Here is a 57,671-nt window from a genome sequence, read left to right on the forward strand (position 1 = left end):
CCTTGTCTAAGTCTGCTTTGGCTGCTGCCTTAGCTGGGCCTGTTTCTGCTTCTTGCCTTTCCCTTTCTTTTTTCTTAACCTCCCATTCGCTTTGCTTCATAAATACATCTTCTTTAGGAACTTGTAAAACAGCTAACTCTTGATTGGAATCTCCAATTACTCTTACCTTAATATTTTCACCAATCGATTCCATATTTATTAATATACGTCTTGCGTCTGGATGTTTCTGAAAAATATCTAAGATACCAGGATCAGTTTCACTTTCGTCTCTATATACATTGTCACGTCCCGGACCAGTTTTAGTCGGATCTTTCACTCTACGTCTTACCGTTGTCACATCGGTAATCGGATCTGTATAGACTTCAAATACATTCTTAGTTTTAGTATTAGCATTTAACCAATTATTTTTAGCATACGGCCATTGCCCATAAAGATATTCCTTATCATTATACTTGTCATCCGGTACAGGGTGTTGATTAACACCATAAACATACCGCCCATTCAAGCTTGATGCCCGGTCTTCCCCGACACTCCTAGCTCTTCTAACGGGAGCATGCTGACCAGAGTTACTTGTCTCTTCAGCACTTCTATCACTTCCGCTAACGGCACTACTGTTGCTTCTATCTGACCCTTCAGAACTTTCCCCATTATTGCTTGATGGAGAAGCGTCCCTATCACTGCCAACAGGAGTACGCTGAACAGAATTACTTGTTTCATCAGCACTTCGCTCACTTCCATTCGAAGCTTCACTAGTTCCCCCCGCAGCTGAATCCGATTTAGGATCAGAACTCTCAAGAGACACCTCTGTAGCATTTACTGTAGTATCCGCCTGAACAACACTAGCTCGTGCTCCTAAAAACATCAATGCGGCAACCGCGACACTGGCGGCACCAAAGTGGTACTTACGAATGGAGTAACGGAAGACCTTTTCTCTGTTACACTTTCTAAAATCCATAACTCTTTCTCCTTTAAAGATATGATTGAAGAGAACATGTCATTTTCCTCTTCGATTGACAATAATATATAAATAGCAACTTACGACTATTTACCCCACTGTACCTCCTATGAAGAATATACAGTCTAGCAGCTATTATACCACCCCCCCCCCCGAATTTTGCAAGAAAAAACAGTTTATTTTTTCTGTTTTTGTAATCCGAATGTGATAATGTCTTTAGTAAATCGAACGTGAAAATGTCCCATTTGCTAGAATAGTCATATGAAAAGTATCCAGCTAAATATGAATGAAACGAAAAAATATCTTGTGATAAAAGCTATAATCCAAGGAAAGAAAACAAATAATCGAACCTGTGGCGAACTCAACCTTTCCGAAAGACAAATCAATCGTCTGCTACTAGCCTATCAACAGAAAGGAAAAGAAGTCTATTTCATCAGAAAGACGAAAGCATTCGTTATAAAAGCATTTGATGGTGACAGCTACCTCAATATCGCTGACAAAATCTATCATACAAAGGAGCTACTAGTTCATGAACTCTATTCGAAAAACTTTGAATCAGAACCAGAACAAAAAAAGAAAGACGCAAGTATATCCCTCCACAAACCCATCCGTGGAAACTCACATCTTTCAAACAATATCTTCAGAAAAATAAAAAGGATTATGAAGAGTTTACTAGTGAGGAGCTTCATTCTCCTCAGCTACAAGTATAATCTATTTCTCGCTAAATGGGAAGCTGTTCCTTAAAGGAAATCACTCTATCCCTTACATTTAGGAGAGAGAAAGTAAGGAGTCTAAGACAAGCATTTCATTTGATAAGAGGCTGGAGAGCCAAGTCTAAGACTAGCCTTGGTTTAGCTGACAAAATAGCTTCAAGGGTTCCTCGCATCAAATGAAATCAAAATAATTGCCCTCAATCTCACCATTTTTTTGGGACATCATCACTTTCGATTGGCAATTCTTCAGTGAAATGAGTTTGTCACAAGTCTCAAACCAGCTAAAAGTAGTTCATAAATAAATGCCAACTTCCTTTCTCTATCTGTAAGATACTCACCAGATTATATAGTCTAGGAAGTAAGAGTTATTTTTTATCCCTTTTTTGTAATAGGCGCACCTCTCACTACTAATTACTTACAATAATGCCCGTATGACTTTTACAGCGGTGCTAGTTCAGTTCCTTCATAATATCGATGTTAACTTTTAACACAGACACCCTATCTTCACCTAGAAATCCAAAGATTTTTGTTACTGTATGCTTGTCAATGATTTCTTCCAGTCTAGGCAAGCTAATACCTGTTGTCTTAGAAATACGGGGGAGTTGTAGTTTAGCACTTTCTGGACTGATTTCTGGATCCAATCCCGAAGCCGATGTTGTTACCAAATCAGCAGGGATATCTCTGATTGAAATAGTTGGGTTTTCTTTTATGAGAAGAGACAGTTCCTTTTGAACACGTACTTTTAGTTCAGGATTACTAGGAGCCAGATTTTGGGAACCAGAAATAATATCCCGCTTTTGTCCACTTGGGTCTCCCTCGCTAAGGTAAGTATTATACTGAATAGCAGATGGTCTACCATGCAGAAAAGCAGCTGACGAAAATTCTTGCCCAATTAAAGCCGATCCAATAAGCTTCCCATCCTGCTTAATTTGACTACCATTGGCTTGAACAGGAAAAATAAACTGCCCTAATCCGGTAATCAGCAAAGGGTAAAATAATCCACAAACCGCCCCAAATAAAAGACTTAGTCGGACAGAACGTCTGATATATATAAATATTTTTATCATGATTGTTATTCATTCCTTTCATGTTCAACCCAAGGAAAAGACACTAATTCTTTTAAACGTAAAGAAATGTAAATAAGTTTCAATCTTATTCCTTTGACTATTATATTATATTAAACTAATCTTATCAGGATAAACCCAATAGATACAATAATGGAGTAATACTCATATCAATGATTTTAATTCCAATAAACGGGATGAAGACTCCACCCAAACCATAAATCAGCATGTTATGAGCCAAAACTTTTTCTGACCTTTGAGGCTTATAAGAAACTCCTTTCATCGCAATCGGAATTAGAAGAGGAATAATAATGGCATTGAAAATCAGAGCCGATAAAATTGCGCTGGAAGACGTTGATAATGACATGATATTTAACGATTGCATTTGGGGGATACTGCGCATAAAAATAGCTGGAATAATGGCAAAGTATTTGGCAATATCATTAGCAATTGAAAAAGTGGTTAAAGCTCCTCGCGTCATTAATAATTGCTTTCCAATTTCAACGATATCCAGAATCTTGGTTGGATCGCTATCTAAATCTACCATATTAGCAGCTTCTTTAGCAGCACTTGTTCCAGAATTCATAGCAATACCGACATCTGCCTGAGCTAGTGCTGGTGCATCATTAGTCCCATCTCCTGTCATCGCAACAACTTTTCCTAAGCGTTGTTCTTTTTTAATAGCTTCAATTTTATCTTCTGGCTTGCATTCAGCGATAAAGCTATCAACACCTGCTTCTTGAGCTATGGTCGCAGCGGTAAGAGGATTATCACCGGTACACATAATAGTCTTAATTCCCATTGCCCGTAGGCGAGCAAAACGCTCAACTAAACCTGGTTTGATGGTATCCTTGAGAGCAATCACTCCCAAAATATTCTGCCCCTCCACTACTGCCAGTGGTGTTCCTCCAGCTGAAGCAATTCTTTCACTGATAGACCTCAAATCTTTCGGAATCACACCACCTTTACCTTTAATATAGCGACTTATAGCATCTGTGGCACCCTTACGTATCATTCCCCCATCAACAAAGTCTATCCCACTCATTCGTGTTTGAGCAGTAAAATCAATAAAGGTCATATCTTCAGAAATAGGAGGAATACTTGCCCCATATTCTTTAGCAAGCTTAACAATTGATTTTCCTTCCGGTGTATCATCCTGTAGAGAACTTAGCACAGCTGCTCTTATTAAAGACTCTTGACTAACACCATCTACAGGAACAAAATGAGCAGCCATACGATTTCCAAAGGTGATGGTTCCTGTTTTGTCCAAAATCATAGTATCCACATCACCACTAGACTCCACTGCTTTTCCTGACATAGCAATCACATTGAACCGTGTAACGCGATCCATACCTGCAATTCCAATTGCTGACAGCAGGCCTCCAATTGTTGTTGGAATTAAACATACGGTCAATGCCACAAGAGTAGTAACTGTAATCTTTATGTGCAAAGCGCTAGCAATCGGGTACAAACTTCCAATTACCATTAAGAATATAATTGTTAAGCTAACTAGCAAAGTATTCAAGGCAATTTCATTAGGGGTTTTTTGCCGAGAAGCACCCTCTACCAAGGAAATCATTTTGTCCAAGAAAGACTCTCCAGCACGTGAGGTCATTTTCAACTTAAGCCAGTCACTAGCAAGAGTTGTCCCTCCTGTTACAAAAGCAAAATCACCACCAGGTTCTTTGATCACCGGAGCTGACTCTCCTGTAATAGCTGATTCGTCTACAGAAGCAATTCCTTCAATAACTTCACCGTCACCAGGAATTAATTCTCCTACCTTAACCAGAACGATATCTCCTTTTTGCAAGCCTGTGGCCTCAATAGTTTCTTCAAGAAGGGTCTGACCATCATTGTCAAAATAGAGTCGTCTAGCTGTCATATTTTCTTGCGTCTTTTTTAAACTTTCAGCCTGTGCTTTTCCTCTTCCTTCCGCAATGGATTCAGCAAAATTAGAAAATAATAAAGTTAAAAATAAGATCACTGCTACTATGCCATTATACAATTGACTACTTTGGCTATCTTGTTGAGCATCAACGGGGATAATTGTTAAAAAGAAGGTCAGAACAAAACCAACTTCAACTACAAACATTACTGGATTTTTAATCATGTAACTAGGGCGAAGTTTTACGACCGCTCCTTTAAGGGAACTGAGTAGTATCTTTTGTGTCAGAAAGTAAGTTTTCTTTGAAATCATAATAAACCTCATTGAGTTAGAAATTCAGCTAAAGGTCCTAGTACAAGGACTGGTAAGAAAGTTAAGGCTGATATAATCAACACTATCACACCTAAAATAATGGCAAAAGTCCCCGTATCTGTTTTTAAAGAACCTAGGGAATCATTCACATGTTGCTTAGTCATTAACGAACCAGCAATCGATAGCTGAAGAATCAAAGTCACATAGCGTCCAAAAAACATAGCTAATCCTGTAGATATATTCCAGAATAAAGTATTGTCTTTTAGTCCTTCAAATCCCGATCCGTTGTTAGCAGAAGCTGAGGTAAATTGATAAATCACTTGTGATAAAGAATGAAATCCTGGATTGGTAACACTGTTAAATCCTGCTGGCAATGAGACAGCTACTGCTGAAAAACCTAGAATAATCATAGGGTGAACCATGATGGCTAAAGCAATTAAAGTCATTTCTTTACCTTCAATTTTTTTTCCTAAATAAACAGGTGCACGCCCAATCATTAATCCACAAATAAAAACAGTAAGAAGAACGTACAGCATCATATTCATTATTCCTACACCTTTACCGCCAAATATAACATTGAGCATCATGTTAATCATAGCTACTCCACCACTTAGAGGAGTCAAAGTATCGTGCATATTATTCACGGAACCCGTTGTAAAAGCCGTTGTTATTTCTGTAAACAGACCAGACATTGGAATACCGAACCTAACTTCTTTACCTTCCATACTTCCCATTGATTGATTCAAACCCAATTGATGCAAGACAGGATTTCCTTTACTTTCTGACCAAACAATAATGGATAAACCAACAAAAAATAAGAATAGCATAACAATCAGAAGCGGTCTTGCCTGTCCTCCTAGTTTAATAAACGTAGATTTAGTGGACTTATAAGAAACTTTCTGTACAGATTCAAAGGGATGATCTTCCTTTTTCCTAGATGAAACCATATGACCAAAAACAACTACCATAGAACCTGGTAACAACATCATAGATAGCATTTCAATAATATTTGTGATTACATTAGGGTTTTCAAAGGGAGTTGCTGAATTTGCTGCAAAAAAACCACCACCGTTGGTTCCCAAGTGTTTAATAATTTCAAGAGAAGCGACCGGTCCCATTATAAGACCTTGTAAATTGCCCTCCAAAGTAGTCGCATATAACTCTTTTGATAGTGTTTGGGGAACCCCCTGTGAAATAAGTAACAAAGAGCCTATTATTGAAAAAGGAAGCAACACTCGAGTAATCACCCGAACAAAGTCAACATAGAAATTCCCCATGTCTTGATACTTGCCTGATACACCTCTGATAAAAGCCATAGCAGCAGCATAGCCTGAAGCAGCTGAGGTAAACATCATAAAAGTAATGACAACCATCTGACTAAAAAAAGACAAATCCCTCTCACCAGCATAATTTTGTAAATTAGAATTGGTGATAAAAGATATGACTGTATTGAAACTCAGGCTTGATTCTAATGAACCAACACGGGTGGGGTTCAAAAAGAAAAAGGCCTGTGTTCTTAGGATTACATAAGCCACTAGAGCCATAACAGCATTAGTTAAAATAAGGGCTACAGCATACTCCTTCCAAGTCATTCCTTTTTTGTCCACATCAAGCAACTTATAAATCCACCTATCAATAGGATCCATAATGGGATCTGCAAAAGTTTTTTGCTGGCTAGCTATATGGTAAAGATACTTTCCAGTTGGTAATATAATAATACAAGCCAGTACTAAGACAAATATGATTTGTAACATCTCACATTCCTCCTAAAATCTCTCCGGGTGTAACAGAGCATAAAATAAATAACAGATTAATAAACCAAAAATTATTCCTAATACTATCATAGTACACTCTCCCTCTAATCACCTTTAAGGTGCTTATCACACCAAACAATAAAACCAATCATTAACAAAAAAATAAAAAATAAAACTAGAAACATTATGAAATCTACTAGCATTGTATCCTCCTTCAAGAATATAATCATTCTACCACGAAAAGTATAAAAATGATATAAAGATTACGGATATAAAATAAAGATTATATAAAGATTGTCTCCTAAAATAACCTAAGACAACCTATCCTAAGACTTGTTTCAAATAGCTGCCAAGAAATTACAAATCAGGTGAATAAAATTCTTTTTGGATTATTTGTCATCATAATTTTCAATCTTAATCATACGATAACCGATACCAATATGAGTTTGAACCATTTTAGAGTAACCCAATCCTAATTCGATTTTTTTTCGCAATGTATTAACAAAAACTCTCAAAGCAGAAAAATCTTCCTCATAATATCCCCAAATTTCCTTGACAATAAAACGATAAGTCAACACTCTATCAACATTCTCTGATAGAAGACAAAGCAACTTATACTCAATCGGGGTTAAGTGAATTTCTTGGTTATTAACAAATACACGATTAGATAAAAAATCAACATGTAGCCAGCCATTAGTAAAAGATGATTTTTCAGAATTACCGTCACTTTGTTGATTAATCTGCTTTGACCTCCTAAGACTAACTCTTAACCGAGCGAAAAGCTCATCAATGCTAAAGGGTTTCGTCAAATAATCATCTGCCCCAGCATCAAGTGCATCAATCTTGTCACTTTCTTCTCCACGTGCACTAACAACAATAACAGGTAGCTGTGAAAAGCTACGAATCTTGTCAATAATGTCTTTACCATCCATATCTGGCAAACCCAAATCCAATAATAATAAATCTGGAAATTGCGAAATGATCTGACGCAAAGCTTCCTCTCCAGTCCGAACTGATACATAATGATAACCTTCAACTTCCATTGCTAAGGATAAAAGTCTGTTAACGGAAGAGTCATCTTCACAAATTAAAATCTTAACATTTTCATTTTTCATGTAATACATTCACCTCCGCTAGTGGTAGTGTAAATCCAAAGATAACTCCTTTAGGAGTATTGTCATGGACGTAAATAGTCCCCCCATGTGCTGTAATAATACTCTTACATAAAGATAGTCCTATACCTAGGCCTCTTTTACCATCGGATGCCAAATTTTCTGATGTATAAAAAAGGTCAAAAATCTTTTCTTTTGCTTGATCGTTAATACCAGGACCATCGTCAGAAACCTCAACCACCAGGTTCTGATCCTTTCTATTACTCGTCAATGTAATTAAAGATCCTTCATGCGTATATTTAACTGCATTGTTAATGATATTAACCAGTACTTGCACAATCAAGGGAGCATCCATTTTAGCTATTAATAAATCATCTGATAAAATTAAAACAAAGTCATGATTCTTAATATGTTGATCCACATGTTTCAAAGCTTCTTCAATCAACTCATCGAAAACATTTATTCTTAATGAAAGAGTAGTATCATTATCCAATTTAGTAATTGACAATAAATTTTCAATCAGATTAATCAACCACATAGAGTCATCGTAAATATAGGCAGCTAATTCTATCATACGCTGTTTCTCCATGATTCCCCCCGTCTCCATCATTAATTTAGACTGACCTGATATGCTTGTAAGTGGAGTTCTCAAATCATGTGAGATTCCCCTTAACAAATCAACCCTTAACTGTTCTTTTTGTATTTTAAGTTCCATTTTTTGTTGTTCTTCGCGTAATGCTTCTTTTTCTAATGCCAAGGATGCCTCTCCTAAAACAGTTAGAATAACAGATTTTTCAAACAGGTCAATCATTGTTTTATCCTCTATTAAAATACCAATAATAGCAAAAACAGAATCTTTACCTCTGACAGATAAATACAGAAATTTAGCAGCAGACAAGGTGTTTGTTGTTGCTCCAGCTTGTTTATTATTATATAAAACCCACTCAACCACTCCTCGCTCATTGTACTGATAGTAATCAGCTAAGGTCCTCAAAGAATGACTGGTAGGGAAATATTTCGGCGTCTCCAAAGTACCACCTGTTACAGGATAAATCACCACATCACTATTCAATAATTTTTTGACTTGAATAGCTAGTTCTTCTAAAATAGAAGGAATAGAGTCTGCCTGAGATAATCCTCTATTTGTTTGTAGTAACAACTCTGTTAGATAAGATTTTTCAGTAGATAATCTTGCCTGCTCTTGAATCCTTTTTATGAGACTAGAAGTAATCAGACCAGTAATTAACATAATAGCAAAAGTCATAGGATAAGTAGGAGTAAAAGAAGTAAAAGTGTAGTAGGGAGCCACAAAAAAGTAATTAAAACAAAGAACTGATAAAATAGAAGAAATCACACTATAAAGTTTTCCTTTTGTCCAAACAGCATTTATTTGAACGCTTAATATATATATTATTATAACGTTGTTGGTACTGAGATTCCAGAAACGAAATAAAAGACCTGTTAAGGTTACTAGCAACAATACCACCAGTGTTTTAACCAAATCACTGAAAGAAAATTGCCATTTAGAAAACCAAGAAGGCAACGAGAGCTTACCAACCGAAGTCTCTTTTTTTCCTCTAGTATTATGGACTACAAACATATCCAAATCAGGAACATTCTTACTAAGAACTTCCACAATATTTTCTTTAGGCCAAATAGTTCTGGAGCCACTTTTTCCGACTACTAACTTAGAAACACGGCTCAATTTTGCGTAATCAGCAATCTGCTTGGTCACATTATTATAATCCATAACTGTCACCTTAGCTCCCAACCGCTCTGCCAATTCCAAGTTCTGATGTAACTCCTGATTAGTCAGTTCCCTATCTAAACTACCAATATACAGGGCTGTAAAGTCTGCATTAAGAGCACTTGCTAATCTTGAAGCAGCGCGAATGACATGTGAAGAGGAGGGAGAGGGTGACACACAGACCAAGACATGTTCCTTGGTCACAATACTATCTTTAACTTTTTTTCCTCGAAAAGCACTTCCATTAATCTGATCAGCTGCTTTGCGCAAAGCGATTTCTCTCAAAGATATTAACTTTTCTTCAGTAAAAAAGTGACGCTTGGCCAATTTAGCTTGCGATTTAGAATAAATTTTTCCTTTATCCAATCGTTCAAGTAAATCTGATGGGTCAATATCTACAAGTTCAATCTGATCAGCCTGATCAAAAATAGCATCTGGAATTATCTCATTAACTTGAATCCCTGTAATAGCTTCAATCACATCGTTTAAACTTTCAATATGTTGGACATTTACAGTAGTATAGACATCAATCCCTGCATAAAGCAGTTCCTTAATATCTTGGTACCTCTTTTTATTACGTGACTCAAAACAGTTAGTATGAGCCAATTCATCCACTAAAATAATGCGTGGTTGACGCCTTAAAGCAGTATCAATATCAAACTCATTTAAGGTGATACCTTTATATTTTATTGTTTTAGGAGATAATTGCTCAAGACCAATCAGTAAAGCCATAGTCTCAGGTCGATTATGAGGTTCAATGTAACCTACTACCACATCTACTCCAGCTTTTTGAGCTCGCTGCGCTTCTCTAAGCATAGCATAGGTTTTTCCAACTCCTGCAGCATAACCAAAATAAATTCTTAACGCCCCTGTTTTCATAACATCACCTTAGTTAACCCAACCTTTTGTAGTAAAATCATTTATCAGAAGTCATTATAACCTAATTTTATTTTTTTTACAATAGCCTTCCGGAGATTATATCATGGGACGAGTATGAGTTCACCAAGGGAAAGATGAGTTTCATTGCGCAAGATTTTAACAAGCTCAATATCATCACTGTTCTTGAGGGTAGAACACAAGCTGTCATTCGTAATCACTTTCTTAAGTATGATAGAGCCGTCCGATGTCGCGTCAAAATTATTACTATGGATATGTTTAGTCCTTACTATGACTTGGCTAAACAGCTTCGCTTTCGAATTTCTAGGCTCAGGCTGAAACAGTCTCCCAGACTGTTTCACTCCCTAATGCAAAAATTGTTCTTGATCGTTTTCACATTGTGCAACATCTAAGCCGTGCTATGAGTCGTGTCCGTGTCCAAATCATGAATCAATTGGATCGAAAGTCTCATGAATACAAGGCTATCAAGCTCTACTGGAAGCTCATCCAGCAAGATAGTCGTAAACTCAGCGATAAACGATTTTATCGCCCTACTTTTCGTATGCACTTGACCAATAAAAAAAATTCTAGATAGACTTTTGAGCTATTCAGAAGACTTGAAACACCACTATGATTTCTACCAGCTCTTGATTTTTCACTTTCAGAATAAGGAGCCTGACAGATTTTTCGGACTTATTGAAGACAATCTTAAGCAGGTTCATCCTCTTTTTCAGACTTTCTTTAAAACCTTCCTCAAAGATAAAGAGAAGATTGTCAACGCCCTTCAACTACACTATTCTAACGCCAAATTAGAAGCAACCAATAATCTCATCAAACTCATCAAACTCATCAAACGCAACGCCTTTGGTTTCCGGAACTTTGAAAACTTCAAAAAACGGATTTTTATCGCTCTGAACATCAAAAAAGAAAGGACGAAATGTGTCCTTTCTCGAGCTTAGCTGACTTCAACCCACTACAGTTGACAAAGAGCCAAAAATCCCCTGGCAAGTACCAGAGGATAAGAGCTTATTTCATTGTTGGGAAGAGCAATACATCACGGATAGTAGTTGTATCCGTGAGGAGCATGCAGAGACGGTCGATACCGATTCCCAAACCACCTGTTGGTGGCATACCATATTCAAGGGCTTCGATGTAGTCGTAGTCGATACCTGTCGCTTCATCGTCACCAAGTTCTTTAGCTTTAGCTTGGGCTTCAAAACGGCTAAGCTGATCGATTGGGTCGTTGAGCTCAGTAAAGGCATTACCGTACTCCTTAGTCATGATGAAGAGCTCGAAACGGTCAGTAAAGCGTTGGTCTTCAGGATTTTTCTTAGCCAGTGGAGATACAGCTACTGGATGTCCATAGACAAAGGTTGGTTGGATTAAAGTTTCTTCAACAAACTCTTCAAAAAAGGCATTGATGATGTGACCAACCTCAGTATAGTGTTTCTCAACAGGAACTTTTTTCTCAGCAGCGATAGCTTTAGCTTCTTCCAAAGTCATGTCTTGCCAGAAATCGACACCAGTAATTTCTTTGATAGCATCCACCATGTGAACACGTTTAAATGGTTCGTTGATTTTTATTTCAGTTCCTTGGTAGTTGACTGGACCGTCGCCCTTAACTGATTTAGCAGCATGTTGGATAATGCCTTCCGTCAAATCCATGATATCTTGGAAGTCAGCATAAGCTTGGTAGACTTCGATAGAAGTAAACTCAGGGTTGTGAGTAGCATCCATTCCTTCGTTACGGAAGATACGGCCAATTTCATAGACGCGTTCCATACCACCCACGATAAGGCGTTTCAAGTGAAGCTCAGTCGCGATACGAAGCACCATGTCAATGTTTTGGGCATTGTGGTGGGTGATAAATGGACGGGCAGAGGCACCACCAGCTTCGTTGTGAAGAACAGGTGTTTCCACTTCAAGGAAACCTTTTTGGTCAAGGTAACGACGAATTTCAGAGATGATTTTTGAACGAGTGACAAAGCGTTCAAAGCTTTCACGGTTAGAAATCAAGTCAAGGTAACGTTTACGGTAAATTGTTTCAACGTCTGTCAAACCATGGAATTTCTCAGGAAGAGGACGAAGGGCCTTAGACAAGTGTGTGATGTGAGTAGCCTTGATAGAGAGTTCTCCCATATCCGTACGCATCACTTCACCTTCGACACCAAGGAAGTCACCAAGGTCTGCTTTTTTGAAGATTTCGTAGTTTTCTTCACCGACAGCATCCTTACGAACGTAGATCTGGATTTGACCTTCGCGGTCTTGAAGGTGGGCAAAACCTACTTTACCTTTACCACGTTTGGTTACCAAGCGTCCTGCGATAGTAGCTGTTTCGTTTTTATCGTGTAATTGTTCTTTATCGAGGTCAGCAAATTTATCTTTTAATTCTTGTGAATTTGCAGTGCGTTCAAAGCGTTTTCCGAAAGGATCGATTCCTTGTTCACGGAGCGCAGCCATTTTTTCACGGCGAACGATCTGCTGGTCATTTAGTTCTTCCATATGTTCTGTTGACATGGGATCCTCCTAGATTTACTCAAAATTGAATACGATGAGTCATTTTTTGCGATACTCCCATTTTATCATAAATAAGCAAGAAATTCACGGATAATCTTTCAAAACTAAAAAGAACTTGACGCTAAGATTACTGAGCCAAATCACTGAAAAGACTGGGATAAGCAAGAAATTCCAAAATATCAGAAAAGGGATCTGACAATATTTATGGATTATACTTTAACCCTTGTAACTTTCATGACGTGTGCTACTTTTTATATGAGAGCAAGCCAAGCAAATCTAAAACTGAAACAATTGACGTAAAAAACATTAACAACTTGAATCTTGTCATTCATACACCTGATATGACAGAATAGTATAATTTTTAACCTTTTAGTCTTTTGATTTTTTACACCTCTTGCCAATTCTCTTGGTCTTCCTTAAAGCGTTTTAGAAGGTCGAGTCCTTCTGGCGTGATATAGCCTTCTTCTTGGGCTAGGTGGATGAGTTCACTGTAGTTAGAAAGCGTCACCAATTTCACACCAGCATCTGCAAAGTTCTTATCTGCTTTTGGCAATTGGTAACTAAAAATCGCTACAACTCCAAGTACATCTGCTCCTTCGCGTTTAGCTGCTATTACGGCTTCAAGAACAGAACCACCCGTTGAAATAAGGTCTTCAACCACTACCATTTTTTGACCTTGAGCTACGCGACCTTCGATTTGATTACCAGCTCCGTGGTCTTTTGGTTTGCTACGGATGTAGGCAAATGGCAGGTTCATCTTGTCAGCAATAATAGCTCCGTGTGGAATCCCTGCTGTTGCAGTTCCTGCAATCACCTCAACCTCAGGAAAGGCTTCTTTGATAGCTTCCACAAAACCATTTTCAATGAGAGTACGAGTCTCTGGATAGGCAAGTGTCACACGGTTGTCCGTATAAATCGGCGACTTGATACCAGAGGCCCAAGTGAAAGGCTCCTCTGGTTTGAGGTAAACGGCTTGGATTTTCAAGAGGTGGCTAGCGATATCTTTAGCAAGTGTCATGGTATTCTCCTTTTATTTTTCTAATCTAGTTCTTTAATTCCAGTCCTGTGTCCATTCATCCTTGATCGCATGATAAGCTGCAACAGGATCCTCAGCTTGGGTAATGGGACGTCCCACTACGATATAGTCACTGCCGATTTGATAGGCATCAGCAGGTGTCATGACTCGTTTTTGATCTCCAACTGCAACACCAGCTGGACGAATCCCTGGTGTCAGACAGATAAAATCTGGATTGGTAGCCTGCTTGATGACTTGTACTTCCTGAGCCGAGCAAACAACACCATCCAAGCCAGCTTCAGCTGTCTTCTTGGCATAGTGAATCACAGACTCTTGCAGACTGGTTTGGATATTTTGAAACTCCTGCATCTGAGCTTCTGACGTTGATGTGAGCTGAGTTACAGCGATCAATTTGGCTTGACTCCCAAGACCTTCACGCGCCGCCTTCATCATCTCTACACCACCAGCCGCATGGACATTAGTCATATCGACACCAAGCTGAGACAAGACCTTCATGGCTGACTTGACTGTATTAGGAATGTCATGAAGCTTGAGATCTAAAAAGACACTATGACCCAAGCCTTTCAGGTAAGACACAATCCCAGGCCCCGTTGCGTAATAAAGCTCCATCCCTACCTTGAGATAAAGACTTTCCGCTTCTGGGAAAAGAGCTAAAAATTCCTTGACCGCCTCAAAACTAGGAAAATCAAGAGCAATGACTGGACGATGTTCTCGCATAGGTTTCTCCTTTTACCTTTGCTAGTGAGAGAGTCTGGCCAACAGAAGCCACGAAAAAAGGAACCTGCCAACAGCAAGGTTCCACGAAAAATGGGTAGTCTCCACCCTTTCACCGTCTAACCTTAGCTGCCTCTCTGGACTGCTTTAAAGGTTTTCTATTATTCTATTATTTCTACTAGTACTTGTCAAGTAAAAACAGCTAAATCCATGTTGACTGCTATTGAACACCTCACAAGACTCTTTCCAAAAGAATAGTTAAAGACTTTCACTTCGGACAGAGAAAAAGAGTTTGCTTGTTACCCTTTAATTGAACAAATGGGAATTCTGTTTTATTTTGCGGATGCCTATTCATCTTGGCAAAGGGGAAGTAATGAGAATGCGAATGGACTTCTTCGTGGGTATTTTCTTAAACCGATTTGGCAACAATTACCGAAAAAATCCTTAATGATGCTTTGCTAGCTTATTAATCACCGTCCCCAAAAATACTTGGATTACAAGACAGGTTTTGAAGCACTTTTTGAAGCACTTATAGAGGAGATTTAAAAATGTTGCATTTTTTATTGCAATTTATCAGTTATCTTATCACCCAAAACTTCTGCAATTAGTATGAGCACTATTGTTATTTTTCTTTTTTCGTACACTCAAATCAAAATATAGCAATAAGACTATTCTGTAGAATTGCTGTCAAAAAGATCAGTTCATTTTTTCCTTCCCACTTGTGTTTATAATCATTAAAATAACTCAATTAAGAAATTTTCTTTTTCCTAATAGTTAGCGTAATTAAAGTTAATAGAAGAACAATCCAAATAAGTAGTGTTAGATTAGGAATTAGAGTTTTATTCCATGAAAATTCCTCCCATTTTGTGAAAAACTTAGTAAACAGTCCCATAAAACTATAATCTGTTATCTTCGCAACTGTCTTATCCAAACCAGATAGCATCGGTAAGAAAGCAACTAAAATCATAGCAGGAAGACTGATAACCTGAGCTACTACTTGGCTCTTCGCGGTTAAACCTATCAATAAATAGAATAAAATGATGGATAAAGAGGTTAGAAGAACGATTGTAATATAATTAAAAGTATGTACAATTGTAACTCCTAAAATAAGAGGAGTAGTTCCCATAATCACAAAAGTTAGCAAAAAAGGAAGAAACATAGTTGATAAAATGTATTCGGAGCCTTTAACACCACTCAACAGAAGAGTTTGTAAATTGTACTTTTCTTTTTCTTCAGACAAGATAATAGTTATAGGACTTCCAACAGCCAAAGCCAAAGAAAAAGGTAAACACATCATCAAAAGAACTAATGCCTGTTGATCGTTGACCTTCCCCTGTGTTTCCATAAGATATTTATAAAAATATGTGAAAGCAAAAGGCACTAAAACTTGCAATAAAATACTCTTATTGGAAAGGATAATTTGACAACGCAACCATACCAAAGCCAGAAACCGTTTAAGCATTTAGCTTTCCTTCTGTTAATGTGATAAAAATATCTTCTAAAGTAGGCTCACATGAATGAATTGAAAAAATATTTTCCAGATCAGCCTGAGATACCTGTTCTAGTGATGTAAAATCAAAAGTTATCTGATTCCCATTATAATCTGTAAACTTAATCTTTTTATCTTTATTATATCTTTGAATGAGTTCAGAAGGAGCTCCTTGCTCAACTAATTTTCCTTTATTTAATAAGGCAACATAATCACATAAAAGAGTTGCTTCATTCATATCATGAGTCGTTAGAAAAATCGTTGTCCCTGCTGTTTTCAATTCTAAAATTAACTCATGAATTGTTCGAGAAGTTGTGGGATCTAGACCTGAGGTCGGTTCATCCAGAAAGAGTACAGCGGGGTTGTTGATAAGAGCTCGTGCTAAAAGCATTCGTTGCCTCATTCCAGTGGATAATTTTCCTGCTACCATCTTGCGACTATCATATAATCCTACTCGCTTTAACAAATTATCAACACGTGATTTACTAATATTATAAAATTTACTATAAAAAAGAAGATTGTTATACAGAGACATTTTCTCATAAAATCCACTTGTATCGCCAACCAATCCAATTCTCTTTAATTCACCGCTTGTTAAATTTTGAGATTTTTGTCCCAAAATAATAGATTGTCCTTTATCGGCAAGGAACTGCCCAGTCAGAATATTAATCGTTGTGGTCTTTCCAGAACCAGATGGTCCTAAAAATCCAAAAATCTAACCTTCTTTAACAGTGAAGCTTATATTATTTAAAGCTATTTTATCACCAAAACTTTTTGATAAATGGCTAACTTCAATCATACTCATTGCACCTCCTTTATATTCTACATTTTTACTTAACATCTATTTACTTATCTTTATCAAATAAACGTCTTAAAAAAAACAATAACATTAAGCATATAACCGTTAGCAAGATTGTTTCAATATTATTGATAATACGATACATTCTCAAGCAGTATAAAATAATTATATATATGCAAATACTCATTATACCTATTTTTTTAAACATACTAAGCCTCCTTGCTAAATAATAAAGTTATATAATAACTAAGACACACTATACCTAACATAATAAATATCCACAGCATTAAAAATATTATCATACCAATAAAAATATCCACTGGTAACTGAATAAATGTTCTAAAATTAACAAGCAAAAATAAAATCTCAAACGATGAAAAAAGCCATACTATATTTTCCAATGATGTTTGAACATTTTTATTGTAGTAAGCATAATATATAGCAAAAATAATACCCAAGAACAATACTATTAATTGTGTTTCTATAACAGCGAACTGCCCAATAGCAGATAAAAAAGCTACTCCTCCTGATAATAAGCAAAAACAAACTGAACGAATAAATGTTTTCGCTCTAATATTGTTATCTTTCACTTTATTATTTTTTTTTACAAATTGGACATTCTCCGTTTTCCAGAACATATTTTTCTTGACTTAGAGCATGATTTCTCATATTATAAACGTAAGCGTTATCTATTAGGATTTCATTATAACATCCCAGAAATATTTTAATTATTAAATTAGTCATTATCCCTCCCAAAATAGCAGGCATCTCTGGTGTAGTCGGCCACTTTGTCTTATCAGATAAAGTGTACTTATTTATACCTTTGTTTATATTCCGACAACCAAAGCAAGAACCGATGGTAGGGATATATATATTATCAATAATAAGATAGCATCCATTAAACCCTCCTGATATGTAGGATATCTTATGCGATACAGCAAATTGATTGACAATTTTTATAATATCAATGGGCCTATCAATTGCTTTAACGATAAAATCTATACTCCCATATTCCGCAACAATGTTTTCTAATTCTTCTACTGAAGAAACTTTAATAGAAATAGGTACTACCTGAACATCTGAATTATACTTGTGTATTTTTTCAGAAAGAACATTAATCTTCTCCTTACCAACATCCGACTCTGTATAAAGAATTTGCCTATTTAAATTTGATGGTTCTATTATATCGTAATCAGCGACAATAAGTTTCCTCACTCCATACATACTTAGACTTAGAGATATATAACATCCTAAGGCTCCTGCTCCTAATACTAATACTGTTTTATTCTGTATTTTATTATACTCTTCATTATAAAATAACGAACAGTAACCTTTAGTTCTAGAATATCTCCTATCAATATCTATCTCATCCGAAACTAAAATTTGTTCATTTATAGTTCAAATGTTAGTTTACTGCCTAATACTTCTTCTATCTCTAATAGTTCCTTACAACTATTAAATAGATCGTTGATAAATTCTTGCGAAATTTGAGGTTCTATAGCTATTTCCCGCATACTCCGACCACGCAAATACATTATACCTTCTTTTTTATAAGCAAAAACATAACTATTTACGTAGAACATATTTCGTCCTTCCTCTCATATAATATAGAAAGCAGTATAGAAACAACCACCCCTCCTATACTACGAACAATAATATTAGGTGTCAAAAACTGTAATAGTTGACTCAAAGGGAAATAAATAATAACAAATGCTATTAAAAGTTGAACTATATACTGAAAATTCAAGTTATTATTGTTAGAATTCAAGTATCTTAAAATAATACCACTATCATACTGAAAAAAAGGAATTGAATTACTAAAAAACGGCTTAGAAAGACTTACCGCCTTATCCAAGCTGATATTTGTTCATCTAATTAATAATCTAAATAAAGGATCTACTTCACTTTCATAATCCGAACTAAATTGGCTCTTTCTGCCTCCTCTAGTTTCAATTCTATATAATGAATAGTTTCTGACAAGTTTGGAATAATCGAATATTCTAAACCATTTACACGTCTACGTGTTTTTTCTATTTCATCAGCCATTAACTGACACGTTTTTTCAACTTCTGCCAGTCTTAGTAATTTATCAATTAAACAATTCATTGTAGCAAATACATCATCCATTTCACTATTAGAAGATAAATAGCTGTATTCACTGTTCTCATTTTGAGAAGTAATATTCATATACATTCTAGGAACTATTACACTCATGATATTTTCTTTCTCAACAAATAATTCAATTTCTTTCGATGGAATTGAAAATAATTCCTCCACCATTTGAGAATTCTTTAATGATTTAGCAACTGCAAAGGATTTTAGATTATCAATTAGATAACTTTCTACTTCTTTCCGAAGTTGATTATTCTCACGAATCAAAGAAATAAATCGCCTCATCAATTCATCTCTTTTATCCTTTAATAACTTATGTCCACGTTCAGCTGTTTTCAAACGTTCCTTTAAGTTATTCAATTCCATACGAGTTGGTTTTACATTCAAACGTACCATAGATAATCACTCCATTTCTGGATTAAACTTCTACCAAAGGTAAGTATTTATCAAGCAAATCATCTTTGATACGTTTTAACTCTGTTCTAGGAAGAATTGATAGTAATTCCCACCCAAGATTCAACGTATCTTCTATATTTCGATTTTTATAAAATCCTTGGTTGATGTACTCTTCTTCAAAGCGCTTTGTAAACCTCATATACAATTTATCTACATCAGATAAAGCCGACTCTCCTAATACTACTGCTAACTCTTCAACCTTTTTCCCTTGAGCATAGGTTGCAAACAGTTGATTCATAGTTGGAGCATGATCTCCACGAGTTTTACCTTCTCCAGATCCCTTATCTTTTAATCGAGAGAGAGAAGGTAAAACATTGATTGGTGGACGATAACCTTGATTATACAACTCATGCGACAAAATAATTTGCCCTTCAGTAATGTATCCAGTTAAATCAGGAATTGGATGTGTTATGTCATCTTCTGGCATTGTTAAAATAGGAATCTGTGTCACTGAACCTTTTTTACCAACTAAGCGACCAGCCCTTTCGTATAGAGTTGATAAATTTGTATATAAATATCCCGGATAGCCTCGTCTACCTGGAACTTCACGGCGAGCTGCCGAGACTTCACGTAACGCTTCACAATAGTTAGTCATATCCGTCATGATAACTAGAACATGCATATCTTTTTCAAAAGCTAGATACTCTGCCGCAGTTAAAGCAATGCGGGGAGTTGCAATACGCTCAATTGCAGGATCATTTGCCAAGTTCATAAATAAGACTGAACGATCGATCGCTCCTGTTTTTCTGAGGTCTTCCATAAAGAACTCAGCTTCTTCAAAAGTAATACCCATTGCTGCAAATACAACCGCAAAATTTTCATCAGAATTTAAAACAGTCGCTTGTCTTGCTATCTGAGCAGCTAATTCATTATGAGGTAAGCCCGAACCTGAAAATACTGGTAATTTTTGACCACGTACAAGAGTATTCAAATGATCAATAGAGGAGATCCCTGTCTGAATAAATTCATCTGGATAATCTCTAGATACAGGATTAATAGCTTGACCATCAATATCTAAATATTTCTCTGGAATTAAATCTGGTCCACCATCAATTGGTTTTCCCATCCCATTAAAAATACGACCAACCATATCCTCAGATACAGCCAATTCTAATGCATGACCAGCAAAACGAATTTTAGACTTTTCTAAATTTATTCCACTAGATCCTTCAAAAAGCTGAACCATTGCTTTATCTTCGTGGATCTCTAAAACTTGTCCACGACGAATTTCTCCATTATGAAGTTGAATTTCAACTAACTCATTGTAAGACACATTATTTACTTGTTCAACAATCATAAGAGGCCCAACAACTTCACTAGCAGTTCTGTATTCTTTTATAACACTCATTTATAGACCTCCTGTTTCTAATATCAAATGAATTTGATGTGTAATCTCATTTGATATAATTTTGATTTCATCTAATCTATCTTCTGAAACATATTTACTTCTCGCCATACGGTCTCGAACTGCCACGGTACCTTCCATAATCTCTGTAAAGTAAGAACCCAACTCTAGAGCATGATTTGCCTGATCAGCAAAAGTTAGGATATTACTTAGCATTGCTTCTTGTTTTGCAAACGAAGTGAATGTATCTACCGAATCAAAAGCGTTCTGTTGCAAATAATCTTCTCGAATTTGTTTAGCAATTTCCATCGTTAGTCGTTCATTATCAGACAGAGAATCAATTCCAACAAGACGAACAATTTCCTCTAAACTAGATTCCCGTTGTAAGTAGTTCATCGCACGAGTTATTTTACTATTCCAATCTGTCTTCTCTTTACCATCTATATAAGTTCCCACACTGTCTTTATAGAGTGAATAAGATGTAAGCCAGTTAATTGCAGGAAAATGACGTCGCTGTGCCAACGGAGCATCAAGCCCCCAAAAAACTTTCACAATCCGTAAAGTGTTTTGAGTAACTGGTTCTGAAATATCTCCACCGGGTGGCGATACAGCTCCAATAGCAGTAATCGTTCCTTCACGTTCTGGAAGCCCTAGAACCTGAGAACGTCCCGCTCTTTCATAATATTCAGCGATACGACTTCCCAGATAAGCAGGATAACCCTCATCCCCAGGCATTTCTTCTAGACGTCCTGACATTTCACGTAGCGCTTCTGCCCAACGTGAAGTCGAATCAGCCATAATGGCGACAGAGTAGCCCATATCACGAAAATACTCAGCCATGGTAATTCCTGTATAAATTGAAGCCTCACGAGCAGCAACAGGCATATTTGAAGTATTAGCAATCAGAACTGTCCGTTGCATAATTGATTGTCCGGTATTAGGGTCAATCAACTCAGGAAACTCATTCAGTACATCCGTCATTTCATTTCCACGTTCTCCACAACCGACATAAATAACAATATCAACATTAGCAAATTTAGCTACTTGGTGTTGTACAACTGTCTTTCCTGCTCCAAACGGTCCAGGAACAGCTGCTGCTCCCCCTTTGGTTACTGGAAAGAATGTATCAATAACTCGTTGACCTGTGATTAATGGTTCTTCTGGGATTAAACGTTTAGAAACAGGACGCGCCTTGCGAACAGGCCATTTTTGTATAAGCGTTCCTTTATAGAAACTACCGTCCATTTTTTTTATTTCATATACAACTTCATCAATTGTAAAATCACCAGATGCAATAGAAACGACTTCGCCAGATACTCCATAAGGAACCATAATTTTATGATTAACTACCTCGGTTTCCTTGACAGTTCCAAGAATATCACCCGTACTCACTTTTTGACCAATTGCTATAGTAGAATCAAAATGCCACTTAATATCTCTATCCAAACTTGGAACTTCTACCCCACGAACTAGAAAATCATTATGAGTAGCCAATTTAAATCGATCTAATGGGCGTTGTATGCCATCAAACATTTGAGAAATCAATCCTGGCCCTAATTCAACCGAGAGAGGTTCTCCAGTTGTAACAACAGGTTCTCCCGGACCAAGACCAGATGTTTCTTCATAGACTTGGATAGATGCCTGATCTCTTCTCATTTCAATAATTTCACCGATTAACCCTAGCTTACCTACACGGCAAATATCTTGAATATTAGCCTCCTGCATACCTGATGCAATAACTAGAGGTCCCGATACTTTTATAATCTTCCCTTGAGTCAAAGTTATTCTCCTTACTAAGTCCAAAAATTATAGAATAATATTACAGATAATTTTGTATATTATTATAAAATATTGTGTCCTACTGCTTTCTCTACATTATCCTCTATACGTTTTAATCCTAGATTTAAACCTGGTTTATGAGTCGGTAATAAAATAATAGCAGGCACAACTTGGGAATCATAATGGCGAATTGTATCTAATATCATTGAAGCAATGTCTTCAGTGATATAAATGACACCATAATCAGATTGAGCTAATTTTCTTAGAGTATTTGTAGCTTCTTGTTCTTGATAGGCAGGAAATATATCAAACCCAATCATGCTAAAGGGTAAAATAATATCACGGCTACCAATTATGCCAATTTTATACTTTTTAGCTTTCATAATGCGGGCGTATCCTTTCTTTTATTGATTCAAAGGGAATTGTATTTTGAAGAGCTGATATAATCATTCTGAGATTCTTTACTTCAAACTCACATCCCAATAAATATCTAGCAAGTACTAACGGCCCATCTACATTGTACCTTCCTTGATCTAAAGTTTTATACAATAATAAATCACATAAAAATTCTAAATCAGAAGATGAAATTGTTGCGTCCTGCATCTTCAATTCATAAGTTGAAAAGATTGAATCTAAGCTTGGATTTATTTTATTGAACCACACAAATATTTCTTGATTTTCTACAATGTATATAAATTCTTTGGAAGAAATACTTCCTTCATCTGAAAGTAATTGTAAAATATCCCCATGACTCTTATTTTGAGATAAACCACGTTTTACAGTAATAATATTATAAAAGTCAATCATTGCGACAATAACCTGAGACAGCACCTCATCTAACTCATTAGATAAAAGTTTCAGATGTTTAAAATATGCTAGATCAGCTCCGACATCAAGTACACGAATATTATTAAAAGTTTCATACTCATTCCAAATTGATTCTACTTCATGAACCATAAAATCAGGAAGTGTATCTGAATGTAAGGAAGAAACTAAATGTTTTAAACTTTCTATATCAAAAATCCCTATTGGAATTAATAATTTAGAAAAATCTTTCTTAATTGCCGCCTTAGATTTTAATAAGACTTTGATATTATGATAAACATATCGTAAAGCAAATAAAGTCACAATTTTATCAGACGGACTTTCAGCATAGGCCCATCTATAATCATTGACTAATTTTGTCATTAGCGAAGTCTCTGTCTGACTAGGATTTTCTAAAACGTCAATCGATAAATGATAGGGAGTTGCTTCTAAGATAAATGCCAATGTCTCCATATCTTTGGATTGTATAATTTTTTGAAATTTTTCTTCTGTAATAAAATCGTTTTCTTTTACCGAAATCGTCGTATTTATTTTTGAAAAAAGATTAGTATCCATAAAATACCTTTCTAATTTTATTGGAATACTCCAAATTTCTAAGAAGGATTAACCAATTTCATCCTTAATTGATAAAAATTTGATTTGCGATACTTGAACTTTCTTCCTTAGAAATCAATCCAATTAATGTTTTATACAAATAGTTATCATCAATTTTACCTATTGAAATAAGTAGGCCTGATTCATTTGAGATAGGCTGCTCACTAAATAAATGATTTGGAAAAGAGAATTTCAATTTCTCTAATTGTTCCAAATTGAATTTAGCTAAAGTCCGCTCCCCAAAAGTTACTATGACCTCTTGTTGTGAATATCGTTCCAGAATTCGATAGATGAACTCCATTTCTTTATCTGCACTCCAAGATTCCATTTCTATTAAAGCAGATTGAAAAAGTTCTTTTAATATTTTCTGTTTTGATACTAACGTTGATTGGCGTTCCTTATTTTTTAATTGTTGAAAAATTATTTGATATTTCTGTTGTAATTCTTTTAACTTTCGTTCATGTTCAGCTTCTTTTTTCTTTACAATGACCAACTTTTGCATTTCAAATTCATCATCAATCTTCTTTTTGGAATCCAATAATTTCATACGCCCTTTTTCATGAACTTGTTCAATAACAGACTCTCGTAAGTTTTCTAAATTGCTCATTTAGACTCCTCCTTTGAATAGCAAATTAATTTCTTATACACGAAGGGTCAAAATGAATGATACGACAAAGGCAAGAATTGCATAGGTTTCTACCATGGCAGCCAAAATTGCTCCCTTCATGAATTCTTTTGGTCTTTTAGCCAATATTTGCATTCCCGCTACTGCTACATTTCCTTGATGCTTAGCCGAAAAGTATCCTACAATAGCAATTGGAAGAGCTACAAAGAAATAAGCAACGCCTTTTTCTAAAGGAAGTTCTGGAGTTAATTGCAACCAAATCAAAATTCCAATAACAAAACCATATAATCCTTGTGTTCCGGGCAGTAGTTGCAATATCAAAGCTGAGGCAAATTTTTCTGGCTGTTCTTTCAGTAAAGCTGCGGCAGATTGCCCAGCCTTACCAACTCCATAAGCAGACCCCATACCGCTTAATCCAACCGCCAATACAATTCCCAATGCAGCAAAGAAAGCTCCTCCATAGGTTGAAAAATAAGTTGCTAAATGTTCCATTATATATATCCTCCATTAATTCTTTGTAATAACCTTAATATATTTCTCAGAAGCCTTCAAAGGTTGAAATGGTTTTCCTCCACCCTCATAAAACTTACCAAAAAATTCAACAAATATCAGACGTGCTCCATGAACATATCCTGATAGTAACGATAGAAAAATATTGATCGCATGTAAAAGAATGAATAATACTAATCCAATTGTCAGTTTAGCCAATGTCCCCGGAAACAAACCAACAATTAAATTGAAAGCTGATGCTATACTTGCTCCAGATAATCCTAATGCCATCAATCGAGTGAAACTAACTAAATCACCTATATAAGATGAAATGTTATATAGATTAAACAATCCTGCTCCAATACCTGACAAGCTTTTGGCTTGAATAATAGAAACAATCAAAATCCCCACAGCATTAAAAATAGATACCCATTTCCCTAATACAAATAACGGTCTCATATCAGGCATCAACATTCCGACAGCAATAAATAACAAGCCAAGCAGAATAACACACCACGCAAATCCTGAATTATATGCTTCTGCATATTTCTTCATTCTTACTTTTTGTAGTCCTGAAGCTAACAAACCTACAAATACTGTAATAAATCCAAACACAACTGACACTACTAATATAGTCATGACATCCGAGGTTGTAGATATCAGATGAAATGGCAACTCATATCCAAAAAATGAGCCATAGATTCCACCCCAAATTGCAACGGCTACCCCTAATATATTAAAGAATTTTAAAAATCTCTTAGTCGCTGAAGGTAGATGAAAATTTTTTAATGCTAACATTGTTCCTAAAAACAATAGTAAACCATAGCCTAAATCAGCAACCATCATTCCAAAAAATGTAAAGTAAAATGGTGCTAATACAGGTGTAGGATCTTTCTCATAATATTTGGGCAGAGCATACATTTCTGTCAATAATTCAAATGGTTCAATTAAAGAATGATTCGTTAATTTGATAGGTATTTCATCTTGATTATCCGTCAATGTTTCAGATTCATAAATATAAATAGAATGTCCAAAACGCTCATCCATAACTTTTATAAAATATAAAATACGGGTTTCTTCTATCCATCCTTCTAATGCAACTAGATGCGGAGTGCTCAAAAGATTATTCTTAGAGATTTGACGAGCATAGATAGATAAAATATAGTCTATTTGCCATTGTAAATCTATCAAATTTTTCTTTGAATCTTGCAACGATGCGATAATATTCTCTTTTTCAGTTATTAACTGCATGTTTTTTTGATCCAAATCTACTACTCGCTGCTTCGGTAATTCCTTTCTAGAATAATCAAATGGTTCAAATAAGTATTCATCAAAATCAATAGAGCAACTGGACTGATAGAAAACAACAACACCGTACTCTCTATCATTAGAAAATATTTCTTGAACTTCAACATTGTTTTCTAAAAAACTATTGTATAAGCGATTATCTACAGTCCTTGGAATTGTTCCGACTTTTCCTTTACAGAAAGAGAATTGTTCTAAATACGCAGGAATAATTTCTAATTTTTCCCACTTTATTAATCTCTCTATTTCCTCATTATTACTTTGAATGTGTCTTTCTAATTCATGAACTCTGTTTATTTGATGATTCACTTTTTTAAGAACACCCTCAGCAACATTAGCTTTACCAAATTTTTCTAATTCTTCATAAAAGGTTGTTATCGGAGGTTGCTGTAATAACTTAAACGTGTTTTCTTTCGGTAGGTATTCTTGTAATTTCTCTACAGTTGCTTCCAAATGTTGTTGTTTATTCATCAAATAAGTCAAGGCATCATTTCCTTCAATAACCCCATGATTGGAATTAGAAGTATGAGAAATTTGAATAGTTGGAAATACAACCTCATCTTTTTCTAGAGCTTCTGACCAGTTATCCTGAACCTTTAAATCACGGAACTGCACTGACTCTAGTTCTTGAATAGTTTTTAAAACATCATCAAGACTACTCTTAGTAAATAGTAGAGAAATTCTTTTCATCTGACTAATAGCCATATTTTTCTACCACCCTACCAATAATTTTTTCTACAAATTCTCCTCTCCTACTTGATGAAATATACTGAATCTTTGCATCATTTTCCTTGATTGTTTTATTAACCTCATCAATGAGGTTCTGTTGTTTCATTTCTAAATTGCTTTCTATTGAAATTAATTCTTCGTGACTTTTTTCATCATAACTTTTTTCTAGTTTTTCCAATTCTTCTTGGGAGACAGCTTTATACGTATAAATCTCATTATCATATGATTTTATAATATCGGTTGCAACATTCTCAATATCTTGCATTGTCGAAAATACAGAGCTAGTCATTGTGACACCTCCTTATCTTTTACACTATTTATTAGAAACTCTATCTAAGAAATTTTTTACAGCTCCTATACGACCAGCTTCATTTCCTAATGTAGCTGCCACAACATTTTTAGGCAAAAACCTATTATCCATTGCATTTTTAGCTAAAGAACTTTGAATTTCAGGTAACAAAATATCCTTTTTAGCCAGAATCCCACCTCCTAATATGAGAATTTCTGGATTAAGTAGATAAGAAATCGTTAATAAACCTTTTGTTAGATTTTCTACAAAAATTTCAAAAGTTTCTTTAGCGACTTTATCTCCAAATCTTAAATCCGTTAACAATTTGTTCATTGACAATAATACTGCCTCCTATACCTGTTCCAATAGTAACCATTACTACATTTTTCTTATCTTTGGCTTGTCCCTTCCACAATTCACCTAATTCAGCACAATTAACATCATTTTCAACAAAAGTAGACAACCCAAAACGTTTTTCTATTTCGGAAGTAAAGTTTACTCCGATATACCCTGGTATTGTATAGCCTGCATAGATGATTTCTCCTGTATTAGCATTAACAACTCCAGCAGTGGAAATCCCAACACCATCAATTGAATAATTTAAAATATACTCACCAATTAAATCACAGACCTGATTTAATATCTGGTTCGTTCCCAAATCATAGTCAATAATTGTTTCTATCTCTTTGAACTGATTTAAACTCGTTCCAAAATCATCGTATAAATCTGCCTTAATTGTTGTTCCGCCAATATCGATCCCTATAATCTTCATTTCATCACTCCCACATTTTTGATCTCATTACTTTTTGATAAAAAATGGGACTGGGCATTATCCCAGTCCCATCTCTATTTCTTTATTAGACTTCCTGCAAAACTAGAATCCTAGTTCATGATTGATAATGCCAGCAATCAAATTCATTCGTAATCCGAAGCGTTTACAATGATTTCGATAGGTTGTTGAAAACATTTTAAACGTTTTTACTTTGGCAAACATATTCTCAACCTTGATTCTCTCCTTAGATAGCGCATGGTTACAGGCTTTATCTTCAGCTGTTAGCGGCTTGAGTTTGCTGGATTTACGTGGAGTTTGCGCTTGAGGATATAGCTTCATGAGCCCTTGATAACCACTGTCAGCCAAGATTTTACCAGCTTGTCCGATATTTCTGCGACTCATTTTGAACAACTTCATATCATGATAATAGTTCACAGCGATATCCAAAGAAACAATTCTCCCTTGACTTGTGACAATCGCTTGAGCCTTCATAGCGTGGCATTTCTTTTTACCAGAATCATTCGCTAATTGTTTTTTAGGGCGATGGATTTTTACTTCCGTCGCATCAATCATTACCGTGTCCTCAGCACTAAGGTGAGTTCTTGAAAGCGTAAAACCACTTTGAACAAGAGTTACTTCAACCCATTGGCTCCGACGGATTAAGTTGCTTTCGTGGATAGCAAAATCAGCCGCAATTTGTTCATAAGTTCGATATTCTCGCACATATTGAAGAGTGGCCATAAGAAGGTCTTCTAGGCTTAATTTAGGTTTTTATCCATCTTTTGCGTGTTTAATTTTTAATACAGCTAACATCTCTTCAAAAGTCGTGCGCTGAACACCAACAAGACGATTAAATTGTGCATCATTTAGTTGTTTACTTGCTTCATAATTCATAGAACTATTATACCATATTTTGTTTCGCAGGAAGTCTATTCAATAAGTTGTATCACAGAACTTTAGAAATTATATAATGACAAGAATTTACTATTCTGTTTTACAATAGTTAAGCATTTGTGATTTCTGAAAGACTTACTTTTCGATCTTCTTTAACTGATAAAGTACATGCATCAGCGGTAGCGATTGATTCTAAAGCAGCTACACCATTGAGAAGTTTTTCATATTCTTCTGTAATTTCTCCACCTTTAATGATGTCATGTAGATATTCCATTTCTTTATCAATACATGTTTGTAACCATAATGGGCAACGTACTCCTGGTTTACCGTACGCAATTGCTCCATCCATACCACGACCGGTATAGATAGCTGTACGATCATCATCTTCCTCTTGAGTTTCATGAACTAAGAAGTGTGATTCTCCTTCACCTTTAACACGAAGAGTACCTCCAGTATTGAACAAGTCAAGTTTGATAGCTCCTTCAGTTCCTTGAATCAAGACGTAGTGTTCACCCCAAAGGAAAGCATTACCATATTCCAAAACAGCATAACGATCATCAGAGTATTCTAAGTTGACAATGAGCATATCATCTTCATCACCAAAGTTTTCACCTTTATGATATACATTGCCTCCTACCATTGTCGCTTTTTCAGGAAGTCCTCCCATGATGAACTGAATGCAATCTAATTCATGAATATGGTGGTACAAATGTCCTCCAGATTGAGAACGAAGTTTCTTCCATGATACAGTTGGTTGTTGTTCTTCCCAACCTGTACGAGCGGCATGGCAATAAAGAACTTTACCGATTTTACCTTGAGTAATCAATTCTTTAGCATGGTGTACACCATTAAAGAAGTTCATGATGTGACCAGCCATAAAGATAACATTATTTTCTTTACATGCGTCAACCATGGCTTTACAATCTTCATAAGACAATGCAATTGGCTTTTCACAAAATACGTGTTTGCCATGTTGAGCAGCTTTCACAACAGGTTCACGGTGAAGATAGCTAGGTGAAGCTACGATCACACAATCAATATCTTCACGTGCTACAAGTTCATCTAAACTTGCACAAACATCTGATCCCAACTCTTGAGCAACTTCTTCTCCATGATTTGGGTCAAATACCGCAACCACTTTTGCATCTTCAATTTTGTTCATTGAGCGAGCCAAATCAGCTCCAAAATATCCAGCTCCAACAATACCGTAATTTACCATAATTTTTATCCTATTTCTATATATTTTTAAATTTCAGATTTAATTCTTTTTCAAATCTTCAATCTTAAATGTTATATATGGTACAACATTTTTCATATGAAGTTCATTACGAGACCATGAATCAAATTTTTCAAACATCAATCCAATTTCATGATTTGGTAACTCTGTCAATGTTGAATATGAGTATCCATAGTTACTATAATCAACGTCGTGATGATAACGCCAATCAATTGTATTATCATCATTAATTAGACCAATCCAAATTTGCCCGTGTTTACGACCATTTGTGGAGTTTGGAGTACTTAAAATGACAGCCTTTTCACCATCAATCAATTAACTATAATTGATGATTGATAATTGTGTTCCATAACTTGGATTTGAAACAAATTTCAAATATTCCGGTGCACTCCAAGTAGTACCTGCGTCTGTACTTGTTAAATATGCAATTTTACCATTATTTGTACGCATGTATGCTTGAATTACTCCTGGACTCAATTCTACAAATTGTGCTTCTGCTGACCAACTAGGAGGAAGTGGCACAATTTTAACTTTCCAAGATGCTCCATTATCGTCACTATAAATGAACGCAGACTCTTTACCAGTGTAAGACGGAATAAGAATACGTCCAGTTGAGCTTTCAATGATTCCACGTCCAGGACCCAAATAAGGCGCATTCCGATTAAGTCCCATTATAGGAGGTAATAAAGTTGGTGCAGACCAAGATTCGCCATGATCATTGCTAGAAATATATGCAATACAGTTCGTTGGCACTACTTTGAATAATGCATCTTTGTAGAAGATATTCATATGGACGTGAGTCCCATTACGATATTCAGTCTTTTTATTATTTTTAAATGAAACCGAATATTTCTCTACTGTCAAATAATTACCATTTTGTTTAATACCGAAATTTTTATCTACTGAAAATTCAGTTGGTCTGTTGGTACGATCGTCGTATACAGTACCATTCTCACGAATAGTATAATTCTAATCAGTATCACCTTGTTTCTTTAATTTAAGGTAATAATTACCATCAATTTATTTATAACCTGAATCTTTTCTAGTAGCTTCTCTAAAACTTACTCCAGCAGGCATCACATCAGCAAACATGAGTACTTGTTTGTTATTTTTTTCAACAATAACAGAGTCAATATAGGTTGCACCACCGCTGATTTGTAAGTCACGTCCACCAACATCACGAGGCCATTCTAATGGTACTGGCGCAAAATCATCGAATGCCAATGTTAATTTTGGTTTAGTCCATGTCTTACCATTATCATCACTATAACTTGTAGCAATATTAATTTTATTCAAAAAATCATGAGTTCCGCCGTAACGAGCGTCAATGCTTGAAAATACCCGACCATTGCTAAAAGTATACAGAACTGGAATACGGAAATAGTTAGAACCTGTTGTATCATTAGCCGTATAAATTAAATGTCCAGTAACAACGTTTGTTGTCATCTTTTTAACAGTTTCTTCATCCAATGCACTATTAAAGAATTTGATATTTTCTAGTGTTCCGTTAAAACCAAACGCCGTTTTTCCTGCACGTTTCACTCCCCCAAGCATATAGTAATCAATGCCTTTAATATCCTTTATGTTTAAGAAGTTATCCACTTTCTTTTCTACTACTTTTGTGCCATTTGCATATAAAGAATATGTTTTTTTGACTAAATCTGCTACTACTGCAACAGTGTTAGTCACAGCTTCTTGTTTGTACTTACCCCAAACTGAAGCAGGTCTGGATACTAGGTGATTTTTATTGGAAGAAGTATCACGCGCTTCCATCCCCAATTCACCATTGTCTCTAAGGAACACATCTACATAACTATTTTGTTGACCGGGTTTAGAATTAGATATTCCAAACAGAGCTTGTAAGCCTTTCTCACTAGACTAATTGTACTTAATCACTACAGCAAAGTCACCGCTAGTAAATTTATCCTTTAACTCATTAGTAACATTTTCTCCTCCCCCTGTTAAAGTAACATTATTTTTTTCTAAGACAGGAGTTTCTTCCGTTGCAGAAGATGGATCCTTAACAGTAGTTTCGACTGTTCGAGGTTGTACAGTAACTTCCGAAGAGTTACCCGATTTAGGTGTACTTCCGAAATCGGAGTCGTTGGTGCAACAAGTTGCACCAACTCTGGTGTTGATACTTCAGAAGTTTCAGTCTCCTAAGCTGCAACTGAGTTAGCAACAAATGCTGATAATACCACTACAGTACCTAAGGTTACATATTGTTTAATATTTTTTTCATTTTATTTTTCCTCGTTTAAAACTTTGATAACAAGTTTTTTAACAGGCTCATCATTGCAATGAATCTTTGGTTGGTGAAGATCTTCTTCAAAAGTCACCAACATATTCCCTGGAAGCAATTCAACAATTTGATAGTCTTTGCTATCGTAAAAAGCAATATCCTTTTCTTCGCTAAAAGGTACACGTGACTGGGCACGAACTGGGGAAGTTACTGCCATTTTTTCAGTATTTTCAACAACAATATGAATATCTAAAGATTTCTTATGAGTTTCAAAAATATCTCCTGGAACTCCATCAGCTAGATAAATCATACAATTTGCAAAAACATTTCCCCGTCAATATCAATTTTCCATCAACTAAATCTGTCAAATTTGTATTTTCTAAAAAATCACAGACTTTTGAAAAATGTTTATTGACAGAAGCATATCGTCTAAAATCAGATTGTTCAGAAATAATCATATTATTTTCTCTTTTCTATTAGTGACGAACTTCCCAACTTGAATCCGCTTTAATTTCTGGAATATCATGAATCGTTGTATATTTAGGTGCAGATACTTTATTTCCAGTAAGAACAGATACAATATAACCTGAAACTACTGATACAGAGATTGAAATCAATGAATATGCCCAGTAGCTAACAGCTGTTGGAGGAAGGAAGTATTTAATAAATACCATGACGATAGTTGATACAATCAGCGCTGCATAAGCACCTTGTTTATTTGCTTTTTTAGAAACAAAACCAAGAATAAATACACCACCAAGTAGACCAAGTACAAGTCCCATGAAACTATTGAACCATTCGTATGCAGATTTAATATCTGAATGAGCCATGATAATGGAAACAACAATTGAGAATAAACCTACTGCTAGAGATACGAATTGTGCAATTTTCGTACGACGATCCTCTGACATATTTTTAGAAATGACATCTTGAATATCCAATGTCCATGAAGTTGCAACAGAGTTCAAACCTGTTGAAACAGTTGATTGAGCTGCTGCATAAATCGCTGCCAAGATCAAACCTGTGACACCTACTGGTAACTGGTATGCAATAAAGTACATAAAGATTTGGTCTTGAGGGATATTGCTAGCTGCACTACCTGCATTTTGTACTTGATAGAATACGTACAAGCCTGTACCGATTAAGTAAAAGACTGTTGCAATTGCAAGTGACAAGACACCATTTGTGAACAACATTTTATTAAGTTTCTTAATATTTTGTGTTGTAGTAAAACGTTGAACCAAATCTTGAGATGAAGCATAGGAAGACAAGATTGTAAAGCCTGAACCCATCACAATTAAGAAGATGGAGTTTGAAAGCAAGTTAGGATCGAAAAGTTTTTCATTTGCAGCAAGGAATTTCCCGTTTGCTAATGTTTCTGCTACTGCACCAAAGCCACCTTTAATATTAGCCATCAGTACAAATAAAGCTACAACGACACCACTAATCAGAACCACACCTTGAATAAAGTCTGTCCATAATACGGATTTTAGACCACCAGTATAAGAATAAACAATTGCAATTGCACCCATCAAAGTAATCAAAATATTGATGTCAATTCCTGTCAATACTGATAAACCAGCTGATGGGAGGTACATAATGATAGACATACGTCCCAATTGATAAATAATAAACAAGAGTGCTGAAATAATACGAAGTGCTTTAGAATTAAAGCGTTTATCCAAGTAATCATATGCCGTATCGATGTCTATCCGTGCAAAAATAGGTAAGATAAAACGAATTGTCAGTGGAATAGCTACAACCATCCCTAATTGAGCAAACCATAAAATCCAGCTACCTGCATAAGAGTTACCAGCGAGTCCCAAGAAGGAAACCGGACTGAGCATTGTGGCAAAAATGGATACCGAAGTAACATACCAAGGAACCGAACCATCTCCTTTAAAGAACTCTTTTCCTTTCATCTCTTTTTTAGAGAAATAGATACCTGCAACCAACACCGCAAGTAAATAAACAATCAAGATAATTAAGTCAATTATTGTAAATCCTGTTGTGCCCATAACATATCTCCATATTGATTTTATTTAGGTACTATAAAAATTCTTTTCGTGCTTGTTGAATAAGTTCGGCTGCTTGTTTTGCAACTTCCAAGTCACCTTCTGCCAATGCTTCTAAGGGTTGACGAACGGAACCTAAATCAAGTTTTTCATTTAGACGCAAAACCTCTTTTGCTACAGCATACATATTTGCCTTACCTGATATCATCTTATAGATAACTTCATTGATAGCATATTGAAGTTTTTTAGCAGTATCTAAATCTCGTTCTTGAATCAAACTTTCCAATTTCAAGAACAAATCTGGCATAACGCCATAAGTACCACCAATACCAGCTTCTGCTCCCATCAAGCGACCACCAAGATATTGTTCATCTGGACCATTGAATACAATGTAATCTTCTCCACCTGCAGCTACAAACATTTGAATATCTTGTACAGGCATAGAAGAATTTTTAACTCCAATCACACGAGGATTTTGACGCATTGTTGCATACAAACTACCAGTCAACGCAACCCCTGCCAATTGTGGAATATTATAAATGATAAAATCTGTATTTGGCGCAGCTTCACTCATTGCATTCCAATATTCTGCGATTGAATATTCTGGCAATTTGAAGTAAATAGGTGGGATAGCTGCAATAGCATCGACTCCAACACTTTCTGAATGTTTTGCCAATTCAATACTATCTTTCGTATTATTACATGCAACATGGTTAATAACTGTTAATTTACCTTTAGCAACTTCCATAACAGCTTCAATAATTTGTTTACGGTCTTCTACACTTTGGTAAATACATTCACCTGAAGAACCATTTACATAGATACCTTTTACACCTTTGTCAATGAAATATTGCACCAGAGATTTTACACGTTCTTGGCTAATTTCACCATTTTCTTCATAGCAAGCATAAAATGCAGGGATAACGCCTTTGTACTTAGTTAAATCTTTCATTAGATTTCTCCTTTATTTGTATTAAGTAATTATTTATTGTGATTAAGTAAGCATTGCAGAAATTAAAAATTTAAACTCTTCGTTATTTTTCCTCCTCTAACAAAAGTATATCAGAAGTGCGTCTTCCTGGGCTACATTCCCCACTAACAACGTAATATCCATTGTCAGCTTTTAGAAAACCTGCCCCACAAAGAGCAAAACGCTCATCGTTTGCAACAATCTTGACCTTACCTGTCTCTAAATCTAGTATTCGCAAGCTGCGATTCCAATTAAAGAAATCTCTTCCTTTAGAAAAGTATTCTTCCCTATAGCCAGGGGCTGCTAAATCAATAACTGCTTTATTATAAACAATTTCATTAAAGCCACCAAGCATCAATAAAACGTTTTCATTTATTTGTATACTTGATGCTCCTAGAACTGAACTTGGTAATCCGAACTCAAGTTTTTCCCACTTATCTTTTTTAAAAATATACTTGTATCCATCTAAATAAGCTTTATTGTTCGCTCCACCTAAATAATACAATTCATTTTGATATTTGACTGATAAACCTTGACCTCTACCAGAAACTGGGAAGTCGGATTTTTTTAAAAGCTCTCGAGTCTCAATATTGAACAGATAACTTTCCTGAAATCCAAAGAATAAGTGGCCATCAAAATAACAACCATAACCACTCTCTAGTTGGAAATCAAAATCCCCGAGACAGATTTCTTCTACACTTTCACCAATTGTAATACGATAAATACTTGAACCTAGAATATAAAAGATTTCATTTTCAACTTCAATTGTAATTCCTTTATCTGGAGAAATTTTTCCATCTTGTTCATATAGAAGATTAAATTTCTCATCATAAACTCTAATTTTATTAGATTGGACTTTTGGACTCTTTAACGGATCGTTATTTGGGAAATAACTACCCCCATATACTAAAATTCTATTGTTAATCCGTCTACAAATCATCCCAGCTAGTCCTGGTGACTCTATATGATTTATAACATCAATTTTCACATTACACCTCTTCTCTAGCATGCTATTTCAATCCTGCTACAAAGCGTTCTGTAATCTCTTTTGGTCTAGTAATAGCACCACCAACAACGATGCCTCGCACTCCGTATTCAAGGATTTGTTTGGCTTGTTCTGGTGTATGAATTTTTCCTTCTGCAATGACATCTACACCGGCATCACAGAGTTTTTTGATGAGTTCAAAATCTGGACCATCCACTTTTGGACTGTAGGATGTGTAGCCTGATAAGGTTGTTCCGACAAAGTCAATTCCTGCTTCGACCGCTGCCAATCCTTCTTCAAAAGTACTGGTGTCCGCCATCAAGAGCTGGTTAGGATATTTCTCCTTAACCTGACGAATGAACTCTTGAATTTCCAAACCATCGTAGCATTCACGCTTGGTACAATCCAGAGCAATCACCTCGATGTCCAGTTCTGACAATTCATCAACTTCTTTCATAGTAGCCGTGATGAAGGGTTCCTGAGGTGGATAATCACGTTTGATAATCCCAATGATTGGAAGTTTAGTGACTTCCTTAATTTCCTTGATATCGCGAACACTGTTTGCTCGGATACCGACTGCTCCACCTTGCTCAGCCGCTTTGACCAGCAAGGGAATCACCCCTCCCGCTTCTGTATAAAGCGGTTCATGAGGAAGAGCCTGACAAGAAACGATGATTCCATCTTTGATTTGCTCAATCAAGGCTTCTTTGCTAATCTGTGGCATCCTCTTTCCTCCTTTTCTTTATTTCTATGAGATTATTATACCTTAAAATTAAAACGCTTTCAATAGTTTGTAGTATAATAGATTTCAGTTTCAAAAACTAGCCAAATCAAACAGCTCCTCTAAAAGTACTTTCAGAGGAGCAAGTTGACCTAAAAATCATACCTAAGTTAATGATAAAAAATAAGAGTCCAAGCAATTTATACGATGTGAACAATAAAACAAGTAAACCTGTAAGTGATAAAATCGAATTTGAAGCAATTCCTGCTAACATAATTTTCAAAAATTGTTTTTTATTCTTTAAGAATTGCACCCCACTTAAATCTACAAAAAAAGCCAAATTAAACAAAAGTAGCATTATTCCACAATTTGGGATCTCAATTTGATAATTATTAGCAATTATTGCATGACTAAATTCATGTATCGTTGCAGATATAATAACAACAAGCAACCAAAATAAAAGAATGTTTAGCGTTATTGGAAAGTTTTGGAAATTAGTCAAAATATCCGCCCTATAAATATACATAATAAAACATTGCAAAATAAGAGCCAATGGGAAAATACCAAATAGGATTTTTTCAAAATTCTTATTAAATCTTTTATAGTTTAATTTTTCAGATAATGTTATATTAAAGTCCAATGTTATATTAAAGTCCCAAGATATTTTAAAAATATTTATCTTTTTTCGTGATTTCATAGAATCTATAAGTCCCATTTTACTAAGAACAATATAAAATCTTAAATAATATTTCTTCCCTACTAACACTAATAAGTCCGATATGGTAAATTCTTGACCTATTAGTTGCTCTAACCATTTTTTTCCTGTTTCCCAACTAATACATGTTTCTTACTGGATGGTATATATAGATGATACTGTCCCTCAGTCCACAATCAATAAAATAATAACTAATTCTATTAATCTCTTGCTGCAAGACTAATACGGAAAATTCAAATGACTGTCTAAAATGAAATTGAAAAAGCTTAATGTTAGTAAATGAACAAACTTCAACAACCAGTAAGAGCAAGGATTGCTAAACCAAATCCGATACCTATTGCAAGTCCAGCTGAAAAATCACTAACTGGTACTGAAATTTTTTCAATTTCCTCAAATAAAAAGTTATCTTGCATGATTATCACTCCCTATCTTTTTAACAATAGGCTACTCCAATTAAGAGAACTACCCCAGTTCCAAGTAAAACTCCCCCAAAATTCACCATCTGTAGAGGCTACGATTTCTTCAATTTCTTCAAATAAGAATACTTCATCTGACATATGTGTTACCTTCTTCATAAAAAATTATTTTGCAATCGATTACACTGCATAATGTAACATAAAGAAAAACAGATGTCAAATATTAAACGTAAAAACTAGTCACTAAAGTACTATGAGAAAAAAGTAAAACCTAGCGACGCGATGAGCGCTGGGTCGTTTGGTTTCGATTGCTCTCTTCCTCTTGTTTTTTCTGTTCTTCTTCTAAACGTTTACGTTCTTCTTCCTGCCTTTTCTCAGCTTCTTCGGCCTCTTTTTTGGCTTTTTCTTCTGCTTCCATAATCAATTTATCCGCTACAGTGTAGCTGTAGATTCCAGCTTCCATATCGACCACACTTGGTTCTGACAATTGAGGCTTAATCTTACTGTAATAAGGCAGTTTCTTACTCATTTCAGATAGAGGAACCAAGACTTCGTCCGAATCATTCATGGTCAATCGAATTAAATCGGAAGTGACCTTGCTGGGAGCTAATTCCACCTTTTGGATAGCCGCCTTGAGTTCTGGGCTAATTTGAGAAAGTTCTGAGACAAAAGCCTTGATTTTTTCACTATCATTAAAGAGAACTGATATATAAGTTTCTGGTAGACTGACCAAACTCACAGCACTGGTCTCAAGCTGACCACTGGAAAGAATAGGATAATGGTTTTCACCAGAAATATAGTAGGCCACAATATCATATTCCTTGACCTTGATAGTGAACTTGGTTGGAAATTGATAAACAAGTTGAGCTGATTCAACCCAATAGTTAGACTTAATCTGCTTTTCATATTTTTCCTTGTCTAGCAGAAGGTTAATCGTATAATCCGAATCCTGAATACCTGAAGCCTGTCGAATATCATCAGCCGTAGTGTGCACCGTTCCCTCAACACGAATATCCTTCATGGTCGCATAAGGACTGAGTAGGTAGGCAGAGACAATCAATAAAAGCAGACTTGGAAATAAAATCGTCAGAGCTCGCAAGATATGGAGGCCAGGAATCTTTGCTTTGGCTGCTTTTTCCTTTGGAGCCTTTTTAGCAAGCTTTTTATCCTGTTCCTCGTCCTCTTTAGACCTCGATTCTTCTATCGCTTCTTCCTCTTTGTCAGCCTCTGAGGATTCTACTTTTTCTTCAGACTTTTCCTTAGCTGATTCTTCATCTTCTGGGTCCGCTTCACTCTCTTGGTCCTCGGTTGCATCTGAATCTTCAGATTTTGAAGCCATTCGAGCTTGTCTTTCCTTTTCTTTCTCCTCAGCTAGGGCTGCCTCTTCCTCAGCCTTCTTTTTTAGATATTCTTGGTTTCGTTTCTGCCATTCTGATAACTCTTTCAATTCTTCGAGGATTTCTTTGCCCTCATTTTTCTTATCTTTTGACATTTACTTTCCTTATGATAAATCTTTTTTCAACAATTGATAAAAATCTGCTAGAGATTTCAATTCCTTAGAAGCCTTCATGTTAGCCTGGTAGTCTTCCTTGTGACTTAGTAAGTGAGCAAGCTTCTCTTCCAAACTATCCAAGGTCAAATCGCTTTCTTGAAGCTCTTCTGCATAGCCTTTTTTTACAAAGTAAGCTGCATTTTCAATCTGGTCGCCACGACTAGCTTCACGACCAAGTGGCACAATAACATGCAATTTTGCCATGGCCAAGAGCTCAAAAATCGTATTGGCACCACCTCGTGTCACAACAATATCAGCCAATTCCATCAAGGGTTGATAGAGATTGGTCACATAGTCAACACGAAAAAGATTTTGGCTCAACTCATTCAGGCTAGAATCTCCAGTTAAATTGATAATATTGTAGCGCTCTGTCAGTTCTTTCTTATGGTCTGTCACCAATTGGTTAAAGACACGAGCGCCTGCAGAACCACCGACAAACAATACAGTTGGCAATTTAGGATTAAAGTAGGTTTGAATATCCACCAATTCATCTGGTTCTGGAGTGTTTTTGTCCGAAACCTTGGTCACTGCTCCCACATGCTCAACCTTAGACAAACTTGAAGCTTGCTCAAAGGTTGAATACATCTTCGTAGCAAATTTATAGGCGATTTTATTGGCCAAGCCCATAGACAGGTCAGATTCGTGAATAAAGACAGGCACTCCTGACACACGCGCAGCGATAACGGGCGGTACAGAGACAAAGCCTCCCTTTGAAAAAAGGGCCTGTGGACGAACTCGTAACATGATAAAGAGCGATTGGACAATTCCCCAACCAACTTTGAAGACGTCCAGCATATTTTGCCAAGAGAAATAGCGACGCAATTTCCCAGTTGCAATGGAATGGAAGGTGACGTCAAAACCTGACTTGAGGATTTCTTGGTGTTCAATACCACTCTTGTCCCCGATATAGTGGACTTCCCAGCCATCTTCGATGAACTTGGGCATTAACAAAAGATTGAGGGTAACGTGTCCAACCGTCCCCCCACCTGTAAAGACAATTTTTTTCATATTATTCCTTTAACTCCGCTACTGTGTCGATAAAGAGGTCGCCACGTACTTCAAAGTTAGCATACATATCCCAGCTGGCATTGGCTGGACTGAGAAGGACTACATCTCCTTGAGTCGCAAGTTCATAGGCCTTGCGGGTCGCATCTGCAATATCAGTCGCATCCACATAAGCCACACCAGCCTTGTCTGCTGCCCGTTTGACACGTTCGGCAGACTGACCAAGAATGACCATCTTCTTGAGTCCAGTAATATCTGGAACCAAATCGTCAAACTCATTGCCACGGTCTAAACCACCTGCAATCAAAATGACCTTGCTGTTGTCAAATCCTGACAAGGCTTTTTGAGTAGCCAAGATATTGGTTGACTTGCTATCATTATAGAATTTGACACCCTTGATTTCATCCACAAATTGGAGACGGTGTTTGACACCACCGAAGGCTGAAAGAGTTTCCTTGATGGTTTGATTGTCTACACCACGAAACTTGGCTACAGCAATAGTCGCAAGGGCATTTTCCACATTGTGGCTACCTGGAACTCCGATTTCATTCGCTGCCATGACCACTTCCCCACGGAAGTAGAGTTGACCATCTTCCAGATAAGCTCCATCAACCTTTTCCAGTGTTGAGAATGGTACAACGGTAGCTTGTGTTTTTCTTGCCAATTCCTTTGCCAAGTCTTGGTTAAAGTTCAAGACAAGGAAATCATCTGCTGTCATCTTGTTCTGGATATTCCACTTGGCTGCTACATATTCCTCAAAAGAACCATGGTAGTCGATATGGGTTGGCATGAGGTTGGTAATAACCGCAATCTCAGGATGGAATTCTTGGACGCCCATGAGTTGGAAAGAAGAAAGTTCCATGACAAGCGTGTCCTTATCTGACGCTGTTTGAGCAACCTGACTGGCAGGATAGCCGATATTTCCTGATAAGAGACCATGTTGTCCAGCAGCAGTCAAAACGTCCCCAATCATAGTCGTTGTGGTTGTTTTTCCATTTGAACCTGTAATACCAACAATCGGTGCTTCTGAAATCAAGTAAGCCAATTCCACTTCAGTCAAGACTGGAATTCCCTTGGCCAAAGCCTTTTCAATCATGGGATTGCTGTAGGGGATACCTGGATTTTTCACCATAAGAGCAAACTCTTCATCCAAGAGTTCCAAAGGATGACCACCTGTGATAACCTTGATTCCTTCTTCCAGCAAATTTTGGGCAGCTGGATTGTCCTCGAAAGGCTTCCCATCATTTACTGTCACAATGGCGCCTAGCTTATCCAACAAACGAGCTGCAGATTCACCAGACTTGGCCAAGCCTAAAACAAGGACTTTCTTATTTTTAAATTGATCTATTACTTTCATGTCTCGAACTCCATTTCTACTCCTACTATTTTACCATTTTTATGGAAATAAAAAAGCCACAAAGTGTGTTTGTGACTCTTTCTTCTAACTGATACTCTTCGAAAATCTCTTCAAACCACGTCAGCTTCGCCTTGCCGTACTCAAGTACAGCCTGCGGCTAGCTTCCTAGTTTGATTTTTGATTTTCATTGAGTATGAATCTTACCATATCATATATGTGATAAATCGGTAACTCGAATAACTTGGTCCACTTGCTCCCAAATCAGAGGATTGTGGGTCGCAATAATAATGGTCCGATTCGGATTTTTTAAAGACTCTAGGATAGAAAGTAATTCCTCAGAGTTTTTGGGGTCTAAGGAAGCGGTTGGTTCATCTGCGAGAATCAAAGGTGGATCCTTTAAAATTATCTTCGCTAGTGCAACACGTTGTGCTTCTCCTCCTGATAATTCAAAGATAGGTTGCTTTAAATCTAAATAAGAGAGGTTAACACGTTTTAGAGCTTGTTTCATCAAAGAGATTTTCTCTTTTTCTTTCAACTTTTTACCAACTAAACCCAGATTGAGATTCTCTTTGACGGTTTGGCTTTCAATTAAGCCAAAATCTTGAAATAAGTATCCCAAGTAATCTCTAAAGAAAACAGAAGGCCTGATGTCCTTAAGAGAAGTGCCATCATAGATGATTTGTCCTTTGTCATATGGCTCTAATCGTCCAATCATATTCAAGAGTGTTGTCTTACCACAGCCACTTGTACCGATTAAGGCATAAATTTTCCCACCTTCAAAATGAAGATTTGTATCTGAAAATAGCTGACGGCTTCCAAATTTTTTAGATATATTCTTTAGTTCAATCATCCTATTTTCCTTTCATAATTGTCATAGAAACACGAGATTCTTTCTGAGCTTGACGGTAAAGCGTCAAAACTGCACTAGCCAGAAAGACGAATAAAGTGAGCAAGCCAATCACCAAGTCTCGACTGCTTAAAATAAAGAGACTAGCACCAAATACAAAACTGGCAAATTGGCTAACCATATACTGAGCATGTGTTTCAAAAAATCGTAAACCTGAAATTCGTTTAATCAAGATATCTCGGCGGAATTGCTCGAAATATAGAAGATTGACAGAATAAAAGAGTAACAAGGAACTGGCTATCCCAACAATAGCTCCTAAGATTAAAGTTGCTGTTTCAGTTTGAACTTCATTATAACGAGTTAGATAAACACTTCTTCCTTCTTTAAGATAGGATACTTGCTCATAAATTCCAGCTTTCTTCAAGAGTTCTAGCCCACTCTCATATCCTTTGATAAAGAGTTGTTTTCCAGCATTGATAGACCAACTAGATTTGGAAATGATACTATCACCTGTAGATGTTGGAGTAAATACAACTAAAATTGGATCGGTTAAGTACTGGATGGATACTGGGCTTTCACCGTTATTATAAATAAATCGCTTTTCTCCAGTTGGAAGATAACTAACAATCGCTCTCATTTCATACTCTAAAGGAGCACTTGCCTCCTCACCAGATTTTCCATAATAACTCAATCTTTCTTCAAAAGCTTTCTTAAGTTCTGCTTCCTGTGAACGAAGAGATTCTGGTAATAAGAGTCCAAATTCCCCTTTTTGAAGATGGGCTAGTTTCTGTCTAGTCTCACCATTTACAGATACATTTTCCTTGTCCAAATAACTTGGGCTGACATAGAGAACATTAGCATCTGGACTATAGGTATCCAGTGTCTCTCCGTTTTCATTTTTTCCTTGAGGATTTGCAAAATGAATGAGATTCTCTTTTACAAATAGAGCCTGTTCTTTTTCAACTGCTTCTTTGGAAAATTCATACCACTTATTCTGATTTTCTGTATCTTTTCCTCTATCACCTAAGCCAAAAGAAATTTGATAATAGTCTGCTCTGTCCTTCCACGCTTGTTTTGAAATTTCAAGTTCTTTCAATCGTTGGTAAGACGTCAAGCCCGTCTTAACAGCGTAGCCTACTGTAAAAACAGCTACTAACTGACACAATAGGGTTAAAGCCATCAAGCGTTTAAGGGGTAATCTCCCCTTAATAACAGGAACTAATGATTTGTAACTCAAACTCATTAGATAAAGGAGCATTAGTAAAATTGAAATACCCAATAAAAACAACAGATAGAAACTAATCCCAAAACCATAGGTGGCTAACAAGATAGGATAAAACAAACCTTGACTAAAAAGAACGACTCCCCCACCTAGGAAGGAAAGGAGGGCTGATAGAAGGAGCCATTTGATATCAGTCGATAAAGAATGCCCCATGATGGATAAGAGAGTCTGACCAGAAAAGAGTTTTATACCTGCTGCTCTCATTTCCTTAATCCGAGTGATAATCACTAGAGCAAAGAAAGATAAGCCAAATATTGCTAAACTAATTAAAATAAGGGGATTTAGTAATATTCGAAAAGCAAGAGTATAGGGCGGTGTCTTTCGGTCAGGAATTGCTTTATAACCCAAATCTCCTAATTTATCGGCAAGCTTTTCTTTCGTCAAGGAGCCTGACAAAAGGAGATAACTATTTAGTGGATCACTACGTTCACGACTTTCTTGACTAGCTTCTTGGAATTGTTTTGGTAAAGTTCCCTGACCATAAATTGCATAAGTAAAGTGAGTTGTCCCATCCTTACTCGGCTCTACAATTCTTCTAGCTATTAAACTCTGTTCTGAGTTTGCAAAATTCTCCAATTCCTGTTCAAATACCTCACGCGTCGGTTCCTGAGTATCCTTTTTGACACGAAGTAAGGAGACGGAATCATAGCTTGCATATAAATATTGTGGCGCACGTAAGACAATAATCCAAGCAAGGAAGAAGCTGAGAAAAAAAGTTGATAATAATATGAATAGTTTCTTCATAGTAGACTCCTTGTATAAGAGAATAACCCTATAGAAAAAGATTTTATCTTTTATACATTCTTAGAATTATTTTCCTAGTTCAATCCATTACACCCTGAGCACAAAGACAATAATACTCTTCAAAAATCTCTTCAAACCGCGTCAACGTCGCCTTGGATTATATATGTGACTGACTTCGTCAGTCTTATCTACAACCTCAAAGCAGTGCTTTGAGCAACCTGCGGCTAGTTTCCTAGTTTGCTCTTTGATTTTCATTGAGTATAAATTTAATCCTTTCTTATTTTGAAAACGATTTCTTATAATTTAAGTATATCACTTTCTATATAATTTATCAACATATTTTACTAAAATATTATTAGTAATAGAGTTTTACAGTTCCCCAAAAAATAGATGTCATTAACGAATTTTATTCAAGTTTTTCCCATTCATATTATCCAAGCAAAAGAGGTGATGTTATAGTAAAAAAACAATTCAAACTATTGTAAAATTCCTACCAAAAAAAGAGAGCCGAAACTCTCTTTTTTATCTTCTTTTACTTTTTTTGACTGGCATGAGTGTGATGTCTCTCACACTAAAGTAAGCTAGGATTAACATGGCTATTGCTAGGAATATTTCTGTTGGTAATTGAAAAATTTTCAGAAAAGATAGAGCCAACAAAACCAAGAGTGCCACTAAAATACATACCATAGCAACGATATTGACTGTCCCTTTAATACTTTCTGGTGTCGCAAATACATAGAGTAGGAGCAGTAAAATTCCTAGGACTAAATAGACCATCTTTCTCTCTTTCTAGCTCTTATTCAGCTGATTTTTTCTTCTTGTTAGCTTTCTCACGCTCTGCCTTGTTAAGGATTTGTTTACGCAAACGGATAGACTCAGGCGTTACTTCCATGTACTCATCGTCGTTCAAGAACTCAAGAGATTCTTCAAGGGTCAAGATACGAGGTGTCTTGATTACAGCTGTTTGATCCTTAGTAGCTGAACGAACGTTGGTCATTTGTTTAGCCTTAGTGATGTTAACTGTCAAGTCATTTTCACGAGAGTTTTCACCGATGATCATTCCTTCGTAAACCTCAGTACCTGGGTTGACAAAGATCGTACCGCGTTCTTCGATAGACATGATAGAGTAAGTTGTAGCCTTACCAGCATCGATAGAAACAAGGGCACCACGGTGACGTCCACCAATTTCACCTGGAATCAATGGCAAGTATTGGTCGAAGGTATGGTTCATGATACCGTAACCACGAGTCATTGACAAGAACTCAGTTGAGTAACCGATCAACCCACGCGCTGGAACAAGGAAAACCAAACGAGTTTGACCATTACCAGTTGAAATCATATCCAACATTTCACCCTTACGTTCAGAAAGGCTTTGGATAACAGACCCTTGGTATTCTTCTGGAGTGTCGATTTGAACACGTTCAAATGGTTCACATTTCACACCGTCGATTTCTTTTACGATAACTTCTGGACGAGATACTTGAAGTTCATAACCCTCACGACGCATTGTTTCGATAAGGATTGACAAGTGCAATTCTCCACGACCTGAAACAGTCCATTTATCTGGTGAATCAGTTGGGTCAACACGAAGGGAAACGTCTGTTTGCAATTCTGCCTGCAAGCGTTCTTCTACCTTACGAGAAGTTACCCATTTACCTTCTTTACCAGCAAATGGTGAGTTGTTGACCAAGAAAGTCATTTGAAGAGTTGGCTCATCGATGTGTAGGATTGGAAGAGCTTCAACTGCGTCTGTCGGAGTGATGGTTTCACCGACAAAGATATCTTCCATACCTGAAACGGCAATCAAGTCACCTGCTTTTGCTTCTTGGATTTCACGACGTTCCAAACCAAAGAAACCGAAGAGTTTTGTAACACGGAAGTTTTTAGTTGTGCCGTCAAGTTTAGAAAGGGTAACTTGGTCCCCAACCTTAACTGTACCACGGAAGACACGACCGATACCGATACGTCCAACGAAGTCATTGTAGTCCAAAAGTGATACTTGGAACTGCAAAGGCTCATCTGAGTTGTCTACTGGAGCTGGGATATGGTCAATAATTGTGTCAAAGATTGGTGCCATAGTAGCTTCCTGGTCAGCTGGATCATCTGACAATGAAGAAGTTCCGTTGATCGCTGATGCATACACCACTGGGAAATCAAGCTGGTCGTCATCTGCACCAAGCTCGATGAAAAGTTCCAAGACCTCGTCCACTACTTCTGCTGGGCGAGCTGATGGCTTATCGATTTTATTAACAACCACGATTGGGACAAGGTCTTGTTCCAATGCTTTTTTCAATACAAAACGAGTTTGTGGCATTGTTCCTTCGTAGGCATCTACGACCAAGACAACACCGTCAACCATTTTCATGATACGCTCAACTTCTCCACCGAAGTCCGCGTGTCCTGGTGTGTCCATGATATTGATACGAGTTCCGTTATAGGCAACGGCTGTATTTTTAGCAAGGATGGTAATCCCACGCTCTTTTTCGATATCGTTTGAGTCCATAGCACGCTCTGCCAATTCAGTACGTGCATCAAGCGTTTCTGATTGTTTCAATAATTCGTCAACCAGGGTTGTTTTACCGTGGTCAACGTGGGCGATAATCGCAATGTTACGGATATCTTCTCTTAATTTTGTCATGATTTCCTCTATAATATTCAAAATTTATTTTCTAACTGAACGATTATACCATAATTTCAAGTAAATAACATAACTCAAGCAAGTGTAAATGTTTTCACTCCGCTTTTCTTTTCACGTCAAGCCTTTTCAAAGCAAGCGACTTATGATAAGATAGGCACAGTATGCGTTTAGATAATTTATTAGCCCAAGAAAAAGTTAGCCGAAAGGCCATGAAGCAAGCACTCCTCAGAGGGGAAATTCTAGTCGATGGTTGCCCAGCCCGCTCCCTAGCTCAAAATATCGATACAGGACTACAAGAACTCCTTTTTCAGGATCGAATCATTCAAGGCTATGAACACACCTATCTTATGCTTCATAAACCTGCTGGTGTCGTGACAGCCAACAAAGACAAGGAACTTCCGACCGTCATGGACCTGCTTCCATCTGACATCCAGTCTGATAAGCTCTATGCCGTCGGCCGACTGGACCGAGATACAACGGGACTCCTCCTCTTGACCGATAACGGTCCCTTAGGCTTTCAGCTCCTCCATCCCCAATATCATGTCGATAAAACTTATCAAGTTAAAGTTAATGGACTTCTGACACCTGACCATATCCAAGCCTTTCAAAAAGGAATTGTCTTTTTAGATGGCACTGTCTGTAAACCCGCAAAACTAGAGATTCTATCTGCAAGTCCCTCCCTCAGTCAAGCCTCTATCACCATTTCAGAAGGAAAATTTCATCAAATCAAGAAAATGTTCCTCTCGGTTGGTGTTAAGGTGACTAGCCTCAAGAGAATCCAATTTGGGGACTTTACATTGAACCCAGATTTAGCAGAAGGTAACTACCTCCCTTTGAACCAAAAAGAGTTACAAATCATTAAAAACTATTTAGAGATGAGTCGATAAAATAAAAAAAGCTTTAAATTTAAAGCTTTTTTGTTTTTTGCTTATCTAAAAACTACTGCGATTGTTAGAATCCAGTTAAGAACAGAAACTACAAGTCCTACGATGTTGAGAATTTTTTCTGTTTTATAGTCCAGTCCAGATTCTTTTTGGTATGAAAAAGCCAAAACCAATCCTATGATCCCCAAAATCAGACTCACTATTGGAGAAAGCAAACCAAGGACGATAGATAAGATACCTAAAATAAGTGAAGGTTTTTTCTTTTCTTGTGAATTCATATTATAAAATCTCCTTAAAATTAATATAAATGATGATACCATAAAATGCTAGCTTTATCTATCATTCGACAGATTTTTACAGAATGTTAGCTAGTCTTCACTTTCCCTTTCCAAGAATCCAAGCCATAAGAAAGGATATAAATCTCAGAAAAACCTTGTTTTTTCAAGTAAAGAGCTGCATTTGTAACTCGTTGCGCACGTTGGTTTTCGTAGAGAAGGACAGGTTTATCTTTACGAAGGGCTGCAAGACTAGTTTTCAACTGACTTGAAGGAATATTGCGTGCACCAAGGATATGTTTTCTGTGGAATTCTGCTGGGTCGCGCAAATCAATCAATTGACCCGTACGAATCAAGGCTTCAAACTCCTCATTGTCCACAATTTTAGCCGCACGGCGAATACGAAGATAGTTAAAGCCCATCCACGCCAACATTGCTAGTATAAGTGCCCACAAAATCCAAGTAACCATTAGTTCTTTTCTCCATTTTTCTCAATATAATCCAATTCTACCTTGTGCTCTCTGCGAAGAACTGCTTCTGCCTCTAGATAGTCTAATTTATCCATCAACCCTGCATCGTAAATCCGAGATAGTTCCAACTTCATCAGTTCAATATCATATAAGCGTTTTCCCATGTAAACAATAATACCAAATCGTTTGAGGAATTGCTGCACATCATAGAATGTTTTCATAAGACTCATTCTAGCAAAATTTTGTGTTTTTTTCAAGAAGAGACTTACACAATACTCCTGATTTTCCTATCTTCTTTGGCGATTCTGTTGCAAGTATGGTACAATAAAAACATGAGAATTCAACAATTACATTATATTATCAAAATCGTCGAAACTGGCTCCATGAATGAGGCAGCCAAGCAACTCTTTATCACCCAACCGAGTCTTTCCAATGCTGTGAGAGACTTGGAAAATGAAATGGGGATTGAGATTTTTATCCGAAATCCCAAGGGTATCACCTTGACCCGTGATGGGATGGAGTTCCTCTCTTATGCCCGTCAGGTTGTCGAGCAGACCCAGCTTCTGGAAGAACGCTATAAAAATCCTGTTGCCCACCGCGAACTCTTTAGCGTTTCCTCCCAGCACTATGCCTTTGTGGTCAACGCTTTCGTCTCTCTACTCAAGAAAAGTGATATGGAAAAATACGAGCTTTTTCTTCGTGAAACGCGGACTTGGGAGATTATCGATGACGTCAAGAACTTCCGTAGTGAGGTCGGTGTCCTCTTCTTAAACAGCTACAACCGTGATGTTTTAACCAAAATGCTGGATGACAACCACCTGCTGGCTCACCATCTCTTCACAGCCCAGCCCCATATCTTTGTCAGCAAGACCAATCCTCTGGCAAAGAAAGACAAGGTCAAACTATCTGATTTGGAAAACTTCCCTTATCTCAGCTATGACCAAGGGACACACAATTCCTTCTACTTCTCTGAAGAGATTCTATCTCAAGAGCACCACAAGAAATCCATTGTGGTTAGTGACCGTGCCACCCTCTTTAATCTCTTGATTGGTTTGGATGGTTATACCATTGCGACAGGGATTTTGAACAGCAACCTAAACGGAGACAATATCGTTTCTATCCCACTGGATATTGATGACCCGATTGAGCTGGTCTATATCCAGCATGAGAAAACCAGCCTATCTAAGATGGGCGAACGCTTTATCGACTATCTACTAGAAGAAGTTCAGTTTGATAGTTGAGAAATGATAAGAACCAATATGTAGGCTAGCAACAACCTGCACATTGGTTCTTTTTACTTATAATTAAAAGTTTCCCCTGCCAACTTATCAGCTAGCTTGGGAAAGAGAGTATAAAACTTATGGGCTAGGTTCAACAAAATCGGGAGATTGAGTTCTCGTTTATTTTTGCCTATAATCTTGACAATCTTTTTAGCCACTGCATCTGCCTCTAAGAGGAAGCGGTCAACCGATTTAAGATAAGTTCCATCTGGGTCAGCTTGGTCAAAAAATCCTGTTCGGATTGGACCTGGATTGACTGTTGTCACATAGACTCCATAGGGCATAAGTTCGAGTCGCAGAGCATTTGAAAAACCAATAGCCGCAAACTTGGTCGCTGAGTAAAGACTAGACTTGCCAGTAGCTATTAGACCTGCCATGCTGACGATGTTGATGATATGCCCTTTGCTGCTTTCCTTCATACGAGCCGCAAGGTGACGAGACAGATTCATCAGGGCAAAGGTATTGACCTCAAACATCTGGTGAATATCTTTATCAGCAATCTGGTCAAATCCCTCAAAAATCCCGTAACCAGCGTTGTTAATCAAGACATCAATCTTGCCATAGCGGAGATAAAGATCAGTTACCAGAGCTTCTAGGGCTGAATCGTCGGTAATATCAATTTCAATCAATTCTGCATGGGAATAATTTCCGTAGAGTTGGGCTAATTTTTCCTTATTTCTACCAAGCAAGATGAGCTGGTCTTCTGGTAAAAGTTTGACCATTTCTTGAGCTAGACCACCACTAGCGCCAGTAATGAGAATAGTAGGCATACTTATCCTTTCTGTGACTGCTAGATTTCCACTTCTTCCAAATCCTTGACCACATGGACGTTTTCAAAAATCGTTGCCGCATCTTTCTTGAGCTTGCTGATATCTTTTGATAGAAAGCGAGCACTGATATGGTTGAGCAATAGTCGTTTGGCACCTGCTTCTACCGCTACTTGTGCAGCTTGCATGTTAGTAGAATGACCATGATTACGAGCAATTATTTCATCGCCCTTGCCATAAGTGGACTCATGAACTAGGACGTCGGCATTGACAGCCAGACGCACACTAGCATCCGTTTTTCGAGTGTCTCCTAAAATAGTGATAATCTTACCCGGACGGGGAGCTGAGATATAGTCAGCTGCCTTGATTTCAGTCCCATCTTCGAGAACAACGTCCTGACCGTTTTTAATTTTTCCAAAAAGTGGGCCAAATGGGACACCTGCCGCCTTGAGTTTTTCAGCATCCAGCGTTCCTTCCAAGTCCTTTTGAATGACACGATAGCCAACACAGAAAATAGTATGATCCAACTCCTCTGCATACACCGTGAATTTATCGGTCTCAAGGATTTTACCTAGAGAATCTTGGTCAAACTCATGAAAATGAATACGGTAAGGCAGGCGCGAACCTGACACACGAAGACTGGTTAAGACAAAGGACTTGATACCTTGCGGTCCATAGATTTCCAAATCTGTCTGCTCTTCATTGGCCTGAAAGGCACGGCTAGATAGGAAACCTGGCAAGCCAAAGATGTGGTCTCCATGTAGGTGGGTAATAAAGATTTTGCTGACCTTACGTGGTCGAATTGTGGTTTCCAGAATGCGATTTTGCGTTCCTTCTCCACAGTCAAAGAGCCAGACTTCGTTAATCTCGTCCAAGAGTTTCAGGGCGAGACTTGAAACGTTGCGGGCTTTAGAGGGCTGACCAGCCCCCGTTCCTAAAAATTGAATATCCATTCGATACTTTCTAATTAATCAATATATAACATGGCTGTGCGGTTTTTCGATCGGAAATAGCGCTTGCCAGAAAAAGCAGTAGCTTCTTGCAGTAAATCCTCTTGGCTGTAGCCTTTGAGACGCTTACAACCATCAGCCAAGCTTTCTAAATCTGTCAAAGCTGTGAGATTTTCCACACTAACAACTTCCTCATCTCCGACAGGCTTCATGTAAATCTTTCCAGACTCTTCAAATACTAGTTGATGGGGGAAAATTTGCGCAATTTCAAAAAGCAAGTCATCCGAAATTTTCTCTTCATTCTCGGAGAAAATTCGACCCAGTCCCTCACTCTCATAACAAAAACCAAAGGATTTACCAGATAGATTAAGCCGAATAAAGGGCTTGTTTTCTAAGGTGAAACTTGGCTCAGTATTGTAAAGATTCAGTTCCTGACTGAGTTCCGCAAAATAATCCGTCGCAGCTTGAGGACTCTTTTTCTGGTAGAGTTCTGCAAAGTAAGCATTGACTACACTAGGCGGAGGAGTGATCAGTGCCAGCTGCTCTTGCTCTGTCTTGCCAGCTAGAAGCTGATCCAGATAGACCTTATCCAGACTTGTATAGCCCCCATATTTTAGAGCCAACGTTTTAATATCAGTCATAAAATTCCTCTAACCTCCATTTATTTTTCTCGGAAATGTAGCCTGTAATCACTTCGCCGTCCTCCTGATAATCACGTTCTTCCAGAATCGCAACACTTTCTAAATCATGAATCTTGTAAGACTTTGAAAAAGGCACGCGCAGGGTAAAGGATTCAAAAATATCCTTGATTTTCTCTAAAAATAGTGCCTGCAAGTTCTCACGACTATCCTCAGCCTTGGCAGAAATGAGGGCATAAGGCGTTTGAGTCGGCGTGAAATCCTCCACCAAATCCGCTTTATTATAAAGAGTCAGGCGAGGAATATCCTCCATATCCAAGTCTTTCATGATAGACAAGACTGTTTTTTCATGCTCTTCGTGGTAAGGATTGCTGGCATCGATAACATGAACCAGAAGGTCCACATGCTTGCTTTCTTCCAAGGTCGACTTAAAACTGGACACCAACTCTGTCGGCAAATCTTGGATAAAGCCCACGGTATCTGTCAAAGTTACTTGAAGATTGCCCCCTAGATGAATACTCTTAGTCGTCGCATCCAGAGTCGCAAAGAGCTCGTCAGCCTCATACTGAGTCTTACTGGTCAAGGTGTTCATGATAGTTGACTTCCCAGCATTGGTATAACCAATCAAACCAATCTTAACGGTGCTGGACTCCAGACGTTTTTCTCTGACAGTCGCCCGATTTTTCTCAACCACCTTGAGCTGGCGCTCTATATCCGTGATTTGATTGCGAACGCTACGACGGTTCAACTCCAGCTGGCTTTCACCAGGTCCACGGGAACCAATTCCCCCTGCCTGACGGCTGAGCATAATCCCCTGACCAACCAAGCGAGGCAAGAGATATTTTAGTTGAGCTAGGTGGACTTGGAGTTTCCCTTCATGGCTTCGAGCCCGCATGGCAAAGATATCCAAAATCAACTGCATACGGTCAATGACCTTAACACCCAGAACTTCCTCTAGATTGACATTTTGCCTTGGGGTCAGACGGTTGTTGACGATGACAGTGGTGATTTCTTCTGCATCCACCATAAGCGCAATTTCTTCTAACTTACCAGAGCCGACGAAGGTCTTGGAATCATATTTTTCACGTTTTTGTCTGTAGCTATCTACAACGACTGCCCCAGCTGTCTTAGCTAAACTGGCCAATTCTTCCATAGAGAGATCAAAATTGTCCATGCCCTGCAATTCCACACCAATCAGCAGAACTCGCTCCTCTTTTTTCTCCGTTTCAATCATCTAAAAACTCCTCTATCTGGTTTAAAATGCGGTCTTGCACACCAGCTTCTCCAATCTGATAAAAGGTCACCTGCATGCGATTACGGAACCAGGTTAACTGACGCTTGGCAAAACGACGGGTCGCCTGTTTGAGACTCTCACTGGCTTCCTCCAAGGTCTGCTCTCCACGGAAATATGGAAAGAGTTCCTTATAGCCAATTCCTTTAGCCGCCTGCACATTAGGGTAATGGTCAAAAAGCCACTTGGCCTCATCCCAAAGCCCAGCCTCAAACATCAAATCCACTCGGTGGTTGATGCGCTCATAAAGTTTACTACGTTCATCATCCAAGCAGATAATCAATGGTTCATACAAGGTCTCTTGATTTTCCAATTCCTGACCAAAATGGGCAATTTCCAAGGCACGCATCGCACGACGACGATTAAACTGAGGAATTTTAAGGTCTGCTTGCTCCACCAGATGAGCTAATTCCTCATCTGTATAAGGCTCCAAGCTAGCCCGATAGGCCAAAATCTCCTCATGGGGAGTCTCCCCACCTAGGTGGTAACCTTCTAGCAAGCTCTGGATATAAAGTCCAGTCCCACCAGCGATAATGGCCAGCTTGCTACGGCTGTGAATATCCTCAATAGCCATCTTAGCTTCTGAAACAAAATCAAAAGCCGAGTAAGACTCGGTTACCTCTCTAACATCGATTAAATGATGAGGAACAGTTTCCTGCTCTTCTGGACTAGCCTTAGCCGTCCCAATATCAAGTCCTCGATAGACTTGCTGACTATCACCGCTAACCACTTCGCCATTAAAACGCTTGGCCACTTCAATGGCAAGGGCTGTTTTTCCAACTGCAGTCGGTCCAACAATCACAATTATTTTTGTTTTCATCTTTTTTCCTTGAAAAATTCCCATTTTTTCGTTACTATTATTATAACACAAAAAGGTCAGTCAGAAAAATGTGACCTCTTGAAGAGGCTGGCTGATTAAGAAGATAAAGGAGGAAGACTCATGGCTAAAGGATTCGCTAAAGGTCTTGTAACAGGTGTCGCAGGAACTGTCGCTGCAGTTGCAGGTGCAGTATACGCATTTAAAAAGAAAGTGATCGAACCAGAAGAACAAAAAGCAGCTTTCATCGAAGAAAACCGTAAAAAAGCAGCTCGTCGCCGCGTATCACGTTAAAAAACAAAAGAAGTTGGGATTCATTATCTCAACTTCTTTTTTCTATTCTTTCATACTCAATGAAAATCAAAGAGCAAACTAGGAAACTAGCCGCAGGTTGCTCAAAACATGGTTTTGAGGTTGTTGATGAAGCGACACTGACGTGGTTTGAAGAGATTTTCTAAGAGTATTAAATAGCTAGGTCAAACTTTAACTGTGGCTTAACAGGGTCATAATCCACCAACTCAAAATCTTCTGCTTTGATATCAAAGAAATTGGTCCCATCAGGAACATTTAAAACCAAGCGTGGTTGGCAGTTTGACGGCTCACGACGGAGCAATTCCTGAGCTTGTTCAAATTGATTGTCATAGATATGGAGGTTGTTTATGAAATAGAAGAACTTCCCAACCTTCCAGCCAAAATGCTTGGCAATCATCATTTGAAGAGCTACATACTGCATAGCATTGATGTGGTGAGCCACCAGCATATCATTGGAGCGCTGGGTCAAGGTCGCATCCAGATAGATTTCCCCATCTACACGGCGGACATCAAACATGGTCTGAAAGGCGCATGGAAGGAGGCCCTCTGTCTCCTCAAAAGCTTGGTAATCCCAGAGAGAGATAATATTGCGGCGGTTCCAAGGGTTGGCTTCCAACTGTTTGAGAAGCTTATTGATGATGTCGTGTTTCTTAACAACAGCACCATAGCGCTCACCAATGGTTCCTGTATCCCCCACTTCCCAGTCATTCCAGTAGTGAACATTGTACTTGTCATTAAGAACGTCTAGGCTATTTGACTGGTCTTGGTAAATCCAGAGCACTTCCTTGATGGCTGATTTGATGGCAATGGGACGCAAGGTTGTGATGGGGAATTCCCCCTTTGCCAAGTCATACTCGGCAAATGCACCCGTTACATACTTGGAGTTGGCAACTGTCCCATCCTTATACTTAGGACGAGCTTGCTCTGAAAAGACACCGTCTTTGATGATTCGTTCAATATTTTCTTTAAAAATCGTATCTGCTTTTGTCATTTACTCTCACCTCATTCATTGTCCTAACTAGTATAGCATAAAAAAGAAAAGAGGAACATTACTAACTCTAGGTTAGCATTTTTCCTCTCTCATTATTTTATTGCAATACAAGTGATGCTGCTCCGATAACCCCAGCGTCATTTCCTAAAGTTGCAAGAGCCAATTTTGTTGATGTGCGTACTTGTGGGAAAGTATTTTCATCGTAGACTTTTTGAACACCTTGTAGAAGGAATTCTCCTGCAGCTGATACACCACCACCAATGACGATTGTTGATGGGTTCAAAATTGAACCGATGTTAGCACAAGCGATTCCCAAGTAACGTGAGAAGTTACGGTAAACGATCAAGGCAAGGTCGTCTCCTTCTTTTGCGAGATCAAAGACAGTCTTAGCAGTTACTTCTTCTCCATTATCAATCAAGCGTTTCAAGGCTGCATCGCCTTCGTATTCATCCGCATAGCGACGAGTCAAATTGACAATCCCTGTTGCTGAAGCAACTGTCTCAAGGCAACCTTTCTTACCGCAAGTACATGCGATTGGTTGGTCAAAGTCAACAGTGATGTGGCCAAGCTCACCTGCTGCACCAGCCACACCGTGAAGCAATTTGCCTTCTGCGACGATACCGCCACCAACACCTGTACCAAGTGTCATAAAGACAACGTCTGGTTGGTTATCACCAGCACCCATCCAGCGCTCACCAAGAGCTGCTACGTTAGCATCATTATCGATAAAGAAAGGAATACCCAAGGCTTTTTCAATCTTTTCTTTAATTGGTTGAAGGGTTTTCCAGTTCAAATTGTAGGCACCAATAACAGTCCCTTTTTCACGGTCAACCACACCTGGTGACCCCATTCCAATACCTTGGAAATCCGCTGCCACCAATCCAAGCAAGTCCAAACGGTGTTGAATAGACTCAATCATATCATCTACGATATGACTTCCCTCATCCAAAATGTTAGTCTTGATAGACCATTTTCCTTGGATTTCTCCTGCTGTTGTTAAGATTGCAAATTTGATAGAAGTTCCACCAAGGTCAATCCCAATAATCTTTTGACTCATCATACTCTCCTTTTTCATTGTCTAGT

The 57,671-nt window shown here is 37.4% G+C and carries 52 protein-coding genes and 9 pseudogenes; 6 read left to right on the forward strand and 55 right to left on the reverse strand.

Annotated elements, in window-relative coordinates:
* Positions 1-955, reverse strand: a 955-nt coding sequence (locus tag HT687_RS11715) for a YSIRK-type signal peptide-containing protein (protein ID WP_240149881.1), incomplete at its 3' end; no start/stop codon positions are given.
* Between the two features lie 417 nt (positions 956-1,372).
* Between HT687_RS11715 and HT687_RS11720 the strand changes: the two are divergent.
* Positions 1,373-1,665 (forward strand): annotated as a pseudogene (locus tag HT687_RS11720) (ISNCY family transposase); the annotation flags it as partial.
* 452 nt (positions 1,666-2,117) lie between these two features.
* On the opposite strand, the gene kdpC reads toward HT687_RS11720, so the two are convergent.
* The 6 genes from kdpC to HT687_RS01785 all read right to left on the reverse strand — a co-directional run bounded on the left by kdpC (position 2,118) and on the right by HT687_RS01785 (position 10,421).
* Complete coding sequence (gene kdpC, locus HT687_RS01760; protein ID WP_054388168.1) at positions 2,118-2,735, reverse strand: potassium-transporting ATPase subunit KdpC; 618 nt, start codon at positions 2,733-2,735, stop codon at positions 2,118-2,120.
* A 124-nt stretch (positions 2,736-2,859) separates the two neighbouring features.
* Positions 2,860-4,929 (reverse strand): potassium-transporting ATPase subunit KdpB, encoded by a 2,070-nt coding sequence (gene kdpB / locus HT687_RS01765; RefSeq protein ID WP_172924054.1) that lies wholly within the window; start codon positions 4,927-4,929, stop codon positions 2,860-2,862.
* Positions 4,930-4,937: 8 nt separating this feature from the next.
* Positions 4,938-6,683 carry a potassium-transporting ATPase subunit KdpA gene (locus tag HT687_RS01770; RefSeq protein ID WP_050971642.1) on the reverse strand — a complete coding sequence of 582 codons (1,746 nt, stop codon included), beginning with the start codon at positions 6,681-6,683 and terminating at the stop codon, positions 4,938-4,940.
* Positions 6,684-6,695: 12 nt separating this feature from the next.
* On the reverse strand, positions 6,696-6,773 hold the full coding sequence (gene kdpF, locus HT687_RS01775) for a K(+)-transporting ATPase subunit F (protein ID WP_007285010.1): 78 nt from the start codon (positions 6,771-6,773) through the stop codon (positions 6,696-6,698).
* Between the two features lie 299 nt (positions 6,774-7,072).
* On the reverse strand, positions 7,073-7,798 hold the full coding sequence (locus HT687_RS01780) for a response regulator transcription factor (protein ID WP_000787304.1): 726 nt from the start codon (positions 7,796-7,798) through the stop codon (positions 7,073-7,075).
* On the reverse strand, positions 7,788-10,421 hold the full coding sequence (locus tag HT687_RS01785) for a sensor histidine kinase KdpD (protein WP_023939958.1): 2,634 nt from the start codon (positions 10,419-10,421) through the stop codon (positions 7,788-7,790). Before HT687_RS01785 ends, HT687_RS01780 begins: the two co-directional genes overlap by 11 nt.
* Positions 10,422-10,486: 65 nt before the next feature.
* Between HT687_RS01785 and HT687_RS01790 the strand changes: the two are divergent.
* Positions 10,487-11,377 (forward strand): annotated as a pseudogene (locus tag HT687_RS01790) (transposase); the annotation flags it as partial.
* Positions 11,378-11,444: 67 nt separating this feature from the next.
* On the opposite strand, the gene lysS reads toward HT687_RS01790, so the two are convergent.
* The 3 genes from lysS to pyrF all read right to left on the reverse strand — a co-directional run bounded on the left by lysS (position 11,445) and on the right by pyrF (position 14,688).
* Positions 11,445-12,935 carry a lysine--tRNA ligase gene (lysS, locus tag HT687_RS01795; RefSeq protein WP_050207953.1) on the reverse strand — a complete coding sequence of 497 codons (1,491 nt, stop codon included), beginning with the start codon at positions 12,933-12,935 and terminating at the stop codon, positions 11,445-11,447.
* Positions 12,936-13,320: 385 nt separating this feature from the next.
* Positions 13,321-13,953 (reverse strand): orotate phosphoribosyltransferase, encoded by a 633-nt coding sequence (pyrE, locus tag HT687_RS01800; RefSeq protein WP_138707294.1) that lies wholly within the window; start codon positions 13,951-13,953, stop codon positions 13,321-13,323.
* Between the two features lie 33 nt (positions 13,954-13,986).
* Positions 13,987-14,688 (reverse strand): orotidine-5'-phosphate decarboxylase, encoded by a 702-nt coding sequence (pyrF, locus tag HT687_RS01805; protein ID WP_001206739.1) that lies wholly within the window; start codon positions 14,686-14,688, stop codon positions 13,987-13,989.
* 318 nt (positions 14,689-15,006) lie between these two features.
* Here pyrF and HT687_RS12280 point away from each other — a divergent pair.
* Positions 15,007-15,231: pseudogene (locus tag HT687_RS12280) on the forward strand (IS30 family transposase); the annotation flags it as partial.
* A gap of 202 nt (positions 15,232-15,433) precedes the next feature.
* Here HT687_RS12280 and HT687_RS01815 read toward each other — a convergent pair.
* From HT687_RS01815 to typA, 35 genes and pseudogenes are all read right to left on the reverse strand, one after another.
* On the reverse strand, positions 15,434-16,147 hold the full coding sequence (locus HT687_RS01815; RefSeq protein ID WP_023932991.1) for an ABC transporter permease: 714 nt from the start codon (positions 16,145-16,147) through the stop codon (positions 15,434-15,436).
* Positions 16,140-16,979, reverse strand: a pseudogene (locus HT687_RS01820) (ABC transporter ATP-binding protein). Before HT687_RS01820 ends, HT687_RS01815 begins: the two are co-directional and overlap by 8 nt.
* A gap of 203 nt (positions 16,980-17,182) precedes the next feature.
* The gene (locus tag HT687_RS01825) at positions 17,183-17,563 is read right to left on the reverse strand and encodes a hypothetical protein (RefSeq protein ID WP_078374353.1); all 381 of its coding nucleotides are present in this window, start codon (positions 17,561-17,563) and stop codon (positions 17,183-17,185) included.
* Positions 17,564-17,567: 4 nt separating this feature from the next.
* Positions 17,568-18,368, reverse strand: a complete 801-nt coding sequence (locus tag HT687_RS01830; protein WP_309598831.1) for a ThiF family adenylyltransferase — start codon at positions 18,366-18,368, stop codon at positions 17,568-17,570.
* Positions 18,369-18,539: 171 nt separating this feature from the next.
* Positions 18,540-18,789: pseudogene (locus HT687_RS12285) on the reverse strand (hypothetical protein); the annotation flags it as partial.
* 80 nt (positions 18,790-18,869) lie between these two features.
* The gene (locus HT687_RS01835; RefSeq protein ID WP_023935741.1) at positions 18,870-19,481 is read right to left on the reverse strand and encodes a V-type ATP synthase subunit D; all 612 of its coding nucleotides are present in this window, start codon (positions 19,479-19,481) and stop codon (positions 18,870-18,872) included.
* Positions 19,482-19,503: 22 nt separating this feature from the next.
* Positions 19,504-20,889 carry a V-type ATP synthase subunit B gene (locus tag HT687_RS01840; RefSeq protein WP_023935738.1) on the reverse strand — a complete coding sequence of 462 codons (1,386 nt, stop codon included), beginning with the start codon at positions 20,887-20,889 and terminating at the stop codon, positions 19,504-19,506.
* Positions 20,890-22,665, reverse strand: a complete 1,776-nt coding sequence (locus HT687_RS01845; protein ID WP_172924055.1) for a V-type ATP synthase subunit A — start codon at positions 22,663-22,665, stop codon at positions 20,890-20,892.
* A 62-nt stretch (positions 22,666-22,727) separates the two neighbouring features.
* Positions 22,728-23,048, reverse strand: a complete 321-nt coding sequence (locus tag HT687_RS01850) for a V-type ATP synthase subunit F (RefSeq protein ID WP_023935734.1) — start codon at positions 23,046-23,048, stop codon at positions 22,728-22,730.
* On the reverse strand, positions 23,038-24,045 hold the full coding sequence (locus HT687_RS01855; protein ID WP_023935732.1) for a V-type ATPase subunit: 1,008 nt from the start codon (positions 24,043-24,045) through the stop codon (positions 23,038-23,040). Before HT687_RS01855 ends, HT687_RS01850 begins: the two co-directional genes overlap by 11 nt.
* A gap of 64 nt (positions 24,046-24,109) precedes the next feature.
* On the reverse strand, positions 24,110-24,691 hold the full coding sequence (locus HT687_RS01860; protein ID WP_023935730.1) for a hypothetical protein: 582 nt from the start codon (positions 24,689-24,691) through the stop codon (positions 24,110-24,112).
* Positions 24,692-24,724: 33 nt separating this feature from the next.
* Positions 24,725-25,201, reverse strand: coding sequence for a V-type ATP synthase subunit K (locus HT687_RS01865; RefSeq protein WP_000400484.1), 477 nt, complete (start codon positions 25,199-25,201; stop codon positions 24,725-24,727).
* Positions 25,202-25,216: 15 nt separating this feature from the next.
* Complete coding sequence (locus tag HT687_RS01870; protein WP_023935726.1) at positions 25,217-27,208, reverse strand: V-type ATP synthase subunit I; 1,992 nt, start codon at positions 27,206-27,208, stop codon at positions 25,217-25,219.
* A complete protein-coding gene (locus HT687_RS01875) occupies positions 27,198-27,521 on the reverse strand; it encodes a hypothetical protein (protein ID WP_023935724.1) in 324 nt (107 codons plus the stop codon). The genes HT687_RS01870 and HT687_RS01875 overlap by 11 nt, the downstream gene beginning before the upstream one ends.
* 24 nt (positions 27,522-27,545) lie before the next feature.
* Positions 27,546-28,293 (reverse strand): annotated as a pseudogene (locus HT687_RS01880) (ROK family protein).
* A 102-nt stretch (positions 28,294-28,395) separates the two neighbouring features.
* Positions 28,396-29,187, reverse strand: a pseudogene (locus tag HT687_RS01885) (IS5 family transposase).
* Positions 29,188-29,296: 109 nt separating this feature from the next.
* Positions 29,297-30,406 carry a Gfo/Idh/MocA family oxidoreductase gene (locus tag HT687_RS01890; protein ID WP_023935722.1) on the reverse strand — a complete coding sequence of 370 codons (1,110 nt, stop codon included), beginning with the start codon at positions 30,404-30,406 and terminating at the stop codon, positions 29,297-29,299.
* A 39-nt stretch (positions 30,407-30,445) separates the two neighbouring features.
* The gene (locus tag HT687_RS11725; RefSeq protein ID WP_023935720.1) at positions 30,446-30,739 is read right to left on the reverse strand and encodes a hypothetical protein; all 294 of its coding nucleotides are present in this window, start codon (positions 30,737-30,739) and stop codon (positions 30,446-30,448) included.
* A complete protein-coding gene (locus tag HT687_RS11730) occupies positions 30,740-31,288 on the reverse strand; it encodes an exo-alpha-sialidase (protein ID WP_023935718.1) in 549 nt (182 codons plus the stop codon). It lies immediately after the preceding gene.
* A 156-nt stretch (positions 31,289-31,444) separates the two neighbouring features.
* Positions 31,445-32,278 (reverse strand): sialidase domain-containing protein, encoded by an 834-nt coding sequence (locus HT687_RS11735; RefSeq protein ID WP_226372468.1) that lies wholly within the window; start codon positions 32,276-32,278, stop codon positions 31,445-31,447.
* 389 nt (positions 32,279-32,667) lie between these two features.
* Positions 32,668-33,124, reverse strand: a pseudogene (locus tag HT687_RS01900) (YhcH/YjgK/YiaL family protein).
* Positions 33,125-33,142: 18 nt separating this feature from the next.
* The gene (locus HT687_RS01905) at positions 33,143-34,684 is read right to left on the reverse strand and encodes a sodium:solute symporter (RefSeq protein ID WP_023935716.1); all 1,542 of its coding nucleotides are present in this window, start codon (positions 34,682-34,684) and stop codon (positions 33,143-33,145) included.
* Positions 34,685-34,715: 31 nt separating this feature from the next.
* Positions 34,716-35,633, reverse strand: coding sequence for an N-acetylneuraminate lyase (locus tag HT687_RS01910; RefSeq protein WP_023935714.1), 918 nt, complete (start codon positions 35,631-35,633; stop codon positions 34,716-34,718).
* An 82-nt stretch (positions 35,634-35,715) separates the two neighbouring features.
* Positions 35,716-36,639, reverse strand: a complete 924-nt coding sequence (locus tag HT687_RS01915) for a cyclically-permuted mutarotase family protein (protein ID WP_023935712.1) — start codon at positions 36,637-36,639, stop codon at positions 35,716-35,718.
* A 22-nt stretch (positions 36,640-36,661) separates the two neighbouring features.
* A complete protein-coding gene (locus HT687_RS01920; RefSeq protein WP_172924056.1) occupies positions 36,662-37,360 on the reverse strand; it encodes an N-acetylmannosamine-6-phosphate 2-epimerase in 699 nt (232 codons plus the stop codon).
* A gap of 151 nt (positions 37,361-37,511) precedes the next feature.
* A pseudogene (locus HT687_RS01925) lies at positions 37,512-38,072 on the reverse strand (peptidase M50 family protein); the annotation flags it as partial.
* A 290-nt stretch (positions 38,073-38,362) separates the two neighbouring features.
* Complete coding sequence (locus HT687_RS12150) at positions 38,363-38,485, reverse strand: hypothetical protein (RefSeq protein WP_023932987.1); 123 nt, start codon at positions 38,483-38,485, stop codon at positions 38,363-38,365.
* Between the two features lie 12 nt (positions 38,486-38,497).
* On the reverse strand, positions 38,498-38,629 hold the full coding sequence (locus HT687_RS12155) for a hypothetical protein (protein ID WP_007284949.1): 132 nt from the start codon (positions 38,627-38,629) through the stop codon (positions 38,498-38,500).
* A gap of 130 nt (positions 38,630-38,759) precedes the next feature.
* Positions 38,760-39,980 (reverse strand): cell division protein FtsQ/DivIB, encoded by a 1,221-nt coding sequence (locus tag HT687_RS01930; RefSeq protein ID WP_172924057.1) that lies wholly within the window; start codon positions 39,978-39,980, stop codon positions 38,760-38,762.
* A gap of 9 nt (positions 39,981-39,989) precedes the next feature.
* Positions 39,990-41,048, reverse strand: a complete 1,059-nt coding sequence (locus tag HT687_RS01935) for a UDP-N-acetylglucosamine--N-acetylmuramyl-(pentapeptide) pyrophosphoryl-undecaprenol N-acetylglucosamine transferase (RefSeq protein WP_172924058.1) — start codon at positions 41,046-41,048, stop codon at positions 39,990-39,992.
* 1 nt (position 41,049) lies between these two features.
* A complete protein-coding gene (gene murD, locus HT687_RS01940; RefSeq protein WP_054388163.1) occupies positions 41,050-42,402 on the reverse strand; it encodes a UDP-N-acetylmuramoyl-L-alanine--D-glutamate ligase in 1,353 nt (450 codons plus the stop codon).
* Positions 42,403-42,610: 208 nt separating this feature from the next.
* Positions 42,611-43,252 carry an ABC transporter ATP-binding protein gene (locus tag HT687_RS01945; protein WP_054388162.1) on the reverse strand — a complete coding sequence of 214 codons (642 nt, stop codon included), beginning with the start codon at positions 43,250-43,252 and terminating at the stop codon, positions 42,611-42,613.
* Position 43,253: 1 nt separating this feature from the next.
* The gene (locus tag HT687_RS01950) at positions 43,254-45,275 is read right to left on the reverse strand and encodes a bacteriocin-associated integral membrane family protein (RefSeq protein WP_054388161.1); all 2,022 of its coding nucleotides are present in this window, start codon (positions 45,273-45,275) and stop codon (positions 43,254-43,256) included.
* A gap of 522 nt (positions 45,276-45,797) precedes the next feature.
* Positions 45,798-46,052 (reverse strand): DUF3165 family protein, encoded by a 255-nt coding sequence (locus HT687_RS01955; protein ID WP_000262803.1) that lies wholly within the window; start codon positions 46,050-46,052, stop codon positions 45,798-45,800.
* Positions 46,053-46,071: 19 nt separating this feature from the next.
* The gene (typA, locus tag HT687_RS01960; RefSeq protein WP_000164111.1) at positions 46,072-47,913 is read right to left on the reverse strand and encodes a translational GTPase TypA; all 1,842 of its coding nucleotides are present in this window, start codon (positions 47,911-47,913) and stop codon (positions 46,072-46,074) included.
* Between the two features lie 161 nt (positions 47,914-48,074).
* Between typA and HT687_RS01965 the strand changes: the two genes are divergently transcribed.
* A complete protein-coding gene (locus HT687_RS01965; RefSeq protein WP_054388160.1) occupies positions 48,075-48,800 on the forward strand; it encodes a pseudouridine synthase in 726 nt (241 codons plus the stop codon).
* A gap of 41 nt (positions 48,801-48,841) precedes the next feature.
* Here the strand turns inward: HT687_RS01965 and HT687_RS01970 are convergent, their stop codons facing one another.
* The 3 genes from HT687_RS01970 to HT687_RS01980 form a co-directional block, all read right to left on the reverse strand.
* Positions 48,842-49,075, reverse strand: a complete 234-nt coding sequence (locus HT687_RS01970) for a hypothetical protein (RefSeq protein WP_001088017.1) — start codon at positions 49,073-49,075, stop codon at positions 48,842-48,844.
* Between the two features lie 86 nt (positions 49,076-49,161).
* Positions 49,162-49,542 carry a rhodanese-like domain-containing protein gene (locus HT687_RS01975; protein ID WP_000259256.1) on the reverse strand — a complete coding sequence of 127 codons (381 nt, stop codon included), beginning with the start codon at positions 49,540-49,542 and terminating at the stop codon, positions 49,162-49,164.
* On the reverse strand, positions 49,542-49,772 hold the full coding sequence (locus tag HT687_RS01980; RefSeq protein WP_001808324.1) for a YqgQ family protein: 231 nt from the start codon (positions 49,770-49,772) through the stop codon (positions 49,542-49,544). Before HT687_RS01980 ends, HT687_RS01975 begins: the two co-directional genes overlap by 1 nt.
* Positions 49,773-49,874: 102 nt before the next feature.
* On the opposite strand from HT687_RS01980, the gene HT687_RS01985 reads away from it, so the two are divergent.
* Positions 49,875-50,783 carry a LysR family transcriptional regulator gene (locus HT687_RS01985; protein ID WP_001222592.1) on the forward strand — a complete coding sequence of 303 codons (909 nt, stop codon included), beginning with the start codon at positions 49,875-49,877 and terminating at the stop codon, positions 50,781-50,783.
* Between the two features lie 53 nt (positions 50,784-50,836).
* On the opposite strand, the gene HT687_RS01990 is transcribed toward HT687_RS01985, so the two are convergent.
* The 5 genes from HT687_RS01990 to miaA are packed head-to-tail and all read right to left on the reverse strand — an operon-like array spanning position 50,837 to position 55,288.
* Positions 50,837-51,592, reverse strand: coding sequence for an SDR family oxidoreductase (locus HT687_RS01990; protein WP_172924059.1), 756 nt, complete (start codon positions 51,590-51,592; stop codon positions 50,837-50,839).
* A gap of 20 nt (positions 51,593-51,612) precedes the next feature.
* A complete protein-coding gene (rnz, locus tag HT687_RS01995; RefSeq protein WP_138700711.1) occupies positions 51,613-52,542 on the reverse strand; it encodes a ribonuclease Z in 930 nt (309 codons plus the stop codon).
* Between the two features lie 14 nt (positions 52,543-52,556).
* Positions 52,557-53,180 (reverse strand): cystathionine beta-lyase, encoded by a 624-nt coding sequence (locus HT687_RS02000; protein ID WP_138700712.1) that lies wholly within the window; start codon positions 53,178-53,180, stop codon positions 52,557-52,559.
* On the reverse strand, positions 53,173-54,411 hold the full coding sequence (hflX, locus tag HT687_RS02005; protein WP_172924060.1) for a GTPase HflX: 1,239 nt from the start codon (positions 54,409-54,411) through the stop codon (positions 53,173-53,175). Before hflX ends, HT687_RS02000 begins: the two co-directional genes overlap by 8 nt.
* A complete protein-coding gene (miaA, locus tag HT687_RS02010; protein ID WP_138707398.1) occupies positions 54,404-55,288 on the reverse strand; it encodes a tRNA (adenosine(37)-N6)-dimethylallyltransferase MiaA in 885 nt (294 codons plus the stop codon). Before miaA ends, hflX begins: the two co-directional genes overlap by 8 nt.
* Positions 55,289-55,408: 120 nt before the next feature.
* On the opposite strand from miaA, the gene HT687_RS02015 reads away from it, so the two are divergent.
* Positions 55,409-55,579, forward strand: coding sequence for a DUF3042 family protein (locus tag HT687_RS02015; RefSeq protein WP_001051780.1), 171 nt, complete (start codon positions 55,409-55,411; stop codon positions 55,577-55,579).
* A 169-nt stretch (positions 55,580-55,748) separates the two neighbouring features.
* Here HT687_RS02015 and HT687_RS02020 read toward each other — a convergent pair whose 3' ends face one another.
* Both HT687_RS02020 and HT687_RS02025 read right to left on the reverse strand, forming a co-directional pair.
* Entirely contained in the window at positions 55,749-56,588 is an 840-nt protein-coding gene (locus tag HT687_RS02020) for a thymidylate synthase (protein ID WP_119948129.1), read from the reverse strand.
* Positions 56,589-56,685: 97 nt separating this feature from the next.
* Positions 56,686-57,645: an ROK family glucokinase gene (locus tag HT687_RS02025; protein WP_031243409.1), complete on the reverse strand. Its 960-nt coding sequence runs from the start codon at positions 57,643-57,645 to the stop codon at positions 56,686-56,688.
* Positions 57,646-57,671 lie beyond the last annotated feature (26 nt).

It is taken from the genome of Streptococcus sp. 1449, from assembly GCF_013276805.1.
Taxonomy (GTDB): Bacteria; Bacillota; Bacilli; order Lactobacillales; family Streptococcaceae; genus Streptococcus; species Streptococcus pseudopneumoniae.

What these genes read in the sequence shown, in the direction of transcription:
- kdpC (WP_054388168.1), bottom strand. Translation starts at nt 2,735, where the DNA reads ATGATAAAAATATTTATATATATCAGACGTTCTGTCCGACTAAGTCTT.
- kdpB (WP_172924054.1), bottom strand. Translation starts at nt 4,929, where the DNA reads ATGATTTCAAAGAAAACTTACTTTCTGACACAAAAGATACTACTCAGT.
- HT687_RS01770 (WP_050971642.1), bottom strand. Translation starts at nt 6,683, where the DNA reads ATGTTACAAATCATATTTGTCTTAGTACTGGCTTGTATTATTATATTA.
- kdpF (WP_007285010.1), bottom strand. Translation starts at nt 6,773, where the DNA reads ATGATAGTATTAGGAATAATTTTTGGTTTATTAATCTGTTATTTATTT.
- HT687_RS01780 (WP_000787304.1), bottom strand. Translation starts at nt 7,798, where the DNA reads ATGAAAAATGAAAATGTTAAGATTTTAATTTGTGAAGATGACTCTTCC.
- HT687_RS01785 (WP_023939958.1), bottom strand. Translation starts at nt 10,421, where the DNA reads ATGAAAACAGGGGCGTTAAGAATTTATTTTGGTTATGCTGCAGGAGTT.
- lysS (WP_050207953.1), bottom strand. Translation starts at nt 12,935, where the DNA reads ATGTCAACAGAACATATGGAAGAACTAAATGACCAGCAGATCGTTCGC.
- pyrE (WP_138707294.1), bottom strand. Translation starts at nt 13,953, where the DNA reads ATGACACTTGCTAAAGATATCGCTAGCCACCTCTTGAAAATCCAAGCC.
- pyrF (WP_001206739.1), bottom strand. Translation starts at nt 14,688, where the DNA reads ATGCGAGAACATCGTCCAGTCATTGCTCTTGATTTTCCTAGTTTTGAG.
- HT687_RS01815 (WP_023932991.1), bottom strand. Translation starts at nt 16,147, where the DNA reads ATGCTTAAACGGTTTCTGGCTTTGGTATGGTTGCGTTGTCAAATTATC.
- HT687_RS01835 (WP_023935741.1), bottom strand. Translation starts at nt 19,481, where the DNA reads ATGGTACGTTTGAATGTAAAACCAACTCGTATGGAATTGAATAACTTA.
- HT687_RS01840 (WP_023935738.1), bottom strand. Translation starts at nt 20,889, where the DNA reads ATGAGTGTTATAAAAGAATACAGAACTGCTAGTGAAGTTGTTGGGCCT.
- HT687_RS01850 (WP_023935734.1), bottom strand. Translation starts at nt 23,048, where the DNA reads ATGAAAGCTAAAAAGTATAAAATTGGCATAATTGGTAGCCGTGATATT.
- HT687_RS01855 (WP_023935732.1), bottom strand. Translation starts at nt 24,045, where the DNA reads ATGGATACTAATCTTTTTTCAAAAATAAATACGACGATTTCGGTAAAA.
- HT687_RS01860 (WP_023935730.1), bottom strand. Translation starts at nt 24,691, where the DNA reads ATGAGCAATTTAGAAAACTTACGAGAGTCTGTTATTGAACAAGTTCAT.
- HT687_RS01865 (WP_000400484.1), bottom strand. Translation starts at nt 25,201, where the DNA reads ATGGAACATTTAGCAACTTATTTTTCAACCTATGGAGGAGCTTTCTTT.
- HT687_RS01870 (WP_023935726.1), bottom strand. Translation starts at nt 27,208, where the DNA reads ATGGCTATTAGTCAGATGAAAAGAATTTCTCTACTATTTACTAAGAGT.
- HT687_RS01875 (WP_023935724.1), bottom strand. Translation starts at nt 27,521, where the DNA reads ATGACTAGCTCTGTATTTTCGACAATGCAAGATATTGAGAATGTTGCA.
- HT687_RS01890 (WP_023935722.1), bottom strand. Translation starts at nt 30,406, where the DNA reads ATGGTAAATTACGGTATTGTTGGAGCTGGATATTTTGGAGCTGATTTG.
- HT687_RS01905 (WP_023935716.1), bottom strand. Translation starts at nt 34,684, where the DNA reads ATGGGCACAACAGGATTTACAATAATTGACTTAATTATCTTGATTGTT.
- HT687_RS01910 (WP_023935714.1), bottom strand. Translation starts at nt 35,633, where the DNA reads ATGAAAGATTTAACTAAGTACAAAGGCGTTATCCCTGCATTTTATGCT.
- HT687_RS01920 (WP_172924056.1), bottom strand. Translation starts at nt 37,360, where the DNA reads ATGCCACAGATTAGCAAAGAAGCCTTGATTGAGCAAATCAAAGATGGA.
- HT687_RS12150 (WP_023932987.1), bottom strand. Translation starts at nt 38,485, where the DNA reads ATGCAAGATAACTTTTTATTTGAGGAAATTGAAAAAATTTCAGTACCA.
- HT687_RS12155 (WP_007284949.1), bottom strand. Translation starts at nt 38,629, where the DNA reads ATGTCAGATGAAGTATTCTTATTTGAAGAAATTGAAGAAATCGTAGCC.
- HT687_RS01930 (WP_172924057.1), bottom strand. Translation starts at nt 39,980, where the DNA reads ATGTCAAAAGATAAGAAAAATGAGGGCAAAGAAATCCTCGAAGAATTG.
- HT687_RS01935 (WP_172924058.1), bottom strand. Translation starts at nt 41,048, where the DNA reads ATGAAAAAAATTGTCTTTACAGGTGGGGGGACGGTTGGACACGTTACC.
- murD (WP_054388163.1), bottom strand. Translation starts at nt 42,402, where the DNA reads ATGAAAGTAATAGATCAATTTAAAAATAAGAAAGTCCTTGTTTTAGGC.
- HT687_RS01945 (WP_054388162.1), bottom strand. Translation starts at nt 43,252, where the DNA reads ATGATTGAACTAAAGAATATATCTAAAAAATTTGGAAGCCGTCAGCTA.
- HT687_RS01950 (WP_054388161.1), bottom strand. Translation starts at nt 45,275, where the DNA reads ATGAAGAAACTATTCATATTATTATCAACTTTTTTTCTCAGCTTCTTC.
- HT687_RS01955 (WP_000262803.1), bottom strand. Translation starts at nt 46,052, where the DNA reads ATGGTCTATTTAGTCCTAGGAATTTTACTGCTCCTACTCTATGTATTT.
- typA (WP_000164111.1), bottom strand. Translation starts at nt 47,913, where the DNA reads ATGACAAAATTAAGAGAAGATATCCGTAACATTGCGATTATCGCCCAC.
- HT687_RS01965 (WP_054388160.1), top strand. Translation starts at nt 48,075, where the DNA reads ATGCGTTTAGATAATTTATTAGCCCAAGAAAAAGTTAGCCGAAAGGCC.
- HT687_RS01970 (WP_001088017.1), bottom strand. Translation starts at nt 49,075, where the DNA reads ATGAATTCACAAGAAAAGAAAAAACCTTCACTTATTTTAGGTATCTTA.
- HT687_RS01975 (WP_000259256.1), bottom strand. Translation starts at nt 49,542, where the DNA reads ATGGTTACTTGGATTTTGTGGGCACTTATACTAGCAATGTTGGCGTGG.
- HT687_RS01980 (WP_001808324.1), bottom strand. Translation starts at nt 49,772, where the DNA reads ATGAGTCTTATGAAAACATTCTATGATGTGCAGCAATTCCTCAAACGA.
- HT687_RS01985 (WP_001222592.1), top strand. Translation starts at nt 49,875, where the DNA reads ATGAGAATTCAACAATTACATTATATTATCAAAATCGTCGAAACTGGC.
- HT687_RS01990 (WP_172924059.1), bottom strand. Translation starts at nt 51,592, where the DNA reads ATGCCTACTATTCTCATTACTGGCGCTAGTGGTGGTCTAGCTCAAGAA.
- rnz (WP_138700711.1), bottom strand. Translation starts at nt 52,542, where the DNA reads ATGGATATTCAATTTTTAGGAACGGGGGCTGGTCAGCCCTCTAAAGCC.
- HT687_RS02000 (WP_138700712.1), bottom strand. Translation starts at nt 53,180, where the DNA reads ATGACTGATATTAAAACGTTGGCTCTAAAATATGGGGGCTATACAAGT.
- hflX (WP_172924060.1), bottom strand. Translation starts at nt 54,411, where the DNA reads ATGATTGAAACGGAGAAAAAAGAGGAGCGAGTTCTGCTGATTGGTGTG.
- miaA (WP_138707398.1), bottom strand. Translation starts at nt 55,288, where the DNA reads ATGAAAACAAAAATAATTGTGATTGTTGGACCGACTGCAGTTGGAAAA.
- HT687_RS02015 (WP_001051780.1), top strand. Translation starts at nt 55,409, where the DNA reads ATGGCTAAAGGATTCGCTAAAGGTCTTGTAACAGGTGTCGCAGGAACT.
- HT687_RS02020 (WP_119948129.1), bottom strand. Translation starts at nt 56,588, where the DNA reads ATGACAAAAGCAGATACGATTTTTAAAGAAAATATTGAACGAATCATC.
- HT687_RS02025 (WP_031243409.1), bottom strand. Translation starts at nt 57,645, where the DNA reads ATGAGTCAAAAGATTATTGGGATTGACCTTGGTGGAACTTCTATCAAA.